This is a genomic window from Gardnerella swidsinskii, from assembly GCF_003397705.1.
Lineage (GTDB): Bacteria > Actinomycetota > Actinomycetes > Actinomycetales > Bifidobacteriaceae > Bifidobacterium > Bifidobacterium swidsinskii.
Genome location: NZ_QJVB01000002.1, coordinates 115344 through 173014, shown reverse-complemented (window position 1 = coordinate 173014; position 57671 = coordinate 115344). Strand labels below are relative to the sequence as shown.

The window sequence follows — 57671 nt, the reverse complement described above, 5'->3', positions numbered from 1 at the left end:
CCAGCAAAGGCTGGAAACAGCTTATGGGCTTGGGTACCAAAGACAATAAAGGTTACGATAATGCGGGCAATACTGCACAACAATGGGAAGAATACCAAAAGCAAACTCAAGGCCTTAAGGGTATTTTCGTAGACTGGGAGTCTGCTGGTCAGCGTTGGTATGACATGACTTACGTTTCCGAGATGGAAGATAAAGCATGGAAAGAGCGCGACACCAATCCGCTTCGTTTTGCCGCTGGCGTTTATCGTTTTGCTGGAAATTGGCACTATGCCGTTGGTCAAAAGCACAATACGCCAAAGATTGCGGATCATTTGACGCTTGCGTATCCAGAGGTTACAAAGGTTAAGAAGACTAACGATTTGAGTGAAGCCGAGCAAAAGGCTATTAAAGAAAAAATTGAAAAAGCGAATGAAAACACCAAGTACTTCAAGGAATTAGTTGCTGATAATGGTGTTGTGGTAAATAAGGATGGCTCTGCAACTATCACTTTCAAAGACAAGACGACTCGCACGATTCCTGCAAGCCTTCTTGTTGCACAAGATGAATCCGACAGCGACAGATATAAGCCAGTTATGCCAGATCGCATACCTGTTGTAAAGCCTGATTCGTTAAGTGATGATGATAAAAAGGCTGTTATTGATGCGTTCAAGAAGGCGAACCCTGATAGCAGCGAATTTAGCAAGCATCTTGCCAAGGATAATGCTATTGCTTTCGATAAAGACGGCAAGAACCTTGTTGTGACTTACGAAGATGGCTCAAAGGCTACGATTCCTGCGTCTGAGCTTGTGTTCCAAGGGCCAAAAATCTCCGATTGGGCGCCGTATGTTGTGCCGGACGCGATTGAGGTTAAAGATCCTGCAAAATTAGATGCAGATGAACAAAAGAAAGTAACCGATGCCTTCGACGCAGCAAACGCTGACTTGGATGTTTATAATGCAGCCAAGAAGGATGGCAAAACTCCTGTAAGCTTCGATAAAGACTTCAAGAACGCCATCATCACTTGGGCAGACGGTTCAACAACAGAGATTCCTTCCTGGCAATTCTTAAAGCAAAAGGCTGCTGAGGAAAATCCAACTCCAAAGCCGCCTGCTCCAACTCCTGCTGCTGAAAAAGAGTTCATCGTTGAAGCGCCTGCAACCCAAACAAGAGTTAAATTTGATCCATTCAATATGAAAGAAGCAGATTTAACAACTAACAGCCAAGCTCTTGATGCAAATAAAAAAGCCTTAATGAAGGTTAAGGGTAAGGATTCTAAAGATAATTCAGATGTAACTATTACTGATGTTTCGTATAGCGTGAAAGACGGTAAAGGTTACATTACGTTTAAGGCGGATGGCTATAAAGACGCTACTTATCCCATGAGCGTGTTCTTCAAGCAGACAGCAAATACGCAAACGTCTCAGACGCCTTCTACGGAAACTAAGACATATAACGATCCAGATAATCAGAAAATTACCTTTAAGTATAATGTTACAAAGACGAAGACTGAAGGCGATACACCAACTGTTCAAGAGGCTGTAAAGGCTTTAAAGCAGTTTGTAAATGACAATTACGATAATGTATCTGATTCTGATTTGCAAGCTGTTACGAGCGATGTTGCTGTTAAAACAACTTGGACTCCAAAAGCCGGTACTGAGAATATGGGTCCTTACGGTGCATCTGGTAAGAATGATGGACCAATGACTTCATTTAGTATAGATAATACTAACGGTTACGCTATTACAGTTCATGGTCACCAGTGGATGGAAGATGATGGTAGTGCAGGCGATTGGGCTGCTGACATGGAAGGGACTCTGTTTACCATCCAAGCCAAAGATTTGTATGTTAAAAAGGGAAATACTCAACCATCTCAGGATAATACAATTGATAAGCTCAAAGAGCAAGCAAAAGCTTTGCTGAAGCAGCGTCAAGATGATGGGCTTACCAATGACGACTTGAAGCGCGCTGGAATCACCGATGCAGATAAGTTGGATAACGCCATCAATGGTATGGATGAAAAGGCTCTTCGCGACCTTATTCGCAAGCTTACTGATGCCAAGAAAGCTGAGCGCAAGTATAACGAACCTGCTGCAATTAAGGTTAAAGATCCGAATAAGCCTACTGAAGAAGATTTCAAGAAGGCTGTTAAGGCATTCTTTGACGCTAACTATGATGGGCAGAATAACTTCCAAATAAAAACGGAAAGCATGAATATTCCTTACCTTCCATCTGCTTCTGATCTTAAGCCAAAGTCTGACACTATTTACATGGAGATTGCTGACGATAATATCAAGTCAGTTACTTCCAGCGAAACCAGTGGGGCGAAAGACTATAAGTCAATCGTCTTTAAGGATCAGAATGGCAAGCAGCTCTTCACTGTTCCTATTACCTATAGTAAGGAGGAAACCAAGCCAACTCCAAAGCCTGATGATAAGCAACTCCAGCAGATGAAGGATGATGCGAAGAAGCTTATCGACCGCAATCCAAAGCTTACTGAGGAGCAAAAAACCCAGTATAAGAATGAGATTGATAATGCTAAAGGTGCTGATGATATTCAGAATATTCTTAAGAAGGCCAACGAGCAGGCTGGCAAGAATAATGTAACTCCTGAACAGTTAAAGGAAAAAGAAAAGAAAGACAAAGAAAATAAGGAAAAAGAGCAGAAAAAAGAGGAAGATAAAAAGCAGGAGCACCAGAAGAAGCAAGAGCTACAGGATAAGAAAAAGAAAGCTTCTGATGCAATTGATGGTCTTGGCAATCTGACTCAAGATGAAAAGGATAAGCTCAAGGAAAAGCTGAATGGAAAGAGTGGGGATGCTACCAAGCCTGGTGCTAAGACTCCTGAAGAAGTTCAGCAGATTTTAGATGAAGCTAATAATCTTAATGAAGCGCACAAGGATGTTAGTGCTGGCGCGCTTCCATTCTTAAGCCACGGCAATGCTAACAGCGATGACGATAAGGCTCTTAAGGAGTTAATTGGTTCTGATCCAAGCAAGAAGGATGCAGCACTCACTGCTTTGGAAGATGCTCTTGCAAAGAAGGATCCTGCTGCTACTGCAGAAGAGATTAAGAATGATCTTGACGCAGCCAAGCGCCAGAACGCAATTAACGAGCAGAATGCTAAGAATGCTGGTATTGCCAAGCTTGATGCTAAGAAGGCAGAACTTGATGCAGCATACAAGGCGTTGAATGATGAGCAGAAAGCAAAAGCTAAAGATAAGTATGAAGCTGCCACTAAGGCAATCGATGATGCCAAGAACACTGTTAACAGTGCAACAAAGCCTTCTGATATTAAGAATGCTGTTGATGGCGTGAAAACTTCGTTTGATGACGCAAACAAGGCAATCGAAGATGCTAAGGGCAAGCGCGATACTTCTCAGAACACATACGATGATCAGTCTGTACTTAATAAAGAAAAGGAAGATCAGAAGAAACGCATTCAAGATAGTGATCTTCCAGATGCTGAAAAGCAGAAGGCTATTGATGACATCAATGATGCAAAGAAGATTGGCGACCCAACTGCTATTGCTAATCGCGCTTTGAAGGCTAAGAAGATAGAGGATGCTAAGAAGCAGATTGCTGCGCTTGATCATTTGAACAATGCGCAGAAGGAAGCTTTCAAGAAGATTATTGAAGATACTGATGCTTCTGATCACAAGAACGCTGACGGTACAACTTCTGACGACATCGACGACGCGCTTGCCAATGCTACTGCAACCGATACTGCCATGGCTCGTCTTGAAAAGCTGAAAGAGATCGCTGATAAGTTCGCTAAGGGCGACAAGTATAAGGGTCTGCAAGAAGGCAATGAGCAAAAGAAAGCGTTTGACGATGCTGCTACTGCTGCTGGAGCCGTGCTAGACAAAGCTAATGGCGATCCTAAGGATGCGGATCAGGTTAATGAGCTGTATAAGGATCTTCTTAAGGCAATGCAGGCGATTGATGACAAAGTTAAGGGTGCGGGCGTAAGCACTGATTTACTTCAGGCTGAAGTAGATAACGATTCTAAGCTTAAGCCAACGCCAGCTGATCCTAACGATTCCACTAAGCCGGCTACACCTGGCGATCCTCTGTACACGACCGCTTCTAAGGAGAAGAAAGAAGCATTTGACAAGGCACTCTCTGACGCGGAAGCGGCATTGAAGAAAGCTAAAGAAGATAACGAAAACGATAAGAATCTAGACTCTACTCCGCGCACTCCCGAGCAAGAGGCTAAAGATCAACAAGCGGTAGACGACGCACTTCAGAAGCTTGAAAATGCGCGTAAGGCGCTTGATGGCGTTGATACCAAGCCGTTGCAAGAAGAGATTGATAAGGATAGCAACGTTAAGAACTCAGATAGGTATACGTATTCTACTACGACGGAAAAGAAGACTGCGTTTGATCAGGCTCTTCAAGATGCTAAGGATCTTATCGATAAGCTAACTGGTACGAAGAAGGCTGCTGCAGGCGAGGAAGATGTAACAACTAAGACTCAAGCTGAAAAGCAGAAGCTTGTTGACGCTGCTCTTGCAAAGCTTAAGGCAGCTGAAGAGGCTCTTGACGGTAAGAAACCAACTCCGACCCCAACTCCAAGTCCACTGCCGACTCCTGGTTCTGGTTCTGAAGCTGGTTCTGGTGTGAATGATAATGCGCCTACTACTGTGGATAAGGGTGAGTTGAATGTTCAGATTCAGGGTGCTGAGTCTGATTCACAGCCTGGAAATGCTGGTAATGGTAACGCTGGTGCTGGCGCAAACTCGGGTAATGCAGGTAACGCTGCTAACACCAATGCTGCCAACGCTAACGCTAATAATGCTAATGGCGCAAATTCTGCTGCTGTGAATGCTGCTGTTGAGAATAATCCGGCTGTGAAGCAGGCTGATGCTCAAGTTTCTAAGGCTCAGGCGGCTTTGGATGCTGCTTTGGCTGAGGCTAAGAAGGTTGCGGCTGATCCTAATGCTACCCAGGCTCAGGTTGATGCTGCGGCTAAGAAGCTTTCTGCTGCTCGTAAGGCTTTGGCTGCTGCTAAGGCTCATGCGGCTGATGTTCGTGCTTCTGTGCGCGCTCAGGTGTTGAAGAGTGGTAGTGCTGCTCAGCTTAGTAAGACTGGTAGTGACGTGTCTGTGTTTGGCTTGTTTGCTGCAACTCTTAGTGCTGCTGGTGCTGCGCTTTTCTCAGCTAAGCGTCGTGGTACTTCTCGTCATAGTAGTAAGTAAAATATTTGCTAGCTGGTCTGGTTATTGCAGATCAGCTAGTTTTAGAGCTGCTTAATGTTTGCTTAATTGTATTCAGTAAGTTTGCTGAGTATTGGGTTAATTAGCATAATGAAGTTAATGTAAAAGTGCCTCACTTTGCGTCTTTCTTTACTACGCAAAGTGAGGCATTTTTGTATGCGAATATTTTTATCTAACACGAATTGAAACAGTCTTGAAAATATGGGAGAATTACCACATGACTACAGTTATTATGCATACTTCTGAAGGCGATATAAAAATCAATTTGTTTGACAGTAAAGCGCCTGAAACCGTCAAAAATTTTGTTGGCTTAGCTACTGGTGAGCGCGAGTGGCTTGACTCATTCAGTGGAAAACCTTCGCATGAGCCATTCTACGATGGTTTAACTTTCCACCGCATCATTAAGGATTTCATGATTCAGGGTGGCTGCCCACTCGGCAATGGAACTGGCGGTCCTGGATACGAGTTTGACGATGAAATTGACGCATCCTTGAAGTTCGATAAGCCTTATTTGCTCGCTATGGCAAATGCTGGAAAGCGTCGCGGTCGTGACGGTCGTTTGCATGGCACTAACGGTTCGCAGTTCTTCATTACAACTGTGCCAACTCCATGGCTTGATGGCCACCATACAATTTTCGGCGAAGTTGCTGACGATGAATCGAAGGCGGTTGTCGATAAGCTCGAGGCTGTCGCAACGGATCGATCTGATGCTCCTCTTGAGCCTGTAGGTATTATTTCTATTGAAGTTTTGTGATTAAACGTTATTTGATTTAATACTCTTTAATATTCTTTAGTACTAAAGTTCTTAATTGCTAATCCGACATTTTCTATACGCTTGTGTACAGAAAATGTCGGATTTTTGCTGTAAGGCGGCAGAAACTTTACAACGCATGCAACGGAAAGGTTGTATTAATAGAATTTAAATGCGGATATAAAGAAAGCGAGTCTTATAGCAAGCATAATAGCTCACTATAAAACTCGCTTTGGTTCATATCAACCTTCTTCTATTATTATTCGTTGTAAGTATTGTTATTGAAGCACTTGCAATTCAGTTTTTGCTTCCGCACTTCCGTACCTCATCATTTTATGCTTTCACGCTTTGATACAACGATGAGCCGGATTCTTGGAACTTTTTGCTCATCTCTTTCATACCATCGGCAATTGCCTGACTGCGTGCTTCTTCAACGAGCTGCTCCTGCTGAGCTGCTCCGCCAAAACGCTTACGAATATTTTGCGAAATAGCCATCGAGCAGAACTTTGGTCCGCACATCGAGCAGAAGTGCGCCATTTTTGCCGGTTCTGCAGGAAGTGTTTCGTCGTGGAAGGCGATTGCGGTATCTGGATCATAGCTTAAGTTGAACTGATCCAACCAGCGGAACTCAAAGCGAGCCTTACTGATTGCGTTGTCGCGATCCATAGCATGTGGATGATGCTTAGCAAGATCAGCTGCGTGGCAAGCGATCTTATACGCAATCACGCCTTGCTTCACGTCATCCTTGTTAGGCAACCCCAAATGTTCCTTAGGAGTCACATAGCAAAGCATTGCGGTGCCGTATCGCGCAATCTCCACGCCACCAATTGCGGAAGTAATGTGGTCATAGCCAGGTGCGGTATCCGTAGTCAAAGGACCAAGCGTATAGAATGGAGCATTCTGGCAAATTGCCTTTTCCATCTCAATATTCATACGCACAGTGTCGAATGGCACGTGACCAGGACCTTCAATCATCACCTGTACGTCATGCTTCCAAGCGATCTTCGTAAGCTCGCCAAGCGTCATAAGCTCGGAAAGCTGAGCCGCATCGTTAGCATCAGCCAAGCTACCTGGACGCAAACCATCACCCAAAGAGAATGCAACATCGTACTTTGCGAAAATCTCGCATAATTCTTCAAAGTGCGTATACAAGAAGCTCTCTTGATGATGTTGCAAGCACCATTCAGCCATAATTGAGCCACCACGAGAAACAATACCGGTTACGCGGTTTGCAGTAAGCGGCACGTAGCGAAGAAGCACGCCAGCGTGAATAGTCATGTAGTCAACGCCCTGCTCGCACTGCTCAATAACAGTGTCGCGGAAAAGCTCCCAGCTGAGCTTAGAAGCATCATCCTCAACCTTTTCCAAAGCCTGATACATTGGCACTGTTCCAATTGGCACAGGGGAGTTGCGCAAAATCCATTCGCGCGTTGTGTGAATATCGTTACCGGTGGAAAGATCCATAACGGTATCCGCACCCCACTTCGTGGCCCACGTAAGCTTTTCTACTTCTTCGTCGATAGATGACGTAACAGCAGAATTACCCATGTTTGCGTTGAGCTTAGTCAAGAAGCGCGAGCCAATAATCATAGGTTCAGCTTCAGGATGGTTAATATTGCAAGGAATTACAGCACGTCCGGCTGCAACTTCTTCGCGAACCAGCTCTACATCGCAATTTTCGCGCGTTGCAACATATTGCATTTCTGGAGTAGTGATTCCGTGGCGAGCGTACCACATTTGTGTAATCGGATGATCCGCGCCCTTCATTGGCTTATGCGTGCGTCCACGCCATTCTTTAGAAGCTTTGCCTCGCTTAATTGCGCGCTTGCCGTCGTCTTGAAGATTGCGCCTGCGACCCTCATATTCCACAACGTCACCGCGGTCGCGAATCCAGTCAAGGCGAAGCGGAGCCAAACCTTCCTTCGGATCGCACTTTGGACCTTCTGTATTGTAATCCTTAAAAGGCGGGTTAGGACCTACGCCAGGAGTATCCGAAAGCTTAATTTCCGTATAAGGAACTTCCAAATCATAAGAACCATATTCATACTCAAAATGAATTGGAGTTGTTTTGCGAATATGAGCTTTATCGCGCTGAGTGCATCCGCGAGCTGCAATGTCAACTCGCTGTTGTTTAGCTAATTTCGCAGCATCCTTTGCTTCTTTCGCATTAATAAAAGTTGGCTTCTTTTCTTGAGTTTCTGAAGATTTTGATTCAGAATTTTCTGCAACTATCACTCGCTTAGCGTAGCCGTGCTTTTCTTCACCTCGCACAGCTTTCCAATGTTCAACAAATTCACGCATAGTTGATTCTGGTGTTTCTGAAGAATACAATGCTTCAGAAACGAACCATCCTGCAGCCTTGGTGTGAGCGATTGTATCGATATCGTCGAGTGCAGTTCTTCCGCCAACTAGAACTGGAAAATCACTTGCGGAACAAATCGTATTAATTTTCGCTTCGTCCAGCGTTGTGTGATTTGCTTCCAATTCGTAAGCGGCAGTAGTGCTTTCGCATCCTTCTTCAGGATTGCGCATTGCTGTTACGCAAATGTAATCAATGCATCCATCTGGAAGTTCGTTTATTACTTTAACTAAGCTTTCGGTTTCAACAGATAAGCCGATTACAGCATCTTCGCCAAGAAGAGCGCGAGCCTCTCTAGGCTCCATGTCGCTTTGTGCTAAATGCACTCCGTCAACTTTGATGCTTTGATTGCGAGCTTGCCAAACGACATCAACACGCTCGTCGATAACAAAAGTTACAGAATCGCATTTGTTATTGTCTTCGATGATTTGTGCAATATCGCGTGCAATAGTAGTGATTTCTTTAGCGTTTTCATTGTTGCAATGAAGACGAATAAAAGTCGCTCCAGCGCGCAAAGCATCATCGACAATATCGGTAAGCGGACGATTATTACAAGCTTGTGGGTCTGCAATAAAGCAGGCGCTTAGATTAAATTGATTACGCATTGATGCGTACGGATAATTCGATGTCATACTAAAATCGTTGCTCCCTACGTTGTATTAACTAACAGGTTCGAAGGGTTAGGCAAACTAACACCATCTCAGCCTTCTTTCGAAAGCACCCCTGCAAAATGTCGAATTACCAGCAAGTTTACACAATTATGTGCATTTAATTGGTGGTGGGTATGTTGCGAATTTCTTTAGCGTTCGTGATGATTGATTGCGCGTGAAATAAAATCTCCCAAGCTTTGCACAATCTGCACGAGAATAATACAAAGGATAACAGCAACTGTCATCACATCGTATTGATAACGCTGGTATCCGTATCGTATTGCAATATCTCCGAGTCCGCCTGCGCCAACTGTTCCAGCCATTGCGGAGAATCCAAAAAGCGTAATAAATGTAAGCGCAGCTCCGCGAATTAGCGAAGGTAAAGCTTCCCACAGCAACACTTTGCAAACAATTTGCAATTTGCTTGCTCCAAAGCTTTGTGCTGCTTCAATTAAGCTTCCGTCAACTTCGGCTAAAGATTGTTCAACTACTCTAGCAACGAATGGTGCAGCCGTAATCACCAGAGGCACAATAGCCCCAGGAACTCCCAAAGAAGTGCCAACTATGAGACGAGTGAAAGGAATTATTGCAACTAATAAAATAATAAACGGCACAGAACGCACGATGTTAACAATCCAGCCTAGAACTGCGTTAATTGGCGCGTTGGGGCAAATGCCTTTTTTGTTTGATGTAATGAGAAGTACGCCAACTGGAAGTCCAATAAGGTATGCAAAAAGTGTTGCAACTGATGTCATTACGAGTGTGTCTTGCACGCCTTCAATAAGTAAGTTGCCGTAGTCGTTAAAAAATTGTGTAGCAGCTTCTAACATTGTTATTTCACCTCGTTGGTAAGCGCGTTTGTTTGTTCGTCTGTTTGTGCGTTTTCTGGCTTATTGTTAAGCTCGCTTGCAATCGTGCTTGTAATTTTAGCGCGATGATTTTCCTGTTTTTCATCTGCAATAAGAGTTCGCAAAATATCGCTTTGTGGATTTGCAAAAAGCGTATCAGTGTCACCTAATTCCACAATGCGTCCGCCATCAATCATTGCAACTCGGTCGCAAATATTTCGTGCTACAGCCAGCGAATGCGTAATAATAACAAGCGTTACGTTGAGTTCGCGGTTAATTCGGCTCAATAAATCAAGGATTTGCGCAGTAGTTGTGGAGTCAAGTGCGCTTGTTGCTTCGTCGCAAAGCATAATCGACGGATTATTCGCCAATGCTCGTGCAATTGCTACGCGCTGCTGCTGTCCGCCTGAAAGCTGGCTAGGGTAGCGGTTTGCAAAATCTTGTAAACCAACTAAGTCAAGTAAGTAGTTTGCGCGTTCTTCTCGTTCCTTTTTTGCAGTGTGATTCAGCTCTAATGGGAAAGTGACGTTTCGCAATACTGTACGCTGCTGGAAAAGGCTAAAATTCTGGAAAATCATGCCAATATTAGTGCGTACTTTTGCAAGTTCTTTATCTTTTACTTCGCTAATATCATTTCCGTCAATAATAATTTTGCCGGAAGTTGGTCGCTCAAGCAGATTCATGCAACGAACTAGCGAAGACTTTCCTGCACCAGAAGAACCAAGGATTCCGAATACTTCTCCCGATTCAATAGTCAGATTAATGTCGTGTAATGCTTCGTTCGCTTTGCTACCTTTGCCGTAGCTTTTGTGAAGATGTTCGATCTGAATCATGCTTTTCCTTAACAGATTATTGCTTTCTGTGTGAAATATACTTCGTTACTAACTAGAGTTACTAACTAGAGTTACTAACTAGCGTCATTAACTAGATTATTAACTAGCACGCACATTACGTATATTACACGCTTATAAAATAATGCCGCAAAGCATACACGAAGCATACACATGCGGCATTAGGTGGCTACATTGTGAGTATTTTTTAGAAAACAGGGAGCACAGCGCCTTTGTAAGTTTTAGTAATATAGTCGCGCACTTCGCTTGTCTTCAAAGCTTTGAGTAAGGCTTTGATTTTTGCAAACTTTTCAGAGCCCTTCTTTACTACAATAATATTTTCATAAGTTTTAGCCGCAATGCCTCCAACTTTTTCTGAAGTAAGTGGGTCTTTAGTTGGGTTAAAACCAGCTTGAATAGCGTAATTGCCGTTCATGGCAGCAAGATCCACATCCTTAATGGCAGTAGGAACTGTTGCCGCTTCAAGTTCTTTAAACTTCAAATTCTTAGGATTCTCAGTAATATCTTTTGTAGTAGCGTTAATATCCTTTGGATTCTTCAACTTAATCAATCCGGCATCTTGCAAAAGAAGCAATGCGCGAGCCTCATTAGTAGGATCATTTGGAACTGCAACAGTTGCTCCGTTTGCTAATGCTTTAATCGTCTTGGTTTTTCCTGGATACAATCCAAATGGTTCAAAATGAATTCCACCTACTGAAACAAGGTGAGTTCCCTTTTCCTTATTAAAGTTGTCAAGATAAGGCAAATGCTGATAGTAGTTTGCGTCAACTTCGCCTTCTTCAGTAGCTGTATTTGGCTGCACGTAGTCAGTAAATTCCTTTACTACTAGCTTGTAGCCTTCTTTTTGCAAGATTGGCTTTACAACTTTATTTAAGATTTCAGAATGCGGGGTAGGTGAAGCTGCAACAGTAATGGTCTTGTCATCCTTTGCGCCTGCTTTTGAGCTACCGCAGCCACTTAAAGTGAAAGTCGCTAATGCTGCCAGTGCTGTAATTGATGCAATAACTTTAATTTTTCGCATATTTCCTGCTCCTTGTTCGGTGAAATTTGTTTAAAGTTAAATCCCCTTCGCGAGTAACGAATTATCAATATAGGCGAGAAAAATCAATAATTCTACACTTTGCTTATTAGTATTATTTATGACGTGTTAATAATTCGCATACTTGCAGTGTGGAAAGAGAAAAAATAAGTTTTTCAACACGTCGCTTACTTGCAATGAAGCTATCTACTAGACTGTAATGTATGAGTTTTTTGCGATTGGCGTTAGCGCAGATAGATACCTGCGTTGGGAACATTGATAGCAACGTTGAAAAAGTTTTGAAGTATGCTGCGCGCGCAAAGCAGTCGGGTGCTCGCATGGTTGTGTTTCCTGAGATGACTTTGACTGGGTATCCTATTGAAGACCTCGCCTTGCGTGCCACGTTCCGCACAACTGCACAAAAAGCTGCAGACTTGCTTGCAACAAAACTTGCGGAAGAAGGCTTGGGGGAGCTTTACGTAGTAGTTGGAACTGTTGGCTTTGACGAGTCTGCTGGAAAGCCTCGAAACAGGCTTCTCGTATTGCATGAAGGTAAATCTGTGTTGCAATACGACAAGCATTTCTTGCCAAATTATGGTGTTTTTGACGAGTTTCGTATTTTCTCTTCTGGCAATAAGTGTGAGCTGCTGGAAGTAGATGGAATGCGTCTAGGTTTTGCTATTTGCGAAGATATTTGGCAAGACGGCGGTCCTGTTGCGCGTTTGGCAAAACTTGGTATCGATGCGCTAATAACTATGAACGGTTCTCCATATGAGGAAGGTAAAACTCATGTGCGCTTGAGTTTGGCTCAAAAGCGCGCTGTTGAAGTCAATGCGCCAGTCGTATATGTGAACCAAGTCGGCGGCCAAGATGATTTGGTTTTTGACGGTGGAAGTTTTGTTGTTGATGCTGACGGAACTTTACTTGAACGCTCGGCAATGTTTGATGAAGATTTGTCGTTTGTTGATTTTGATAACTCGCTGAAAAAGCAGAAAGTTTCAAGCATTGCTCCAAAACTTGACGCAGACGAAGAAGTGTATTGTGCGTGTGTTGTAGGTCTTAGAGATTACATGCGTAAGAATGGTTTTAAGGGTGTGTGCTTAGGACTTTCTGGAGGAATTGATTCTGCTTTAGTAGCTACTATGGCTGCCGATGCTTGCGGTGGAGCAAATGTGTATGGCATTTCTATGCCAAGCATGTACTCTTCGGACGGTTCTAAAGACGATGCGCGCGATTTAGCAGAGCGAATTGGCGCTCACTATGATGTGCAACCAATTGAACCGCTTTTTAAAGCTTTCCAATCGCAACTTTCATTAGAAGGTGTTGCAGCAGAAAACTTGCAAGCTCGCGTTCGTGGCGTAATCGTAATGGCTTACTCGAATTCGCGCGGTGTTTTGGCGCTCGCAACTGGTAATAAATCGGAGCTTGCTTGCGGATATTCTACTATCTATGGCGATGCGGTAGGAGGGTATGCTCCTATTAAGGATTTGTTTAAGACGCGCGTTTGGGCACTTTCTCGTTGGAGGAATCGCGCTGCGAATGCTGGAGTAGGCATTGGTATGCTGCCAATTGTTGGATATGAGGATTCTGAGCAAACAGAAGTTACGAAAGCGAAAGCTCCGCAAGATGGTGTGCTTATTCCGGTTAATTCTATTATTAAGCCTCCGAGTGCAGAGTTGCGTCCAGGGCAAAAGGATTCTGATTCTTTACCTGAGTACGATTTGCTTGATCGTGTTTTAGAGGCTCATATTGAGCTTGCTCATGGTAGAGCGGATTTGCTTGAAGATGGTTTTGACGAGCATACTGTTGACACGGTTATGCGTTTAGTTGATCGCGCAGAATGGAAGCGCAGGCAGTATCCGCTTGGACCAAAAGTAAGTGCTATTGCTTTTGGCAGGGATCGCAGAATGCCTGTTACCACAGCTTTTCGTGAATAAATGTGATATATTTCACTAGATTTTTTGCAAAACTACTCGTGTATGCGTTTACTTATGCTCTAACATTGTTATTAAGGCAGCGTGAAGATGCGTTGCGGGTACAAAAGGAGTCTAAACATGACATCAGTTGATGCGCCAGTTCTCAGTGAAGAGGATCTTCGTACCGAAGCGTGGAATGGTTTTACTGACGGCAATTGGAAGAAAGACATTGACGTACGCGACTTTATAATAAAGAACTATACGCCATATGAAGGTGACGAAAGTTTCTTGGCAAATGCCACTGAAAAAACGAAGCACATGTGGAAGTATCTCGACGACAACTACTTAGCTGTTGAACGTGAGCGTCGTGTTTATGATGTTGAAACTCATATCCCAGCAGGTATTGACGCAATGCCAGCAGGCTACATTGAAAGCCCAGAAGTAGATAACGTAATCGTCGGTTTGCAAACTGATGAGCCTTGCAAGCGCGCTATGATGCCAAACGGCGGTTGGCGCATGGTTGAGCAAGCTATTAAAGAAGCTGGCAAGGAAGTAGATCCTCAAATCAAGAAGATTTTCACCGTCTACCGTAAGACTCATAACGATGGCGTGTTTGGCGTTTACACCAAGAATATTAAGATTGCTCGCCACAACAAGATTTTGACCGGTTTGCCAGATGCTTACGGCCGCGGTCGTATTATTGGCGATTATCGTCGTGTTGCTCTTTACGGCGTGAACATGCTTATTGAGTTTAAGAAGCGCGACAAGGATTCGATTCCATACCGTAACGATTTTACCGAGACCGAAATTGAGCATTGGATTCGCTTCCGCGAAGAGCATGACGAGCAGATTAAGGCTTTGAAGCAGCTTATTAACTTGGGTAACGAGTACGGTTTGGATTTGACTCGTCCAGCTAAGACCGCTAAGGAAGCTGTTCAGTGGACTTACATGGGCTATCTTGCTTCTGTTAAGAGCCAGGATGGCGCTGCAATGAGCTTCGGTCGCGTTTCCGCATTCTTCGATTGCTACTTTGAGCGCGATTTGAAGGCAGGTTTAATTAACGAAACCGACGCTCAGGAAATTATTGACGCTCTTGTTATGAAGCTTCGTATTGTGCGCTTCTTGCGTACTAAGGATTACGACGCAATCTTCTCTGGTGATCCTTACTGGGCAACTTGGTCCGATGCAGGCTTCAGCGAGGATGGCCGCACTTTCGTAACCAAGACTTCGTTCCGTTTGCTCAACACTTTGACTCTTGAGCATTTGGGACCTGGTCCTGAGCCAAATATCACTATTTTCTGGGATCCAAAGCTTCCAGAAGCTTATAAGCGTTTCTGCGCACGAATTTCTATCGACACTTCTGCAATCCAGTACGAGTCCGATAAAGACATTCGTGAGCACTGGGGTGACGACGCTGCTATTGCTTGCTGCGTTTCTCCAATGCGCGTCGGTAAGCAAATGCAGTTCTTCGCAGCTCGCGTGAACTCTGCAAAAGCTTTGCTTTACGCTATTAACGGCGGCCGCGATGAAATGACCGGCATGCAAGTTATCGATAAGGGTGTTATTGACCCAATCAAGCCAGAAGCTGACGGCACTCTCGACTACGAGAAGGTTAAGGCTAACTACGAGAAGGCTTTGGAATGGCTTTCCGAGACTTATATTGAGGCTTTGAATATCATCCACTACATGCACGATAAGTACGCTTACGAGTCCATCGAAATGGCTTTGCATGATAGGGAAGTCTACCGTACGCTTGGTTGCGGCATGTCCGGCTTGTCTATTGCTGCAGATTCCTTGGCTGCTTTGAAGTATGCAAAGGTTTACCCAATCTACAACAAGGATGCTAAGACCACTGAAGGTCACGAGTACGAGTACATCGAGGGCGGCGACGACGACTTAATCGTTGGCTACAAGACTGTTGGCGAGTTCCCAGTTTACGGTAACGACGACGATCGTGCAGACGACTTAGCAAAGTGGGTTGTAAGCACTGTTATGGGTCAGGTAAAGCGTTTGCCTGTGTACCGTAATGCTGTTCCAACTCAGTCCATCTTGACTATTACTTCTAACGTTGAGTATGGCAAGAACACTGGTTCCTTCCCATCCGGTCACAAGAAGGGCACTCCGTACGCTCCAGGCGCAAACCCAGAAAACGGCATGGATTCGCACGGTATGCTTCCTTCGATGTTCTCCGTTGGAAAGATTGATTACGATGATGCTCTTGACGGCATTTCGCTTACGAACACCATTACTCCTGACGGTTTGGGTCGTGACGAAGACGAGCGCATCAGCAACTTGGTTGGCATTTTGGATGCTGGCAACGGTCACGGCTTGTACCACGCAAACATCAACGTGTTGCGTAAGGAACAGCTTGAAGATGCTGTTGAGCACCCAGAAAAGTATCCGCATTTGACGGTTCGAGTTTCCGGCTACGCAGTGAACTTTGTAAAGCTCACTAAGGAGCAGCAGCTCGACGTTATTTCTCGTACATTCCACCAGGGTTCAGTTACTGACTGATTTGGTTGATTAGTAAACACCGCCGGGAGCGAGGCTAGTTTCGCTCCCGGCTTTTGTTAATTGCGTATATTATTTATTATTTATTTATAAATAGTTTGGAGGGCAGTTAGATGGCTGAAAACACAGCGTTTCGTACCACAACTCAGCATATGTTGAAGGAGTCAAAAGAGTATGCTCGCCAAACTTTAATGGGTGGACTTTCTGGATTTGAGTCGCCAATTGGGCTGGATCGTAAAGATCGCTTAGTTGCTCTTAAAACTGGCGATATTGGATTTGTGCATTCGTGGGATATCAATACTTCTGTTGATGGTCCTGGAACTCGTATGACGGTGTTTATGAGCGGTTGCCCACTTCGTTGCCAGTATTGCCAAAATCCTGATACTTGGAAAATGCGTGACGGCAAGCCAGTCTATTTGGATGCAATGATTAAAAAAGTTGACCGCTATCAAAGTCTTTTTAAAGCAACAGGTGGAGGAATCACATTTTCTGGCGGCGAGTCCATGATGCAGCCAGCTTTTGTATCTAGAGTATTTCGCGCTGCAAAAGAGATGGGCGTTCATACTTGCTTAGATACTTCGGGCTTTTTGAATCGCAATTATACAGATGAAATGATTGACGACATTGATCTTTGCTTGCTTGACGTTAAATCAGGAACTGAAGAAACGTATAAAAAAGTAACCGGCGGCTTGCTACAGCCAACTATTGACTTTGGTCAGCGCTTGGCGAAAGCTGGTAAGAAGATTTGGGTGCGTTTTGTGCTTGTTCCAGATTTGACTTCCAGTGAAGAAAACGTTGAAAAAGTTGCCGAGATTTGCGATTCGTTTGGTGATGCTGTTGAGCATATTGACGTGCTTGGATTCCATCAACTAGGACGTCCAAAGTGGCATGAGCTTAGGATTCCATATCCTCTTGAGAATCAAAAAGGGCCTTCTAGAGCACTTAAAGAACGAGTTGTAAACCAGTTCAAAGATCACGGTTTTGTTGTGTACTAGACTGCGTTTAGATTGCATTTAGACTGCATTTAAATTGCGTCAAAAATGTAACTGTAATTTAGGCAATCTTTGCGTATCGTATTGTTTTTTGAAGGATTTTTGTATAATTATACAAATACTCTTTTTTAGAGAAAGGATACGCAATGAAGCGCAGAATAGGTTGTTGGATTGCATTAGCTTTTACATTAGCGTTAGCTGTTTTTGTGCGGTGTAACGATCAGTTTGGTTTTGCTACAGCGCTTACTATTTTCGTTATTTTGCCAATAATTTTATTGCCAATAAACATTGTTGCATCGTTTGATGAGAAACTTCTTATTGAAGTGCCAATAATATCTATTGTTATAGCTGTTGTTACAGAACTTGTCACTTTTCCAATAGTCAACTTTTCGGATTTAGGTTTACATGCTGGCTACGTTGTTCCAACAGTTTTAGCTTCGGCAGTCGCATTTACTCTTACTAGATTCCTTAAAACTAGGCTTGTTAAGCGCATAAATGACGAAGTAGCAAACAATAAAACAGATTGATTATTTAATTGATTATTTATTTGATTTTTTATTTTTGAATAGTCGTAGTTGTGTGCGAAAGTTGAAGCCGTGTTAAAGATGCATAATCTGTAACACGGCTTAAATATTTTTTACGGATATTTTGCAAAAAGTACAGAATAAGTTGCAAAAAGCGTAAGAATTTGGGTAAAGCATGCAATCGGGAGGCGTACTTGAACGAGGAACCAAAGCTTTTAAAAGAGCCTAGAGAAGGAGTTCCAGAAGTCATTGATACGCTTGAAGCATATAAAGATTATTGCAGCTTGTTGGCGGCAGGCTCCGGTCCTTTAGCTGCAGACGCTGAGCGAGCTTCCGGTTTTCGCTACAGTCATGAAGATTGGTTGATTCAGTTCAAACGTAAGGGTGCAGGAATTGGATTATTAGATCCTATAGAACTTACAAAACTTGGAGCTGATTGGAACGAATTTAACAAGGCAGTAGGGGATGTGCCTTGGATTATTCACGATTCGATGCAAGATTTGCCAGGATTTTTCAATATTGGTTTGCGCCCACTTGCATTATTTGATACCGAAATCGCAGCTAAATTACTTGGCAGAAAGCGCTTTGGTTTAAGCTCTGTAACTGAATATTATTTGGGTCTTACTCTTGCAAAAGAACATTCTGCAGCAGATTGGTCTTACCGCCCACTTCCTAGAGATTGGCGAAATTACGCAGCTTTAGATGTTGAATTACTTATTGAGCTAGAAGAAGTAATGCGCGTCGAACTTAAAAAGCAAGGTAAACTTTCTTGGGCGGAAGAAGAATTTAAACACTTACTTAGTAAGGGTGCACAAAAGAAAGCTCCGCATCCACGTCCATGGCTTAAAATATCGCATATTAGCGTACTTATGCACGATCGTGTTGGTTTAGTTATTGCGAAAGCATTGTGGCAAAAGCGAGATGCTTTAGCGCGTGAATATGATATTGCGCCAACTCTGCTACTTTCTGACGCTGCGATTATTGAAGCTGGTAAGCGTAAACCTAGTAATGCGCGTGCGTTTCGTGCTATTCGTTCTTTGAATGAGCGAGTGCGAATGCACACTGGCAGTGAGCAAGACAAAATGTTCGAGCGTTACGCTCCAATTCAGCGCAAAGTTAAACCATCTATTTGGAAAAACGTTATAGAGAATGCTATTTTGCGCGCTAAATCTGGTGAAACGGCTATGGATGATGTGCATCCAGTATTACCGAATGGAGCTATTCAACTTAATTCGCGCGAATCTCGTAAAACGAACGTACTTAAGTCAACAGATACTGACGAGTCGCAAGGTTCTAATGATTGTCAGGATTGCCATGATTTATCGGATTCGCAGTACTTGCAGGATATGCAAGATTTCCAAAGCGCTCCTAGATCTATGAAATATTGGCGAGAACATCACCCTAAGCGTTACGAGCGTTTACAAAGAGTAAAAGCTGAGTTAAATCAAATTTCTGAATACACTCATACTCCTGCAGAAATTATTATCAAACCACAGATTATTCGTAATCTTTGCTGGCATGATGATGCGCAAGATATTGATGTTAAAACATTCTTAAGTGAGCATGGTGCTCGCGAATGGCAAACCCGATTGGTAGCTGAGTCCGTAACTCGCGCTATCATGTAACGGTTGTGCCATACGGCAGAAGCTAGAAAAAACGTAATTTCAGGAGCGCAAGCGTGAAAATCAGCGTCAGGAATCTTGAGCCAACTAAAGTTAAGCTCACCATTACCGCAGATCTCGAAGACTTCAAGCCATTCTTGGAAGAAGCTCGTAAGGAGATTGCTAAGCAAATTAACGTGCCAGGTTTCCGTAAGGGACATGTGCCAGGCAAGATTGTAGATCAGCGCGTCGGTTTCGCAGCTGTTGCCGGCGAAGCCGTAAATTCCGCTGTACCAGAGCTTTATTCCAAGGCTTTGGAGGAAAAGAAGATTCGCCCAATGGATCAGCCAGAATTTGACGTTCAGGAAGTTCCAACGTCGACTGATGCAGATGCAAGTCTTAAGTTTGTAGCAACAGTTGAGCGTCGTCCAGATTTCAAGTTGAACAAGTTCAAGGGCGTTGAGATTGAAGTTGAGAAGCCAAAGGTTTCCGACAAGGATGTCAAGGAGCGCTTGGAAAGTCTCCGTCAGCGTTTTGCTACTTTGGTTGGTGTTGACCGTCCTGCAGCTAAGGGTGATTACACTAACATTGATTTGGAAGCTCGTATCGATGACGAAGTAGTTGATGCACAAGAGGGCGTAAGCTACGAAATCGGTTCCGGTGTGTTGCTTGACGGTTTGGATGAGGCTTTGGATAGCCTTTCTGCCGGCGAAGAAACCACCTTTGAAGGTACTCTCGAGTCCGGCAAGCATAAGGGCGAGAAGGCTCAAATCAAGGTTAAGGTTAATTCCGTAAAGACTCAGGAATTGCCAGAGCTTGATGATGATTTTGCTCAGGAAGCTTCCGAGTTTGATACTTTGAAGGATTTGAAGGCAGATATTCGCAAGGCTTGCGAGCAGGCTGCTGAAGGTCGTCAGGCAACTAATGCCCGTGACGCATTCCTTGTTAAGCTTCAAGAAGAAGTTGAAATTCCTGTACCAAAGGGTGTTTTGGATAAGGCTGTTTCAGAGCATTTGAAGGGCATGACCCCTGATCCTGAAAAAGCTACCAAGAAGCAGAAGGACGAAGCGCAGCAGGCTGCTGAGAAGGAACTTCGCGACCAAATGGTTCTTGACGCTTTAGCTGAACAGATGGATGTGACTGTTTCCCAGGCTGATGTCACCAACTTCTTGGTTTCTGTTGCTCAGCAGTACGGTATGGATCCAAACCAGTTCATTAACGCAATCGTTAACAACGGTCAGCTTGGTTCTGCTGTGCAGGAAGTTGCTCGCTCTAAGGGCTTGCTTGCTGGTATGCGTGCTGTAAAGTTCGTTTCTGGCGGAGAAGCTCTTGACTTGAGTGCATTCTTGTCTGAGGATGATGACGAAGACGAAAGCGTGAAGGCTGCTTCTGCTGCTGCAGAAGTTGCTGACGAACTTTCTAAGTAGTATTTTTCAAACAAGAAAAAGTTTATACTTTCTCATATTTGCTAAAAACCCAGGGCTTTTGCTCTGGGTTTTTGTGTTGTTGTTATACTTTAAAGAAAGTGAAAAACAAATAAAATGAAAAACAAATAACATAAGGAAGGCTGCCGCTAATGGAAAAACGCAATTTGCAAATAGTAGGCAGTAAAAAACCTAGTAAGTGTTTGAGCTATGTTTTTACATGTTTACGATTAAGTCTTATTGCTTTTTTTGTTGCAGTTATGGCTGGGGTTGGTGCAATATTATTAACTCTGTTACTACATGCTGTGCAAAATGTAATGTTCGGATTTTCAGAATCTGCTCTTAAACCTTCGCCAGTTGGATTGCCAGTATTGCACTACGTTGCTGTTGTATTAATTGTCATGTCTGTTGCTGCAATTATTTGGATGTGGTTATGGACAAAATCTTCTAATCGTATTGTCGATATAGCTCATGCTGTTCGTGGTCAATCAATGCCATGGCATATAACGATTATCCATGTATGTTTACAAATTTTTATAGTTGCTTCTGGCGCAAGTTTAGGTAGGGAAGTTGCGCCTCGAGAATTGGCTGCAATGCTTACTCAGAAGTTACTCTGCTTTATCCGAGTCAGTGAATTTCAAGCTCGCGTTTTGGTTGCAAGTGCTGCTGGTGCTGGTTTAGCTGGAGTTTATCGCGCTCCAATAGCGGGTGCGATTATGGCGCTAGGTTTGGTTGCAATTCCACGTTTTTCTCATGACTCGAAATCTTCTTTAAAGCGTTTGAAATGGTATTGGCTTATACAAAAATTTAGTATTTTTGCTATTGCATTATGTATAAGTGAAATTGCATCATTGACTACTATTTTTGTGCTTGGGTATGAGCCTTACTATTGTTTGTCAAGTCTTGATGACATCCATATTGTCAACACGACTGTGTTGCTGCTTGCAATTATAGTTGGCATTCCTTGTGGTATTGTTGGCACTCTTTTCCATAAGATGATTCGTTGGGCTCGCTCTAAGTGTGCTCGCAATTACCAAATTTTATATTTTTTGCCATTAATGGGCTTAGTAACAGGATTAGTTGCATCATGGAATCCAGCCATTATGGGCAATGGTCGAGCTTTAGCGCAATACGCATATAACATTGCAAAAACAAGTATTGCAATTGACAAAAACTCTTTGGTAACTTTGCTTCTACTGGTTGTTGCAAAAATAATTTTAACAAGTTGCACTCTTCGAGCTGGCGCAAGTGGTGGTGTGCTTCAGCCGAGTATGTCGTCTGGAGCTTGCGTAGGGCTGATTATAGGTTTTATAAGTATGAACATTCCAGTTGTTGGTGGCATGTTATCAAGTCAGCCCAAAATATTGGTAATAGCTGCTATTTTTGGTGCTGCAAGTCTGCTAACTGCAAGTCGAAAGTCATTGTGGTTTGCGCTTTTTTTGGTAGCACAATTAGTGAATGTGCCTATGATTATGATTATTCCAATGGTTGTTTCTTGTGCTGTATCTAGAAGCATAATGATGATACCAAAAATTTTTAGCCGCAAATAATGTTTAAATTTTTTTAGTATGGAAAATACAATATATGCAAAATAAATGCGCCTATGCTAGTTCAGTATTAGCAAAGGCGCATTTGTTATTAGTAAATATTTTTTTAGTTATTTTTTAATTAATTATTAAAACTGAATTCTTTATCTGCAATAAAAGTTCCATCATCGTTTGAGAAGGAGAAATGTATGCGCACTGGTGCAATAATTTTTTCTTTCATTTCATCCGATGCTGATTGTGGCATCAAGTTCGAGAGGCTATCGCCGTATGTTTGCATTCCAGTCTTTAACGCTGTAATTTCTAAATCAGATAGGTGCTTTTTGAACTTTGCATTTATATTGAGCTGATCACCTTTAGTGGCAAACGTTATGTTGAATGGTGAGCTGCTAGTGGCATCATTAAATCCATTAGTGAGTTTTTTAGCTTCTTCTGAATGGCAATGTACGTATTCTTCAATATTTGCGCTTTTAGGTGCAGAGCAATTGTAATGTGGCTTAAGATTAGTTGAATTGTAATGTGGTTTTGAAATTACGTAGCCACCTACTGCAACTATTGCTACTACTATGACAACAATAAGCCAAGTGTATTTTGACTTATGAGCACTTGTATTTGTTGCATTTGGATAAGCGTTTGCAGGATAGTTGTTGACTGGTTGTTGATTATTCTGATATACGTTTGGTTGGTAACCATTATTTAGATTTACATTATTAGGGTAATTGTTGTTCTGGTATCCGTTATTTGGGTATACGTTGTTTTGATACTCATTGTTTTCATAACCATTGTTTGGGTAACCATTATTTAGATTTACATTATTAGGGTAATTGTTGTTCTGGTATCCGTTATTTGGGTATACGTTGTTTTGATACTCATTGTTTTCATAACCATTGTTTGGGTATCCGTTATTTGGATTTACATTATTTGGGTATGTATTATTTTGGTAACCATTATTTGGATACTCGTTATTTGGCATCGGAGCAGGCGAGTAGTTGTTATCTGGCAATTGGTTAGAATCCATAATTACTCCTTATAATGAATTGATAATCCGATAAAAATATACTCAATAATGCATACTAGTGTAGGATAATAAGTAAAAATTACATCTGTTGATATGAATAAAATTCTAGAAATTTGGTGTAAAACATTCAATTCAAATCATATTCGCAATATTTTCTATGTGGTCATGCGCACAAGGTAGTGTAGAAATAATTACGTGGTAACAAGGAGATATAGTGACTGAGCTTTTTACAGCTTCTCCTGTGATGGAACAGGCTGAAGCGTCTACATCAACTGATTCTATTTTTAATCGATTGCTAAAAGATCGCATTATTTGGTTGGGATCTGAAGTAAAAGACGAGAATGCCAATGTTATTTGCGCACAAATGTTAATGCTTGCTGCGGAAGACCCTAAGAAGGATATTTGGCTGTATATTAATTCGCCTGGAGGTTCAATTACTGCTGGTATGGCAATTTACGATACTATGCAATTAATTGAGCCAGATGTTGCGACTATTGCTGTTGGCATGGCTGCATCTATGGGTCAGTTCTTGCTTAGTTCTGGCACTCCTGGTAAGCGTTATATTACCTCGCATGCGCGTGTGCTTATGCATCAACCTTCTGGCGGTGTCGGTGGTACTGCTACAGATGTACGAATTAATGCAGAGCTTATTATGGATATGAAAAAAACGCTTTCTGAATTGACTGCAAAGCAGACTGGTCATACGGTAGAGGAAATTTACCGAGATAATGAATACGATCACTGGTTTACAGCTCAGCAAGCTTTGGAGTATGGTTTCGTAGATAAGATTGTGACCACTCCTGCTTCTATGCGCGGTGAGGAGTAATTATGGCAAGTGAAGAAGCAAAGTTTGTTGCGCGTGCCGAGCGTTTAGCTGGTTTTGGCGGTGTTACTTCTGCTCAGCGCATTACTAATCGTTACGTGTTGCCTCAGTTTGGCGAGCAAACTCCATACGGCATGAAAACTCAGGATCCTTACACTAAGCTGTTTGAAGATCGCATTATTTTCATGGGTGTGCAAGTAGATGACACTTCTGCTGATGACATTATGGCTCAGTTGCTTGTTTTAGAGAGCATGGATTCTGATCGCGATGTGATGATGTACATTAATTCACCTGGTGGTTCGATGACTGCTATGACTGCAATTTATGACACCATGCAGTACATTAATCCAGATGTTCAAACTGTTTGCTTGGGTCAGGCTGCTTCTGCTGCTGCTATTATTCTTGCTGCTGGAGCTGCTGGTAAGCGCATGATTTTACCAAATGCGCGTGTGCTTATTCATCAGCCTGCAATGGGCCAAGATTTTGGTAAAGCTACTGAAATTGAGCTTCAGGCTAAGGAAATGTTGCGTTTGCGTTCTTGGTTAGAATCAACTCTTGCAAAACATACTGGTCAAGATATTGAGCGTATTCGTAAAGATATTGAAGTTGATACTATTTTGACTGCTTCAGAAGCCAAAGCTTATGGAATGGTTGACGAAGTGCTTGAGCGTAGAGCATAATTCAATCTTTACAACTTAGCGGATATTTATCAATATTTGTATTTCTTAACAACAAACCCTGGTCGACACGCCGGGGTTTGTGTTTTAGTGCGGATAGTTGTATATTAGTTAAGTTGCCGGAAACAAGGACATGGTTCTTGAGGCTGGAAACATGCGCCAGTAGCCCAACGGATTAGAGCATCTGACTACGGATCAGAAGGTTGCAGGTTCGAATCCTGTCTGGCGCACAAATGAAACGTGAAGCTTAAGGGAATTCACTTAGGGATTTAGTTTCTAAAAAATTATCGGCGTACTCGGTATTACTACCGAGTACGCCGATTTTTGGCTTATAGGTCAAAAGGGGCTTAGGAGGTAATTCTGTACACACCTTTGTCTGCTAAGCGCATTTTTCAACAAGATAAGAATTATTTTATAAACCAATATTGTTCATGTAATAATTCAGCAATAAGTTGATTGCGATTTTTTACGTGTAGCTTTCTGCAAGCACGATTTATAAAAGTTTCAACAGTTCCTTTGGTAATGTGAAGTTGCTTGCAAATTTCATCAGCAGTAAATCCTGTAGCAAATAATTCAATTACCTCTTTTTCGCGTTTGCTAAGAGACAAATAAGTAGTTTTCATTCTGACTTGTAATCTATCGCATGCTATTTTACTGTTGTCAAAATGTATGCCATTTATATCTTTTGGCACGAATAATTCATTCTTTATATCTGTAAGTATGTCTAATAGATTTTTTGGATCATTTTTACTTACAATAGACTGCGTTCCTGCAATCGCTGCCAAATATGCATAATCTTCTACCGGCAATGAGGTAATAGCAATGATAATAATCTTAGAATAATTTTTTCTAAGATTATATATTAGATTTAAGCTAGATATGCTTGACATGTACATTTCTACCAATAGAACATCTGGTGGTGAAGAATTGCACTTTTTAAAAATATCTTTTTCAGAAGACGCACACCAAATTTTTGTTGAGAATCGTAAATTTTTATTTAAATAGGAACACAATCCATATAGTGAAAAAAAGTCATTTGTTATGATACCTATAGAAAAAAATTTCGATTCAAGCATGGCTATCCTTCTGATGCTTCGTCACATTTTCAGTTTACAGCTTAACTTGTGAAGTTTTACGATATATGTAACCATCAAATATAGTTTTTTTCCAAGATTTTATATCTTCAAAATTCCACTGTGAGAGTGAGGCTATCTGTTTAATTTTTCCTTGTATTACAGCAACAATAAGACCATTATTGTTAGAAGCAATGAGATAATAGTGTTTTGCAAGATTATCTCCAATTTCGTCTAAATCGCTTCCTGCACCAGTGAAAATAATAAGATCTAGCAATTGAATAATCCAAGAGCGTTTTTTAGTACGAATCAAACTATAAACGATTACATCGTTATTTTTATGTCCAAGTGTATTAATTATGTATTCACTTAGTAATTGTTCATCTTCTTTATAACTCATAGTGTTGCCTATTTCCTTTCTTTATTTTGCAACGACCGAATTGGTAACAAGAATTTACTGTAGGTAAATAAAGTAATATTGTTATTGTTAGAAAAATTAATGGAACCCAATCTGGTGCTTTCATAAACCACGTGCATATAACTACTGCGCTTGTTAAATATTTAACAAGCGCGCGAAGTGTACGTATTAATAAATCAGATTCTGTTATACAAGTAGTATCTATAACAAAATTAGTTAACAATAGCAATTCTAAAAATACTATATCATGTAAATTAAAATTGTCAAAAGCAAGTAAAAAGCATATTGCAATTATTGATACAATAGGTATATTAATTGCTAGTATGAGTAGTTTTCCTCTAAGCAAATGATGAGAATCTAAAGGAAATCTCGTATATGAAAATTGATGATCATCGGTAAGGAGATATAACTTTCCTTGGTTTCTTGTCATAACAATATTCGTTTGACAGATTGTGAAAATAATAAGGGGGAAAGCCGCATTTCCTAAATTAGTACCAATACTAAGCAGTATGAGAATAGATAATTGACTTAATGATGCCAAAAGTATTCTTTGTCTTTGCAAAAGCACATCTCTAAACAACATTACAGAGAATGTGCGTATCCAAGACCAATATTTTCGCGCGTTGCAACGTGTGCCAAATCTTACTTTTATTTTGTGGCCAGTATAGTAAAGTATTAAACAATAAATCAAAGCTATAAATGGCAATATCGCAGTTGTAGTATAAATGCTACTAAATAAAGTATAAGAACCTGCTATTTGAAAAACAACTAATAACAATATCGGCAACAATAATCCTATAAGCCATATTGTTCGTGCTTTAGCGGTAAGGCGAGATGAAAAAAATATTTGAGCAGGAATTATGAGCAGATTTAATAAATAGCTTACTAGAAAGCAAACAAAATATGAAAATTTTCCAAGTAAAGACAAGCTTATCGCCAGTATAGATAAACATACTATATTCGCATAGTACATATCACGAAGTACATAATGAATAATGTAAAGTATGTGAAATCTAATAGAGCCAGAATGAATATGAAAAATATCTAAATCATGCTCATTTAGAAAAACTGTATTTGTATGAACGGAAATTACTTGTATAAGATAACAATAAAACCAGAGGAAAAATATAAGCCATTCTGGATAAAACCAAGCAAATATTGTAAGTATAATTGATACGAATATACCTGTAACAAGTTCTCTCAGTATATTGTGATTGAAACGACGTATACAGGTAGATGCAAAGACAGTGTAAATATTACTCATAATTTTGCTCTTTGCTCAATGTTTGATTTTCAATCATATATGTAGTTTCAACGCAACGTTTAAGCCAATTAAAATCATGACTGACAATAATATAGTTACCTTTCCTGCGTAACAATTGCTGAATAAATCCTTCGTTTGACCAAGAATCCACAGATTCGAATGGCTCATCTATGAGTAAAAGTTCAGATGTTGAACACAAAGCTAGAAGTAAAGGTATTTTCTTTTGTGTGCCTTTTGAGCATTCGCCTAGTGGAGTATTAGTAAAAGGTTGTAATCCTAAACTTTCAATATATTCATGAACATGTTCTAATGTGAAAGAATGCATTGTTGCGCATATGTCGAGTAAATCTGTATATAAGAAATTTCGGTATTTACTCATATCGCTATCTGCATAATAAACAGATTTAGTTGTTGATATAGTTCCTGAATTAGGTGTTATATATCCTGCTATTAGACGAAGTAGTGTTGTTTTTCCTACGCCATTACGTCCAACAATACCAACATGTTTTTCTGGAATGTTTAATGTAATGTTTTCTAGTAATGGCTCTGCATTGAAGCTAAAAGTCATTTGGTTAAAGCACAACATTTGCACTCCATTCTAAGCAAGCTCCAAAAAATGTAATAATAACAATGACAAAATATATTAAGAGTAAATGTTTAAGAACACGTTTTGTTTCATTTGTTGTAATTTTGTCAATCGTGTAGTCATTAGCTAAAATTAGCAAGCGATAGCTTATATAAATAGACAGTAATAATGCAAGAACTTCAAAAATAGAATGACGAAATAGTAAAATGAATTGTTGTTGTATTGATAAATGTTGAATTGTGTATATGACACTTCCCATTACAAAAAATTGGAAAATAAAAAATATTGCATTTACTACTGGTGTTATTGCTACAAGTGAAAATAAACAAATATTATTGCAAAAAATTTTGACTAATTCGTTATTCGTTACTGTAATTTTAACAAGATTATTATTAAAAAAATAACTATTTAATGAAAGATATGAGTTTAGCATTTTTTGCATAAAAAATCCGAATATTATGAGTGCAATAGCGCAGAGAATATGCACTCGTAGAATATCTTTTATGCGCATGCTCTATCCTTTCTAATACAATAGTAAGAGTGGTCAAGTAAACATCTAAGATTGAAGCGTTGATGTCTGCTTGACCACTCTTAACTTTACAGCCAGCCTCCAACGCCGCCAACAATTGCACCAAGTGGTCCTGCAATACTTCCACTTGCTCCAAGTAGACCAGCAATATACCCTGCAGCAGCAGTAACACCAGCTTGAGCCACTTTAGTAACTATTTTTTTGGCAACCATTTTCCCTACAGATCCTGACAGCCAAGCAATCACGCCATTGGTTCCCAATTCTTTTAACTTACCTTCAACAAATTTTCCAACTAAGTATCCAGCTTCCATTTTTACACCTCCTTTCTCTCCTATAACACATATTATAACCATAAGTGTTTTTTGTTAAAATGAGTTTAATTGTATATAGAATCATTACAAAATAATATAAAGATAGAAAATCAGCATATACTGAAACTTGTGGGGTATTGCAAAATTTGAGGAGTAACAATGGAGAGATTTCATTTGTTGAAAAATCCAGTACAATTGTTCACTCTTAGCTTTTTTTATTTGATCTACTTGGTATCCGTAGTTTGTTTTAATTATACGCATGCTGCTAATACTATTTTAGTATTAGTTAATAATAAACTTTTATTTTTACTGTTACTTTTTTCTATAAATATTTTATTAACATTGCCAGCAATATGGTTGATAACAAAATTTACTGCATTTACTTACAAACTTTCCTCGATTGAGCACAGAGTTGATAAGTACTGTGTATTTTTAACTTGTTCTTCAATATTTATTATTGAGTTGTATAGTAAATTGATTTTTCTTTCATTGTATGCTTTTTTCAAATTCTCATTATTATTTATTATTCTTTTTGTTCCTGTTATAACAGTTTTTGTTGTATCGATATTAGATAAATCTTTGATTAAATGCAAAAAAATAACTGCATACATACCATTATTATTATACTTTTTAGTTGACATAGTTATTGTGTTTTTAATTGATTAGTTTCTGTTGTATACAACAATATTTTTACGTTAGTGTGTAGTTTTATTAACTCATAATATGAAAGAAAAAGTGAGTGTGTTAATATCTCAGTTTATACCTTTAAGATATACTAAAAATATTAATAAATTTTGGTATTGTGCTTCTTATGTTCTACATAATATGTATACCTATTTAAGGAGGAAATATTTACAATATGATACGACGCAGTTGGAGAATAGCTTGCAATATTGCAAATAATGAGCGAATTTCTGGATTAATTATGCTTGGTTTTGCTCTTACTGGCTTATTGCTTGCAAACATTCCTTTAACAGCGCCAATATTTGAAGCTATATCGCATACTCATGTAGGCATTCCGTGGACGAATATACATATGTCAATTGGCCATTGGGTGCAAGACGGCGTGCTTACTATTTTCTTCCTGTCAGTTGGTTTAGATTTAAAACACGAACTTATTGCTGGTTCGCTTTCTGATCCTCGTGCAGCTGCAATGCCAATGATTTGTGCTGTTGGTGGAATGATTGTGCCTCCTTTACTGTTTGTTGCTACAGTAACTGTATTTTCTGAATTGCATGCCGGGCAGGAGATTATGCGTCTTACTTCTGGCGCTTTACCTTCGCTTGATATGGTTCGTGACGGGTGGGCAATACCTACGGCAACGGATATAGCTTTCTCTCTTGCTGTTCTTGCTTTATTTGCAAAAACTTTGCCACATGCTTTGCGCGCATTTCTTATGACTCTTGCTACAGTAGACGATTTGCTTGGAATAGCACTTATTGCTGTGTTCTTCTCGTCTCTTAACGCATGGTATTGGTTTGCTGGAGTAGTTGCTTGTGGTTTGGTTTGGACTACTTTAGTGCGTTTAAAGCGTGTTCCGTGGCCGTTGGTTGTAATAGTAGGAATTATGGCATGGATTATGATGTATGAAGCTGGTGTGCATCCAACTTTAGCTGGAGTAATGGTGGGTTTGCTAACTCCGGCGCATTTAGTTCATGGTGAACAAACGCTTCGTGCTGAACGCTATCGTGAAAAAATTCAGCCTGTTTCTGCGCTGCTGGCTCTTCCAATTTTCGCTCTTTTTGCTACAGGAGTGCATTTTGAAACATTGACTTGGGAGTTGTTCTTCTCGCCAATTTTGATTGCTATCACTATTGCTCTTGTTGTTGGTAAACCTGTTGGAATTATGGTAACTGCTTGGATATCAAAGCGTGTTCTGGGCTTGAAAGTTCCTGATGGTCTTCGAGTAGTAGACTTAATGCCTACAGCATGTGCCTGTGGAATTGGTTTCACTGTTTCTCTTCTTATTGCTTCTCTTGCGTATTCTGACGCAGATTTGTCTGCTGAAGCACGTTTTGGCGTTCTTGTTGCTTCTATTATTGCTGCAGGAGTTTCTGGATTCTTACTTTCTATGCAATCAAAGCATATGGAAGAAGAATTAGATGAAGTTGAAGACTAATTTCAATTATTATTCTTAACATCTTTGCAAGTAAGTTTCTAATGGAGTAATTATGTCTAATAGTAAAGAGGATTTTTCAGTAGATGTTTCACCTTGGAATAACACGTATCATCGTGGTTCTGTTGTAATGCGCGGTTCTATGATTCCTAAGGAGAGCACTACAGAAACGCTTCTTCGTAACGATAACAATCAGCAGCTTGTTTCTGGAGTTGGTGTAGAAGTAGATAAAAGATGGGATTGGCGTAGTGCGGATCCGTGGCGTGCGCTTCGTATTCAAGCTGAGTTTGTTGATGGTTTTGACGCGCTTGCATCGTTAGGTAAAGCTGTTAGTATTTTTGGTTCTGCTCGAATAAAAGAAGATAATCCTGAGTATTCTTTAGCTCGTACTATGGGTTCAGAGCTTGCAATACGTGGTTTTGCTGTTATTACAGGTGGCGGTCCTGGAATTATGGAAGCTGCAAACCGTGGGGCTGCAGAAGCTGGTGGTACGTCTGTAGGATTGGGGATTGAGCTTCCTCATGAGCAGGGTTTGAATAAATGGATTAATCTTGGCATGCAATTTCGGTATTTTTTCGTACGCAAAACAATGTTTATGAAATATTCTTCTGGAATTATTGTGTGCCCTGGCGGTTTTGGCACAATGGATGAAATGTTTGAAGCTTTGACTTTAGTGCAAACGCATAAGGTTGCGCGCGTGCCTGTTGTTCTTTTTGGTACTTCGTACTGGAATGGTTTGATTGACTGGCTGAAGTCTACAGTAACTCAACGAGGTTTTATTTCTTCACTCGATCCGCACTTGTTTGCTGTTACAGACGACCCAATAGAGGCGGTGCGCATAGCATCTGGAATTGAATAATCTAAGAGTTTTTGCGTTCGTTTACAAGCGTTGTAAGCTGCCAAATTTCTTCGCCAATATCAATTCCGCGAGGGCATTGTCTTGAACATGCTCTAACTGACTGGCATGCGCTAATACCGTCACTGCCGTCTATTAGATCAAGGCGATGCTCTGTTGCATTGTCTCTGGAATCGTAAATAAAACGAGCCGCGTTAACCAATGCTGCAGGCCCAATAAAGGCTTCTCCGCCTGCATAAATTGGGCAAATTCCTTCGCAAGCACCGCACATAATGCAATTGCTCAAAAGCTCAAATTTTTTAAGTTCCTCAGGGTGTTGCAAAAACTCAATAAGCTGGAGTTTCCCTTCAGTATTTCTAGTAGAAACGTTAGATGCTTGCAAATAAGGTTCTAAGCGTTTTATTTGCGAAATCATAGGCGAAATATCGCAAATAAGATCTCGCTGAACTGCAAATCCTGAAAGTGGAGCAAGCTCAATAACACCAAAAGTGCCATTTTGCAAAGTGGTAGTTTCTTTAGATTTTTGCTGTAAAGTTAGCGATTTTTCCGACTGTGAGGAGCTGTTAGTAGTTCCAGTTTTTCTAAAGCCTCGAGATTGCACGCTATTTGTGCTTTCAGGACGTGCGTTTGCGCCAATAGTTGCACTGCATAGTAAGGTTGGCATGCCATTTACGTTTGCAGCGTCAGAACCGCAAACGCCGTGACCGCATGAGTAGCGGAAAGCTAAAGTTGGGTCGATTGTGCGTTTAATAGCTAGTAAACAGTCAAGAATAGTGTCAGTAGAATGAACGCGTAAACTGTAATCTTGAACCCAATGCTTACCTTGAATTCGTTTTGGAGAAGATTCGTAAGATTCGGAAGATTCACTGGATTCACTAGATTTTGAAGAATTATTTATGTTATTTTCTGAAGAATCTAGTTTTGCGAAAGGATTACTGCGCTTTCTACGTGCAAAAGGACTTTCTCTGCGCTTGCGCTCTGTCTGTTTACTGTTTGAATCATCCTCAGATTTATTACATGGAGTAAAGCGTGAAATACGCAAAGTAACAAGCGCAGTGTTATCACCAAGCTCATTACTCATTGCAAACCTCCAATACGTACTGTTCTAGTTTGCCACAATACTTGCACAGAAACATTTTTAGTACTTGGCGCATCCTCACGTTAGGCTTGAACTATGACTGACGCTTTATTTTTGCTTGATACTAATCACGATAATGCTCCTGTGCTTGCAGCAGGAATCGAAGAAGGGTGGACGATTGCGCTTCCATCTCAAGTAAAACGTCACGCTATATCCGCCATGCGGTTATCAGAAGGTGATGCTTTGCAACTTTCTGACGGCAAAGGCTTGCGCATTCACGCAAAGGTGACGGATGTAGAAAACGGCTTAGTTCGTGTAGAAGCGTTTACTAGGGAAGCTCCGCGAACGACTAGACTTGCGCTTGTTCAAGCTTTGGCAAAAACAGGGCACGATGAGCAAGCAATTGATATGGCTACGCAAATTGGCGTGGATGAAGTAATCCCTTGGTGTGCGGATCGTTCAATTGCAAAGTGGAAACCTGGTCGCGCAGATAAGCGTTGGAGCCAAGTTTTACAGTCTGCTACAGAGCAATCGCGCCGAGCATGGATGCCTGAACTTCAAGAATGTGTTTCAAGCAAGCAAATAGTTGCAATATGTAGGCGTGCGTGCGTTTACGGAAATCTCGTAATTGTATTGCATCAAGACGCAACTGATTGCTGGAATCAAATAGAGCAAGCAGTAAATACTCTTAGCGAGCGCTGTTTGGAGGATGGTAAAGAGCGCACTGTTTACGTTTTAGTTGGGCCAGAAGGTGGTATTAGTGATGACGAAGTGTCAATGTTTATTGATGCTGGTGCTAAAAGCTGTGTTTTAGGTAGCAATATTCTTCGCGCATCTACTGCAGGTCCTGTAGCTCTTTCTCTTCTTTCGCGCGCTTTAGGACGTTACGAATAATCGCATAAATTGTATCTAAAAGTGCTCATAATTGTGTAAAATAGTAAGAAGCATGTCGATCGCTTTTTGGCTTTTGGCGTTGATTTCATTTAGTAGCAAATAGGGGAGAAACCATGAGTGATATCACTTACAATACTGATGCTGATTGCATTTTTTGTAAAATTGTTGCTGGAGAAATACCGAGCAGCAGAGTTTATGAAGACGATTCGGTAGTTGCTTTTAAAGATATTAATCCGCAAGCAAAAGTGCATGTGCTGATTGTGCCGCGCAATCACTATAAGAATGTTGCTGAGCTTGCTAGTAAGGCTCCTGAAACTTTGGCTCATATTGCTGGTGTTGCGCAAAAAATTGCTGATGATGAATTCAACGGTGATTATCGACTCGTATTTAATACTGGTATTGATGCTGGTCAAACAGTGTTTCATGTTCATGCTCACGTATTGACTGGCGAAAAACTTGTAGAAGGTAGCTTGTAAACCGTGACGAAAAGTACTACGCGTTTTGTGCAAATTCCTAGCGAATTAAGCTCGGTTGCAGTTTTAGGTGCTGCAGATGCTGGTTTGCGTGAAGTAGAACATGCTTTTCCAGAAGCAGATATTACTGTGCGAGGCAAAGATGTTCAAATTGTTGCTCGTTCAGCTAGAGCAGATGAAGATGCAGCTAAAGCTGAGTATGCGTTTAGGCGCATGATTGATGCAGCTTACGAGCAACCTATGGATGCGTACGAAGTAAGACGCATGCTTGAGCGTGATATTTTGCATAACGATGAACACAATGTGCGTATAAACCGTATCGGTCATGATGGTGGAGTGCTTGGGAATAGTATTATTTCTTCGTCGTATGCAATTAGTAATTCTGTTTCGCGCGCTGAAAATGAGTTTTCAAGAGATTCAAGTGAGCTGTTGCCTTCTAGCGAAGAAGCGCATCGCCGTGCTATGAGCAGAAGAGCTCGAATGAGTAAAGGCGTGATTACGTTTGCTGGAGGAAATCCTGTTCGCGCAAAAACTGCTGGACAAACAGCGTACGTGCAAGCAATGGATTGCAATATTGTAACGTTTGGAATTGGTCCTGCTGGCACTGGAAAAACGTATTTAGCAGTTGCTAAAGCTGTTCGTGCATTGGAAGATGGAAGAGTCCGCAGAATTGTTCTTACTCGTCCTGCTGTTGAAGCTGGCGAAAACTTAGGATTCTTGCCTGGTACTTTAAACGATAAGGTTGATCCATATTTGCGTCCACTCTATGATGCACTTTCTGATATGCTTGGATCTGCACAATTAAAACGCTATCTTGACGAGAATGTTGTTGAAGTTGCTCCTCTTGCTTATATGCGAGGGCGCACATTAAACGATGCTTTTGTTATTCTTGATGAAGCGCAAAATGCGACTGTTCAGCAATTAAAAATGTTCCTGACTCGACTCGGTTTTAATACAACCATGGTGATTACAGGAGATAGCACGCAGGTTGATTTAGCAGTTGTGCGTTCTGGTCTTGTTTCTATTGAGAAGATTTTGGGCGAAGTTAAAGATATTGCTTTTGTGCATTTGCAAGCAGAAGACGTTGTGCGTCATGCTTTGGTTGGTCGTATTGTGGAAGCATACGAAAATTACGATGCAATGCTTGAACATAAAAAACGTGAACGTACTAAAGAATCTACTGAGAGGAATAACAGATAAATCATGAGCATTGAAGTCATGAATGAAACAGTGTGGAATATTGACGCTAAAATCTTCTCAGATCTTGGAATGTGGGTTCTTCAACAAATGAAAGTAAGTACGCATTCGGATTTATCGATTACTTTTGTTGATCCAGAGCCAATTGCCTGTTTGCATGAACGTTGGATGAACCTAGAAGGCCCAACGGATGTTATGAGTTTTCCAATGGACGAGCTTACTCCTGGAAGCGATGAAAAAGTTTCTGAAGGAATGCTTGGAGACTTGGTGATTTGCCCGTGGGTTGCTCAACAGCAGGCGCTCGCAGCTGGGCACAGTACTATGGAAGAAATGTTGTTGCTAACTATTCACGGTATTTTGCATTTGCTTGGCTATGATCACACTACTCCGGAAGAAGAAAAGCAAATGTTTGGTTTGCAACGTCAACTAATGCTTACTTTTTTCGCTGCTCGATCTGGAGAATTGTATGATGCTACGTTGCCGGAAGGTGCAATAAACGAGCTTGAGCGTTACGATGCTGAGCATGAAGCGAGTAGCGTCAAAAATAAAAATAAAAATAAAAAACAGCATTAAAGCGCATTAAGAGCATAATTATGGAATATATTAAACGAATATTTTCTAGCATATCAGTTCCGCAATTGCCGTTGCATGTCTGGATTGGTTTAGCCGCATTGCTTGTGCTGGCAATGCTGCTTGTATGGCTTTCGCTTGCGATGGCTGCTGCAGAAGGTGCAGTGCCTAGAGTTACTCGTGCAAGCTTAAATAATCTTATGATTGAAGCGCAAACGCATGATGATGAAACTAGTGCCATAGTGCGTATGCGTCGAATTGCTAGAATCCATCGTGTAAAAAAACTGATTGCTGACCGTTATACAACTTCTGGAGCATGCGCTTTTGTGCGTGTGCTATGTAACGTTTTAGATGGAGTTTTGTTTGCTTCTTTAGCTGCATTTTTCGGCTCGCCTTTATGGGTAACTCTTATTATTGGTGTTGTTGTTTCAGTAGTTGTAGCTGTGATTTCTATTCTTGTTCGCCCACGTTCGGTTGGTGCGGCTCAACCTGTAGCAAAGTTGATGCGGCTTTCTCGCATTGTGTCTATTGCTATTGCGATTAATCCTTTAGTGCATATTGCTAGCGATGTTGACGTCACTTCTAGGAAAAAGCATGTTGATCCGTCAGATGATGAAGCTTTGGAAGATATTCAGCTGGATCAAGCAAAGGCTAGTATTGACCGACTTGTTGAAGCGAATGATTTCGATCCGGAAGTTTCGGAAATGATGCGCAATGTGCTCACGCTTTCAGATACTTTGACTCGCGAAATAATGGTACCTAGAACCGATATGATTTGCGTAAAAAGCGACGAAACGCTGGAAAATTTCCTTAAATTATGCTCTCGCTCAGGATTTTCTCGAGTTCCCGTCATTGGAGATTCTGTAGATGATTTAGTAGGTGTTGCTTATTTGAAGGATGCTGTACGCGCTACTGTGTTTAATCCTGCAGCATCTTCTAGAGCAGTTGAAACAATTAGCCGAGACCCTATGCTTGTTCCTGAGTCGAAGCCGGTTGACGATTTATTCCACGAAATGCAGCGAATTCGCCAGCATGTGGCAGTAGTGGTTGACGAATATGGTGGAATTGCTGGTTTGGTTACTATTGAGGATGCTATTGAGCAAATTGTTGGCGAGTTGGAAGATGAGCACGATCGCACTCAGCATGCAGATCCGGAAGAAATACGTGACGGCGTGTGGAAGATGCCTGCTCGAACGTCAATCGCAGATTTGGAAGATATTTTTGAAGTTCATATTGACGAAGACGATGTGGATACTGTGTTTGGTTTGCTTACGAAGTTGATTGGTAATGTGCCGATTGTTGGTTCCAGTGCTATTACAAGAGGACTAAAATTAACTGCTGTAGATTCAGCTGGTAGGCGAAAGAAAGTATCTACTATTTTAGTAGAACGAGATGCGCAAGTTTTGGAAGAGTCTAAGGATAATCAAAATGACATTAGCTCTTCCGAAAAATCTGCTGAAAGCAAACAAACCAATGCTTTGAAGCAAGCTAGTACTATGAAACAAACGAATATGCTGAAATAAAGAACTGGACGGTAAGAATAACGTGAATAATATTAACAACTTTGACGATACTGATGACTTCGATGACACTGATGACTTTGACGACGAGATGTTTGCAAATCTAGACGCTTCAACTTGCGCAACGATTTCTACTCCTGATTTTCACGGTTATCGTTCCGGTTTCGTAGCTGTAGTTGGTAGACCAAACGTTGGTAAGTCTACGCTTATGAATGCTCTTATTGGTACGCAAATTGCTATTGCGTCTTCTCGTCCGGAAACTACGCGTAAGGCTATTCGAGGGATTGTTACTACCGATAATGCACAAATGGTGTTGGTTGATACTCCTGGTATTCACCGTCCTCGTACGCTTCTTGGTCAGCGTTTGAACGATATTGTTGACGAGTCGCTTGCAGATGTTGACGCGATTGCATTTTTGCTCCCAGCAGACCAGGAAATAGGACCAGGAGATAGGCGAATTTTAAGCCGTCTTCGCTCTGATTTTGCTAAAAAAGATGAGAAGGGCAATTGGACTTGGAAAGTTCCGCTTATCGGTATTGTTACGAAAATCGATACGCTTAGTCGCAGTGAGTTAGTTACGCATTTGCTTCAAATTCAGCAGTTTGCTGATTTTACGGATATTGTGCCTGTGAGTGCGTTGGAACGTGACAATGTTGACGAAGTTAAGAATGTTTTGATTCAAAACTTGCCGGAAGGTCCGCAAATGTATCCGGCGGATCAGCTTAGTGAGGAAAGCACAGAAAGCATGATTTCGGAGCTTATTCGCGGCGCATTTTTGGAAGAGTTGGACGACGAGTTGCCTCATTCTTTAGCTGTTGTAGTTGACGATATTGTGTATCCGGGGGATGGCGAAGATACTCAATACGAAGACAACAAAGCGCATGTGCTTGTATCTGTTTATGTTGAGCGTGATTCTCAAAAGCCGATTATTATTGGTCATCGTGCGGAGCATTTAGTGCGCGTAAAGAAGCGTTTGCGCACGGCGGTAAATCGTATTACTGGAACAAAAGCTGTGCTTGAATTGCACGTGAAAGTTGCAAAAGGATGGCAGAGCGACCCTAAGAAGCTTGAGCGTTTAGGGTTCTAGTAGAGCATATTTTGCTTATTTCGATATTATTGGACAATTACTTAATTTTATTGTGCCTTAAGCCTAATGTGTTTGCACAAAATTGTCGTAAATTAATGCAAAACCGCGGCGAGCAAGTTGAATAAAACAAGTTAAGCCGCGGTTTTGCGATATGCACTTAGTTAAGTTAATTTAAACAAACTACTTTTTGCGCGTCGTATACATTTGTGTATTAAGTAAAGTAGTGTAACGCTTAATAACTCGTGGACGAATAATCTTCATAGACGCAGTCATTAAGCCGTTTTCTTGCGTAAACTCTTCTGGCAAAATAATGAACTTTCGCACAGATTCTGCGCGTGACACGCCTTCATTGGCAAGATCTATAAATTTTTGCACTTCAGCACGAACAACAGCATTATTAGCAGCCTCTTCCATGCTCATAGTGGCGTCAAGACCCTTGAGTTTAAGCCAATTTCGTAAAGTTTCTTCGTCTAAAGTAACAAGTGCAGAAATAAACGGACGCTTATCTCCAAGAACGAGAGCTTGAGACACAAGTTCGCATCTCTTAATCATCTCTTCAATAGGTCCAGGAGCAACATTCTTACCGCCAGCAGTAATAATCAAATCCTTCTTACGTCCGGTAATATAAAGCATGCCATCGTCGTCAATTCGTCCCAAATCGCCTGTTGCATACCATCCGTCTTTAGTAAATGAAGTTTCTGTTGCTTCATCGTTTTTGTGATACTTATGGAATACGCAAGTGCCTTTAATTTGAACTTCGCCGTCGGATGCGATTCGCAAAGTAAAAGCTGGGAATGCGATGCCAACAGAACCTTCTCGGAATGGAACTCCAATAGGAGTAAACGCGCATGGTGCAGTAGTTTCTGTAAGACCATAACCTTCGTAGACAGGAACTCCTGCTCCGCGGAAGAATGAAAGCAATTCAGGATCTAGAGGAGCTCCACCTGCAACAATCCAGCGTGCGCGACCGCCAAGAGCTTGACGAAGTGGACGATAAACAAGCGGATCGTAAGCAGTGCGGCGAGCTTTAGTAAGAGCTTTAGCATCACCAAATTCCTGAACTTCCTTCATATACTGTTGAGCCGTCACAACAGCACCCTGGAAAGCCAAGCCTTTAGCACCGTGACCAGCCTTCTGCGAAGCTGCGTTATAAACCTTCTCAAGAACTCGAGGGACAACGATCATAACCGTAGGTTTTGCAACTTGCAAATCAGAAATCAAAGTAGGAATACCTTGAGCAATATAAATGCGCAACGTACTTGCAACAACAATATAGTTAATTGCTCTTGCAAAAGAGTGTGCTTGAGGAAGGAACAAAAGCACAGAACCGTCTTTTTCGCTAAGCAAATTTGGCAAGTAAACAGGCAAATTCAACGCTGTAGTGCAATAGTGTTCGTGAGTCATTTCCACGCCTTTAGGTGCAGCTGTGGAACCAGAAGTGTAAACAATAGAGCACAAGTCTGTTTTCTTTACAGAATCAATGCGAGCATCTAGTTCCTCATCGCTAACAGCGTATCCGAAAGCTTGAAGTTCTGCTAAACCGCCTGTTTCAATGCAAATAATGCGTTCCAAGCTTGGGCATTCTTCAATAGCTCCATCAGCTTTATCTCGCATGTCAGTTGTTTCAACAATAAGGAAACGCGAGTCGGAATTATTCACAATATTGCGAATTTGCTCAGCTGAATCCGTGTCATAAATAGTTGCAAGAACACCACCACAAGCCATAACTGCTGCGTCGGTGACGTCCCACTCATATGATGTTTTGCACATAAGGGCAACGGCGTCGCCTTTGCGCAATCCGTAGTGCATCAAACCTTTTGCAGCATCGCGTACTTCTTGAAGGAACTGATTAGCTGTTTTTGTGACCCACTTATCGTTTTCTTTATAAGTGTAAAGCGGATCGTCACCCATACGTGCTGCGCGATCTGCATATAAGTCATAAATGCTTGTGCCTTCGTCAAGAGGTGCTGCGCTTTCGGTTTTTGTGGTCAGCAAGCCTGTTTCCGGATCGATAAACGTCGTTGTTGGCATTTGCGCGCCCCACTCTTCTACGTGTGGAAGGCGTTGCTTTTGTGAAAGTAAAGTATTTGTGTTTTCTTGATCCGTATTAAGGTAGTCTGGTTCGCCTGCACGGTCATCGCTGACTGGGTGCGCGAAGTTACTGCCAATACGCAATGCTTTACGGGCAAGATTAAACGCTTGCTGTTGGAGTGCATTAAAAACGGACACATTTGCTCCTTCATTATGCCAAACGGCTTGCGGATTAAGCGCACATCATAGTATCATGCTATGCACTTGCATACTATTAACTATAATAATCGTTCGTATGCTCAAGTAGCAGTTATATTCGATTTGATTAGTAATAATTTTGTATTTGCCATAAGTCGTAGCCTGTCGTTAGAATAGCAAAGTTGCTTTGGCGAGGGAATATGCCGCTAGCTTTGTGGCAGAGTTCCGTTATCGACTGGGCTGATAGCCTCTTATGGTTTTCGGCGCGTCGGTGCGCCTGAAGCTGGATTAACAAACTAAACTATCCAGACCATAAGGAGACCGATATGGCTACAAAAATTACTCTTGAAGGCGAATTGCGCACTGAGTTTGGTAAGGGTGTTGCTCGTCGTTTGCGCGTAGCTAAGCTGATTCCAGCAAGCCTTTATGCTGGCGGTGCTGAACCAGTGCATGTTACTCTTCCAATGCGCGAAACCACTTTGGCTTTGCGTCACGCTAATGCTTTGTTCACTATTAAGTTTGGCAAGGAATCTCGCATTGCAGTTGTTAAGGATGTTCAGCGTAACCCTGTTAAGCGCATTGTAGAACACATTGACTTCTACGAAGTTAAGGCTGGCGAAAAGATTGACGTTGAAGTTCCAGTCTTCGTTGAAGGCACTCCAAAGGGTGCTGCAGTTGCATTCGTGGATGTCCAGGAGCTCAAGGTTCGCGCAGACGTTGCTAACTTGCCAGAGCGTTTGGTTGTTAACGTTGATGGTTTGACCGACGGCATCAAGGTGTTTGCTAAGGATGTCAAGCTTCCTGAGGGTGTTGAGCTCGATATGGATGGCGAAGAATCCGTTGTGAGCGTCACTGTTCCTGAAGATGCTGCTACAGCCGAAGCTGCTGCTCCTGCTGCAGATGCTGCTGCCGCCGCTCCAGCTGCTGCTCCTGCTGCAGAAGAAAAGTAAGTTAACGTATTCACTTATAACTTATAAAATAGTTTAAAATTTTAAGCCGCATAAGTCAGTTCTTATGCGGCTTTTTGTATAAATCAATGAATTTGCTAAATAAATTTTAGTTTAAAGCGTATTTCTTGAAATATTTTTTGAAAAATTTTGGCGTGTAAGTTTTGCGAAAAACAAGAATCGTATTATTCTATACGTTAATTGCGGTAAAAGGCAAGTAGAAATAATCCACATAGAAAAGAGACATAATGGCTGATTTAGAAGTAGCTCCAGAGTTTTCTGACGCTTATGAGTCTTATGATCATAGCGATACAACTCTGTTGAACAAATTGGCTGGCAACTTTGAAGTTCTGCCGAATGATAATCCAGTTTCGGACGCAAAGCGCAACGAACTTATTGATAAGCCTGCTTTCGGTCAGATTTTCTCCGACAATATGGTTCATATGTCTTGGACTAAAGGCGAAGGATGGTCTGATCGTCGTGTAGAGCCTTATGGTCCATTGAAAATGGATCCAGGTGCATCTGTGTTGCACTATGCTCAGGAGTGCTTTGAAGGTTTGAAGGCTTATAAGCGCGCCGACGGCTCTATTTGGCTTTTCCGCCCAGATATTAATGCTGCTCGTTTCCAAAATTCTGCTAAGCGTTTGTATTTGCCGGAACTCTCTATTGATGATTTTATTGGATCGGTTGCAGCCTTGGTAAAGCGAGATAAGCAATGGGTTCCGAGCCGTCGAGAGTATACGCTTTACATGCGTCCATTCATGTTTGCTTCCGAGCCGTTCCTCGGTGTGCGCGAAGCTCACGAAGTTGAATACTGTGTTATCGCTTCTCCATCCGGCCCATACTTCAAGGGTGGTTTGAAGCCTGTTAGCATTTGGGTTGAAGATCAGTGGTTCCGTACTGGTCCTGGTGGTACTGGTTTTGCTAAGTGCGGTGGAAATTACGCTGCTTCCTTGCTTGGTGAATACAAGGGTATTGAGCACGGTTGCGAGCAGGTGTGCTTCGTCGATGCTGCAACTAAGACTTATTTGGAAGAGCTTGGTGGCATGAATATGTTCGCACTCCACAAGGATGGCCATTTGGAAACTCCATCTCTTACTGGCAGTATTCTTCCTGGCGTTACGCGTCGTTCTTTGATTCAGCTTGCTGAGGAAGCAGGACATAAGGTTGTTGAAACCATGATTCCTCTTCAAGGGTTGCTTGACGACATTCGTTCTGGCGAGGTTACTGAAGTCTTTGCTTGCGGTACTGCTGCAATCATTACGCCAATTGGTCGCTTTAAGTCCGATGAATTCGATCTTAAGGTTGCCGATGGTGGTGTTGGTGAGTTGACTCAGGCTTTGCGCGATGAGTTACTTGGCATTCAACTCGGTGATGTCGAAGATAAGCATAACTGGATGTGGAAAGTTTGCGACTGATTTATATAAGTTAGTTAATATTATCTAATCTAATGTTGCTTATGGCGCGTTGTACTCTATATTTAGATATCGTATAGAGTACAACGCGTTTGTTTGTTATGCGCGCAGTGTTTTGGTGAATTTATTTGAAGGGAAATGCTTTGGAAGGTGCGTTAGGGGATAACATCTTTTTTCTTATAGTTGAGTATGTTGCTATGGGATGTTGTGGCATGGTTGGCGGCATGTGGGCTATTCGTAAGAATTATGATGTTTTTGCGATTATTACTACGTCTTGGATAACTGCATTGGGTGGCGGTATTGTTCGTGATGTGTTGCTTGGAGCATTGCCGCCTGTTGGTATTGCTGATCGTGGTTTTGTTATTACAGGTTTGCTTTCTGGTGTTATTGTGGCTGTTGCTCACCCTGAGATTGATAAATGGCGTTGGCTTATGCTTACGCTTGATGCTTTGGCATTGGGTTTGTTTGCGGTGAATGGCACAGCAAAAGGCTTGGATTTCCACATGTCTGGTATGGCTTCAGTATTTTTAGGAATGGCAACTGCTTTAGGAGGCGGTTTGATTCGCGACATGATTTTGAACCAAGTTCCTGTTATTGTGCGGGATAAGCATTGGTACGCTTTCCCTGCTTCAGTGGGATGTGTACTAACCGTTTTTGTTGTAAAAGCAAGGCATGCAGGTTATTTTGGTTTAACTGTTGAAATATTGCTTGATGTCCTTATTGTTGCTCTTGTTGTTGCAATGCGTTTGTTGTCTGTGAAACTAGATTTAACTTTATTTGGAGCAATGAACCGCACGGAACCTATTAAGGTTAGACGTCCTCGTATTCGTCGTATTAATAATCGTCGTCATCGTTAATATTGGGTAAGCGGCAAAAAAGTGTGTCTAAAAACCCGAGTTTTCGTTGAAATACCAAGGGAAGCTCGCTGTCATTAAGCTAAAAAGCTTAACATTTAGTATTACTTGACATTGAAAACAAATAGAGGTATAAGGCGTGCGATGTGCTTAATACATGCCTAGATTAAGTAGTAAACGCTGCCCAATATGCTCTCATTCAATGAAGAGAAATGGTAGAACACGTAAAGGTGCTATCCGTTGGAGATGTACTGCATGTGGAATGTCTTTTACAAGGAAACGTGAAGATATTACGCATGTAGCACAATTTGATAAATTCATTCATTGGATTATGGGAAACCAGACTCAATGTGAAGCCTGTCCTAGTGGTTCTGATAGAACATGGCGATATCGGATTGAATGGTATTGGAATGTTAAACCAGAATTACCCGAGACAGGCGAAATTTATGACTATGTTCAAATCGATGGAACATACCTTCCATACGGGTGGTGTTTATTAACCGCGGCAAGCAAGGGTAAAGTTATTGCTTTGCAATGGTGTAACAAAGAAAATTATTGATGACCAGCAATCAATTGGGTCTTCGGGTTTCGATACAAGCTTTGACTTATGTAGGGCAGATTACTACCCAGATATATCAATTAGAAAAGGAACACTACACTAACGACACGCCTGAATAAACACGTTTACAGACACACTTTTGCCGCTTACCTGATTATGACGGCGTTTCTATCAATCAAGTATTATATTATCGCCTTGTGAGCATAACAACGTGAATCACTCACCACATGTTTGGCCAACATGCTGTTTACTGGAATACGCTTACTCACTAATTGATAAGGCCAATATTAGAGAGGTCATCTTATGATGAAGAAAGTTAGTTCATTGTTAATAGCTGCAGCATCATTACTTGGAAGTATGGTGTTTGCAACTCCATCTTTTGCAGTTCAATCAACATCACAATATGGGAATTTTAAGTCTGAAATGAGAGGATTGCGTTCTCCAGATGGTCGACGTTCAATTGTTCCAGTATCTGGACAAGGATTGAATGTGCATACGCTAGCTGGTGATACTATCGTAGTAAAGAATAATATAGCTACTTGGAGAGATGCAACAAATCATACTATAGCAACTATCAATTTAACAGTTCATGACGGGCAGCATGTTGATTTTGGTTATAGCAAAGTTCTTCATAGGATTGCTCCTACTGTTTCCTTAGAGACAGCTTTAGAACGTGGTGGAAAGAAACATCATTGTATTCCTAAATGGATTGGTGTGGGATGGAATGTTTTATGGGATGCAACAGTTTGTACTCCATTATCACTTGGTATTTCTGGATTGGCGTCACCAATTGCTGGTGTTTCGGCTGATATAGCTTGTAGCGCTGCAGGTGGCACTTTGACAGCAGCATTGGGGTGTTAATATGGATGATGCAACTATTTCGAAGAAGCATGCCACAACAGGGCATCGGTCATGGCTTGCTTCGTTTGCTACCATTTGGCTGACGAGTGTTGTTTTCTCGTGCATCAATCATTTACCTTGGTATGCCAATGCTATTTCAGGGGTAATCTTGCTGATCGCAGCGTTTGTATGCCATGCATTGTTGCAGCATCACCATGTGAAGCCGATGGATTACGTGGTGTTTGCTGCTGCCGTGGCAGTTATACTCGTAGTGGTACTCGTATTGGCGTATATCGTCTAAATTACGTTGCCGATAGAGTGATATAAATAATCCCCAGCACCGATTGGTACTGGGGATTTTCCTTACATGCTGTGTTATGCAGTTACCTGCACAAACTTCACAGAGCGTTAATCGCTACAGCAAGACCAGACTTGCGGTTTGCAGCCTGATTCTTATGAATCACGCCACGACCTGCAGCCTTGTCAAGCTTCTTAGCGGCTACTGCGAAAGCGGCCTGCGCTGCAGCCTTATCACCAGCGGTGATGGCTTCACGAGTAGCACGAATAGCAGTCTTCAAAGCAGACTTTACTGCTACGTTACGCTTATGTGCTTTCTCGTTAGTGAGAACACGCTTTTTCTGCGACTTAATGTTTGCCACTGTTACTCCAAACGACGTTTGCTATATAAGGACATACAAATGATAAGTGTATCATGCTTATTAGATAAATATAGTAGTTTATATAATTAATTTGTTATTGTTGGTTTAATTAAAAACTTATTGAATATGCTATTTAATAAATAACTTTCGTATTTTGCACTTTACGCTAAGGTAGTAGATTTGCTAATATTGATTAGTTATAGTGCTTGATTTATGTTTGCATGTTTTCATGTATTCGCATTCTTAAAAGGAGATATTTGCCTTGATTACACCGCATAACCAGCCAGGATTTACGGATCAATCGTTGATACGCAATTTCTGCATTATTGCGCATATCGATCACGGCAAGTCTACTGTAGCTGACCGCATTTTACAACTTTCAGGAATCGTGCCAGAGCGTGAAATGCGAGACCGTTTCTTGGATCGCATGGATATTGAGCAAGAGCGCGGTATTACTATTAAATCTCAGGCTGTTCGAGTGCCGTGGACTTTTGAAGGCAAAGAGTATTCGCTTGGCATGATTGATACTCCTGGTCACGTCGATTTTACTTACGAGGTTTCACGCGCGCTGGCAGCATGCGAAGGTGCGGTGCTGCTTGTTGACGCAACTCAGGGCATTGAAGCGCAAACGCTTTCTAATCTTTATATGGCAATCGACCACAATTTGACGATTATTCCTGTGCTTAACAAAATCGACTTGCCAAGCGCAGAGCCAGACAAGCATGCTGAAGAAATAGCTGGATTAATTGGTTGCAAGCCGGAGGACGTGTTGCGCGTTTCTGGTAAAACCGGCGAAGGTGTTAAAGACTTACTTGATCAAATTGTGCTGGAAGTTCCAGCCCCAAGCGGAAATCCTGATTCTCCTGCTCGCGCGCTCATTTTTGATTCAGTATATGATTCGTATCGCGGAATTGTCACCTATATTCGTATGGTTGATGGCGAACTTAAGTCGCGCGAAAAATTGCATATGATGGGAATCGGCATGACGCACGATCCTATTGAAATCGGCGTTATTAGCCCAGATATGACTCCAACAAAGGCGCTTGGAGCTGGGGAAGTAGGTTACGTAATTACAGGCGCAAAAGACGTGAGTCAATCTAAAGTCGGCGACACTATTACTAGCGCCGTAAATCCTGCATCTGAGCCTTTGGATGGCTACCGCGACCCTAAACCTATGGTTTACGCAGGTCTTTTCCCAATTGATAACGCTCAATTCCCAGATCTTCGAGATGCTCTCGACAAGCTAAAACTTAATGATGCAGCTCTTATTTACGAGCCAGAAACGTCTGTTGCGTTGGGCTTTGGTTTCCGTTGTGGATTCTTAGGTCTTCTACACATGGAGATTGTTTCAGAGCGCTTAAGCCGCGAGTTTGGCTTGGATCTTATTTCCACTGCTCCTAACGTAACTTATGACGTCACTAGCGAAGATGGTAAAGAACATCACGTAACAAATCCTAGCGAGTTTCCAGAAGGCAAGATTAAGCACATTATTGAGCCAATGGTTGCTGCAGATATTATCACTCCGAAAGAGTTTATTGGTGCTGTAATGGATTTGTGCCAAGATCATCGCGGAGAAATGGGCACAATGGAATATATTAGTGCCGACCGCGTGGAAATGCATTACAGGATTCCTCTTGCAGAAATCGTTTTTGACTTCTTCGATCAGCTTAAAAGTCGCACAAAAGGCTACGCTTCTCTCGACTACCACGAGGATGGCGAGCAAGCTGCCGACCTTGTGAAAGTTGATATTCTTATTCAGGGAGATAAGGTTGACGCTTTTAGCGCAATTGTGCACCGCGATAAGGCTTATTCTTACGGCGTTATGATGACTAAGAAGCTTCGCGGTCTTATTCCTCGCCAGCAGTTTGAGATTCCAATTCAGGCGGCAATCGGCTCTAGAATTATTGCTCGCGAGACTATTAGCGCTCTTCGAAAAGATGTGCTCGCTAAATGCTATGGCGGCGATATTACGCGTAAACGTAAGCTTCTCGAAAAGCAAAAGGCTGGTAAGAAGCGCATGAAGATGCTCGGCCATGTTGAAGTTCCTCAAGAAGCATTTGTTGCTGCATTAGCTACAGACGAGAGTGCGAACGATCGCGATACTAAAGATAAGATTCGTGCAGCACAAAAGTCCGAGGGATGAGTTTAGAGTTGGATGCTGAATTAAATAAATCAGCTATGCAAACTAAAAGTATGCCTTTTGAAGTGTACGTGCATGTGCCGTTTTGTTTGCGTCGCTGTGGTTATTGCGATTTTAATACGTATACTGCGCGTGATTTAGGGGAGGGAGCAAGTCGCGAAGGTTATGCTGATGTTGCGATTCGTGAAATGCAACTTGTAAAAAAATGGCAGGAGTATCACGGAATTTTCGAGCCTAAAGCGCAATCTGTTTTCTTCGGCGGCGGCACTCCAACAGTTCTTAAAGCGCAAGATTTAGTGCAAATTTTGCAAGAAATACGTAACTTGTGGGGATTGAAAGCTGGAGCGGAAATAACTACTGAAGCAAATCCGGATACTGCAGATGAAAAGTATATTGAAACGCTTGCAGAAGGTGGATTTACTCGAATATCTTTTGGAATGCAATCGGCTGTTCCGCATGTTCTTAAAACTCTTGACCGCACGCATACTCCAGAAAATGTGACTCGTGGTGTAAAAGCAGCAAATTCATTCGGTTTGCGCTCAAGCGTTGACTTGATTTATGGAGCTCCAGGGGAGAGCTTGGATGATTGGCGAGAGTCGGTAGAAATGGCTTTGAGTCTGGGGGTTAATCATATTTCTGCATACGCGCTAACGGTAGAGCCGTGCACGAAAATGGGTCGTCAAATCGCTAAAGGAATTATTACATCTCCAGACGATGACGATGAAGCTCAAAAATACGAGTTGGCAGACGAACTTTTTAACTCTGCTGGATTAAAATGGTACGAGATTTCTAATTGGGCGCGTCTGGGTTTTGAATCTCAACATAATCTTGGCTACTGGCGAAATATTGATTGGGCTGGAATTGGTCCTGGAGCACATTCGCATTACAATGCTGCCAATCGTATTAGTAAACAAAGCATGGATGATAGTGCTTCTTTAACTAATCCAAACGAGTTTTATAACCTTCGCTCATGGGATATTTTGCACCCAAAACGATGGGCGCATGCTATAAATCTTGGAAATGTGCCGTGGCAAAACTACGAGTGTATAAATGCTGAAGATGCGCTTATTGAAGAAGTAATGCTTGGGCTTCGCATTAAAGAAGGTCTTAATATTTTGCAATTGTGCGAAAAGATGCGCGAAACTAATAAGGTGTTCGATGATTCGCATTTGCAAAAAGTGTTACGCGAAGTGTGTAAGGAAGATTTGGCAGTGTTGCAAGAAAATCGCATTATCGCAACACGCAAAGGTAGGCTGCTCAACGATTTATTAATAGAAAGAATTGTCGACGCGTGTGAAGAAGGCCTTACCGTGCTAAAATAGTGCGTATTGTGTCATAAATGCTTGATATACGAAAATTCAATGTAGAAAGGAACAATCATGGCAAACCGCAAAGAGCGTCGCGCGAAGGAAAGGCAGAGCCGCAAGGGGATTCCTTCTCAATATGATGAAACAAAAGGTCGCGCTCGCGGAGGCATGATTGACGAATACAATTTACAAGAACGCTCTAGAAGACTTCAAGAGAGTGGAACTGGTCCTTGGAAGCCAACTTCTAACGTGACAGCTGAGGAGGAGAGACTGGCTCGCAATGTTAAGCGATCTCAGGTTGGCGATGATACTTGGAATGTTGTTCGTAAAGTTGTCGGAGTGTTTTCCTGGGCTGTGATTTTGCTTTCCGCGCTTGCTTTCTTGGTGATTATGTGGCTTCCTAGCCAGCCTATTGTGCTTGTTGTGGTAGTTTCTGTTTTGTTTGCGTTAGGCGTGTTTGGCTTGTTCTTTAGCTTTAGTAATTCTAGGCAGAATCCGCGCCTTGACGAGCACGGCACTGCGATTTAGATGTACTTATAAAATAAGAATGTTTTTTAATGATTAAGGTGGGCACTTGCTAATAACAACGTGCTCGCCTTAATTATTTGTGTGTTACAATTTGTGCATTGTGTATTCTCTGCTTTTTGTATGTTGCACTTTCTACCTGTTATGTCTATTGCGATTACGTACTTTTTAGCGAGTGCTCTTTCAAGAAGGATTTTGCTACTACGCAATCGGATGTTTCAAATAATAATCTCGCATTGACTTCTTGGAAATTATTTCCTCGCTGCCTTGATTTGCAGATATGCCGATTCTCGCGCGAATCCACGGATCTTCTTTATGCGTTCTTTCGCTGAGCTGATTTCCTGTAAGATTTCCAAGTTTTGCGCACACTTCCTCTATAATCTTGACCTGCTCATATTCTAAAGTTGCACATCTTTCTGGAAGAGAAATCAGTAGTTCTTCTTTGCGAATTGTGAATCTTCCTCGATGCCTGTTAAATAATTCCAATGAAACTGGGCCGTTTGTCCAAGCTTCAAAATCTTCCGGAAATAGTGACAATCCAGTTGTAGCTAAGCTGTGCGCTTGAGAATAATACACAAGCTTCTGCAGCTTCATAGTTGTCATTGGTCCCATAATTTCCAATATTTTTGCCGCTACATTAATAATGCCCATCACGCACCTCCTTTTTCTTTGCAACAAATTAATAGCGATTTTATGAATGGAAAAAGTGAGCGTCAATTCGATTAAAGAAATGTGGACAACTTTTATTATGCGTAGTTTTTGCTTGCGTCTAGTTTTTGGCTTGCGTTAATTTTGTGAATCTATAAGCGCGTAGCCATGTCTTACAAGCACAGATTTAAGTTGCGTAAGATAAGCGAGTGAAGCTCTTGAAAGCTTCGTGCGCTCGTTGGTAATCCAGCCAACAAGCATAGTGTCATCACATTCAAGCGGAATAGTGACAATTTTTTCATTGTTTAAATCGCCGTTATCTATTCCAGTGCAAACAGTGTAACCATTCAACCCAATAATAAAGTTTAAAATAGTAGCGCGGTCAGAAACGTTGATCTTTTTCGGTGGGCGAGTAGGCCAAACCGCTTCTTCTGCGAAGAAGAAACTTCCTTCTTCTCCCTGTTCGTATTGAATAAACGGATACGGTTTCAAATCTTCCAAGCTCAAGCTTTTTCGCACTGCAAGCGGATTATTTCTAGAAAGAAAAACATGCAATTTTGCTCGGAAAAGCGGGTGGAATTCCAAATGTTTTTCACGAAGCAGCTTGCCGATTACATCCTTGTTGTAGTCAGAAAGATAAAGAATTCCAAGGTCTGCGCGCATATCGCTTACTTGCTTAATGATATTTTTTGTGCGCGTCTCGCGAATTGAAAACTCGTATTCGTTAGAATGAATACTGCGAATCATATCGACGAATGCTTCAACAGCAAACATGTAGTGTTGTGTTGCAACGCTGCATAATTGTGGGCGAGGTTTAGTACTTTTGTAGCGTTCTTCAAGAAGATCCGCCTGCTCAATTACTTGTCGAGCGTACGTCAAAAACTCAGCTCCATCAGCTGTTAATGCAATTCCTTGAGTGGATCTAGTGAAAATTTCAATGTTAAGTTCTCTTTCAAGCTCTTTTACAGAAGAGCTCAATGCTGGTTGTGAAATATATAGTGCTCGTGCTGCTTCATTCATTGAACCGCAGTCAACGATTTTTACAATATACTTCAGTTGTAGCAAAGTCATACGAGCTTCTTTCGTGAGCTAAAAGTTACGATAATCATCAAAAATCACATAAATGAGCCGCTAACGAATCTAGCAAAAGGTATAGGCATAACCTAATTTTTAGTTGTCATAACCATAGTTCCACATAACCATAGTTTTATATATGATTTTAGTAGTATAAGCTAAATATTTAAGCAATTATTAAAGATTTACTCCTACTGAAGCTAAATCCTTACGCGCTTGCTCTGCAGTTGTAAAAACAAATCCATGCATGCCAACTCTATGAGCTCCATCAATATTTGCTGGCTTATCGTCGAAGAAAACAGTTGTTTGCGGTTTTAATCCAAATCTACTTATAGCAAGTTCAAAAATTTCCGGTTCTGGCTTATGCAAATGCTCAACACCGGAAATAATAGTTCCTTGCAAAAGAGTAGAAAGTTCTGGGAATTTGCGTAACGCAAGTGGGAAAGTTTCTTTAGACCAATTTGTTAAGCCCCATACGCCGTATCCAGCTTTACGTAAATCATGCAATAAATCAACCATTCCAGGCATCATTCGTGTCAAAACTTGGTCATAATGAGCGCAATACCAACGGAAAGCCTCAGCAAGTTCGCTTCCAAAGCGACGTTCGTATTCAGGCATAAGATCTTTCAAAAGCTCGCCGCCATCCATGCGGTCCTCAAATTCATAGAACCCGGCTAAATCGTTCTTTCCAAAGCTTCCATTAGGGCAAATAGTATCAACTAAATTCGGGAACTGCTTTTGCAAACAGTTTCGGCAATTCCATTCGAGTAGAACTTTGCAATAGTCAAACATGACGTCATGAATCTCAATATTTTGTACGTTAGTCATTTATTTCTACTCCTTCTATTTTGTTTCATACGTTATTTTACATTCGCGTATTTTGTTTCATGCGTTAATTTTGCACACTGCTGATATTATTCCGCGCGCTACTTTATATTAATAAGAATCCCAAGAACATGCGGTAATGCATTTATAATGTCGCTTGCCACAATTGGATGTTCCAAAGTTAAAGCACGCTTTGATTTCACTATGTCTTGCACTAGTTGAGTGTAATTGTTTCCTCCGCTACTGCGTGACGCAAATACTGCGCAAACTCCATGAATCACAGCTGCGCTCGCTGCAATAAGTGCGTAATTTTTGTTGTTCGAGTTGTCGTTGTTGTCGTTTTCGTTATCTTTTTCGTGCTGAGCCAGCAATGCTCCTAGAATTCCTGCTAGCACATCTCCTGAGCCTGCAGTTGCTAGCCAAGATGGAGCGTATTGTGCAATATAAATAGGAGAGTGCAATTTTGATGGTGAAGCAACTGCTGTTGTTGCGCCTTTAAGAAGCACAGTTGCTCCAGTAAGATTTGCTGCTTTTTGAGCGTAGTGTGTTGGGTTGCTGGCTATTTGTTGTGCGCTTACTTCTAAATCGTATCTAGTGAAAAGCGAGCTTAATTCTCCTGCATGAGGTGTGAGAACCACTTTTTCGCAAACTTGTTTTGGTAGTAAGTCTAATGCTCCAGCATCTACGCATATTGGCGGAAGATTGTTATTCAATTGCGTTTCAGCATTGTTGGTTCTGTTGTAGGTTCCGTTGGAGTATTGTGCAAGTATGCTAGCAATGTATTTTCTTTGAGATAAAGCCGTTTCGTCGTTGCAATGGCTTTCGTCTGGTATGCCGCATCCAACTGTTATTGCGTCGATTTTTCCGTTTAATTGTTCGTATGCTACTACTTCAGGTGATGCTTGCAATACTAAATTTTGTGCACGAAGAGGACCTGAATAACGAACCATTCCAATATTTGCATGTATTGCAGCGCTTGTGCTTAACACTGCTGCTCCGGGATAGTCGTTTGAACCGGTAATTACGCCTAAAACGCCTCTTGAATATTTATTATCGCTTGCATGAGGCGTGCGCAATGATGTGGAAGCAAGATGAATATCTACTGATATTTCATTATTTGCAGAGTTTTTATCGTCAGTGTGCGAACTGTCAGGTTTTGCAATGTAATTCATACCATCTGTATTGCCAAACATAGTATTAAGTGTAATCGTCGTTAAGCACATGCAGAGTTGGATAAACATGTGTATTACTGTCTAAACTTATGTATTGTTACAATTTGTAAACATTTTGAAAATATTTGTAATTTTTTTGTTATTCTGCGTGTCGTGAATATTATGGCGTGTCGCTACTAGTTTTGCGTAAAAAATAAACAAAAATGCCTGATTAATAAATTTGTCCAAATGTTATAATCACATTTATTTTTTCGTTGGTATATTAACGTTTTTTAATGCAAGATAAAGCAGAAAGCAGCATGGTCTTTTTTGAAATTTTGCATTATAGCAGATGAAAAATTCACGAAACGCATTTTTGCAAAAATAATTATATTTTTTCACATTTTTTATTGACCGTCACGCATATTTTTCTTATGCTATAAGCGTTATTGCGAATGATTATTTTTTTCATGAATAGCTTTCATGAGTACCTCTCACAATCAACCCATGCAATAACAGTTAAAGATTCCCGAAAGGAACGAGTGTGAAAACTTCACGAATTTTCGCAACTGCAGCTGCGGTTGCATTATTAGCAACTTCTATGGGTGCTTGCGGCTCTGCAAAAAATGCCGAAAATAAGGCGAAGGGCAATCAAGTAAATGTAGTGGCAACTACAACTCAAATTTGCGATTACGTAACTCAAATCGCTTCAACTGCTGACGCAAAATCTGGATTGAGTCTCAATAAGACTGATTCTCAGGGCAAGAAGTCTGTAATCGGAGCTCCTCAAGACAAAGCAAAGTCAACAATTAATTTGACCTGCTTGCTTGCGCCAAACGCTTCTGCTCATGAGCATGAAATGACTCCAGCTCAATCTAAAGCTCTTTCTAAGGCTGATTTGATGCTCGTTTCTGGTGTAGATCTCGAGCACTTCTTGGATCAAGCTGTGAAAGCTACCGGTTTTAAGGGCACTATGGGTGTAACTTCCGGTATTCTCACTGCTGACGAAATCAAGGATCCAAAGGCTGAAACTGCTAAGGAAAAGGATCTTCCATACAAGGTTGATCGCGGTATCGCTAAGGTGCATGCTGAAAAGTGGCCATTCCCTCCAGAAGAAGGCGAGAAAGAGCCTGAATTCCAGTACGATCCACATATTTGGACCAGCACGAAGAACACGATGATTCAGGTTAAGAATATCGGTTATTTCCTCGGAAAAGCTCTTCCTAAGAGCAAATCTATTTTCGATGAGCATGTTGAAAAGTTCGTTAAGTCTTTGACTGATTTGGATGCTTGGGCAACTAAAGCTTTGAATAGTGTGCCACAAAAGCATCGTGTTCTCTTCACTTCTCACGATGCATTCGGTTACTTCTCTCGTGACTACAATGTGAAGTTCATTGGTGCAGCACTTTCTGATTTCAACAGCCAGCAGGATGCTACTGCAGATCATATTCAGAAAGCTGCAGAAGATGTCAAGAAGTCCGGAGCTGTTGCGATTTTTGCTGAGAATTCTAACAATTCCAAGTCTATTAAAGCTGTTGCTGCAGCAGCAGGAGTAAAGGCTGTTATTGGCGACGACGCACTTTATGGAGACTCGCTTGGACCAGTCGGATCTGCCGGCGAAACTTACATTGGTTCCATTGTTCACAATGTTGAAACATTGGTGAAAGCTTGGAATGGTAAGGTTCCTGAACTTCCAGATTCAGTTAAGACTGCATTGAAGAAGTAACATATAAATAACAGTAAAAATAATAGTATCGTAACAGTAACTTTAATAGCGAAAGTTTAATAGCGAAAGCAAGAAGTTACTGTTACGAATACTTATTAATAAACTGAAAAGACTGGAAATATAGTGAATAAGAGCGTCCTTGCAATGAAAAATTGCGACTTGGCATACGGTTATAAAACTGTAGTGACTGGTATTAATGGCAGTGTGCAAGCCGGGGAAGCTTTGGCTTTAATAGGTCCAAATGGTTCTGGGAAAACAACGTTTTTGCAGGCTATTATTGGTATCGTGCGCGTAAGTCGCGGTGAACTGAAAATACCTAAGGCTTTGTCTATTGGATATGTTCCACAGCAGGTTGATTTGGATTTAACGTTCCCGATTACTGCACGGCAAGTTGTTGCAATGGGCTTAAGTAGACAGACAGGTTTTCTTGGATTGCTTAAAAAAGATCAGAAAAAAGCTGTTGAGGATGCTCTTAATCATGTTGGTTTATTAAATCGCGCAGATGTGCGATTTGGTGACCTTTCTGGCGGTCAGCGCCAGCGTATTCTTCTTGCGCGCGCTATTGTTGCAAAGCCAACGCTTATTTTGCTCGACGAACCTTTTAATGGTCTTGATGAACCAAATCGTCGAGAACTTCTTAATATTATGAAATTAGCAAAGCAAGAAGGTATTGCTTTTGTTGTATCTACGCACGATTTAGTTATTGCAGATGCTATTTGTGAAAAAGCGCTACTTTTAGCTGGTAAGCAGATTGCTTTTGGCGCGCTTAAAGAAGTAATGACTAAAGAAAATATTACTCGCGCATATGGTGGAAGCATGCCAACAGATTCTGCAGGTCTTACTCTTTCGCAAATGTCTGAAGAGGATTCTGATTCTAAAGAAGGCTCTAAAGAAGTTTTTAGCGATGGCTTAAAAATTAGCGAAAGGCAAGATTAATGTTTGCCCAATTCGTTGAGTCATTAAGAGAAGCTCTGGAACCAATTCCCGGTTTTGATTTTATTGCTTCTGCTCCTTATATTTTTCGCCCGTTCTGCTTACTTATAGTTCTGTCTATAGCTAGCGGAATCGTTGGTGTATTTGTGAACTTGAGATGTGCTGAATTTAATGCGGAAGCTATTGTGCATGGCATATTTCCTGGAATTGTTGTAGGCGCTTTATACGGTGGTATAGATCAAATTATTCCTGGTGCTGCAATTTGTTCAGTATTTTTAGTTGCTGCATTAGTGTGGGCTTCTCGTTCAGCTCGCATAAATGAATCGATTATCGCAACTGTTTTAACTACTTTCTTTGCTCTTGGCGTAGTAATTTCACTAAAAAAAGGTGATATGTCAGGTCAGCTCGAGGCATTGATGTTTGGTAGACTGCTTGATGTCACTGATGAGCGAATGACTCAAGCAATGTGGATTTGCTTGTTTGCAATTATTGTGCTTTTGGCAACTTGGAAACAGCAGATTATTGTTGCTTTCGATCGAGCAAGTGCTCCATTAATGGGAGTGCATACTCTTTTTGTAGATATTGTTCTTAACGTTGGCATTGCTGCGGTTGTTGTTTCTGCATCTTCAGCTGTTGGTGTTCTTCTTGTGATCGGGTACCTTATTATTCCAGGAGCTAGTGCTCGTTTAGTGTCTAGAACAGTTGGGCGTATGGTTGCAGTTGGTATCTTTGTTGGTATTGCTGGAGTTGTTCTTGGTATGTACGTTATGAATTTGGAGCTTAATCATCCTATTTCTCCTCAAGCAGCAATTGCATTAAGCATGTGTGCAATGTTCGTAGTTGTGCTTATTGTGCGCTGGCTGTTCCAAGTTATTTCATCTATAGTTTTTGCGCATAAAACTCATACAGGCGGTAGCGATATAAAAGTTTTAGCAAAATCTTATAAAGGTAGGGAATAGATGGTAAGTATTTGGCAAATTATCGCTCTACCTATAGTTGAAGCAATTGTTGTAGGTGCTCTATGCGGTTTCGTTGGCTCTCTTGCGCTTCTTAACCAGCGAATATTCTTTACTGAATCTATTACTCATGCAGCTTTTCCTGGAGCAGTATTAGGTGTAGTTTTAACTTCTGCTTATACAATAGATCAAAATATTTTGTCGCTTGG

The 57671-nt window shown here is 41.4% G+C and carries 48 protein-coding genes, 1 tRNA gene, 2 pseudogenes and 1 riboswitch (2 of these 52 cut by a window edge); of the genes and pseudogenes, 33 read left to right on the top strand and 18 right to left on the bottom strand.

What is annotated here, in order from left to right:
• A protein-coding gene (locus D0T18_RS03035; RefSeq protein WP_338029249.1) for a MiiA motif-containing surface protein crosses the window boundary here: on the top strand, positions 1–5177 show its 3' portion. 604 nt of this gene lie to the left of the window's left edge; the window shows 5177 of its 5781 coding nt (coding positions 605–5781); its start codon lies beyond the left edge, outside the window; its stop codon occupies positions 5175–5177.
• Positions 5178–5412: 235 nt separating this feature from the next.
• Positions 5413–5949, top strand: a complete 537-nt coding sequence (locus D0T18_RS03030; RefSeq protein ID WP_004108678.1) for a peptidylprolyl isomerase — start codon at positions 5413–5415, stop codon at positions 5947–5949.
• 330 nt (positions 5950–6279) lie between these two features.
• On the opposite strand, the gene thiC is transcribed toward D0T18_RS03030, so the two are convergent.
• The 4 genes from thiC to D0T18_RS03010 all read right to left on the bottom strand — a co-directional run bounded on the left by thiC (position 6280) and on the right by D0T18_RS03010 (position 11675).
• Positions 6280–8937, bottom strand: coding sequence for a phosphomethylpyrimidine synthase ThiC (thiC, locus tag D0T18_RS03025; RefSeq protein WP_012914246.1), 2658 nt, complete (start codon positions 8935–8937; stop codon positions 6280–6282).
• Positions 8935–9040: riboswitch (TPP riboswitch) on the bottom strand. It overlaps the preceding gene by 3 nt.
• A gap of 64 nt (positions 9041–9104) precedes the next feature.
• Positions 9105–9785, bottom strand: coding sequence for a methionine ABC transporter permease (locus D0T18_RS03020; protein WP_004108684.1), 681 nt, complete (start codon positions 9783–9785; stop codon positions 9105–9107).
• Positions 9786–9787: 2 nt separating this feature from the next.
• Complete coding sequence (locus D0T18_RS03015; protein ID WP_004108686.1) at positions 9788–10636, bottom strand: methionine ABC transporter ATP-binding protein; 849 nt, start codon at positions 10634–10636, stop codon at positions 9788–9790.
• A 205-nt stretch (positions 10637–10841) separates the two neighbouring features.
• Positions 10842–11675 (bottom strand): MetQ/NlpA family ABC transporter substrate-binding protein, encoded by an 834-nt coding sequence (locus D0T18_RS03010; RefSeq protein ID WP_004106340.1) that lies wholly within the window; start codon positions 11673–11675, stop codon positions 10842–10844.
• A 221-nt stretch (positions 11676–11896) separates the two neighbouring features.
• Here D0T18_RS03010 and D0T18_RS03005 point away from each other — a divergent pair, with 221 nt between their 5' ends.
• The 7 genes from D0T18_RS03005 to D0T18_RS02975 all read left to right on the top strand — a co-directional run bounded on the left by D0T18_RS03005 (position 11897) and on the right by D0T18_RS02975 (position 22190).
• Positions 11897–13609: an NAD+ synthase gene (locus D0T18_RS03005; protein WP_004108689.1), complete on the top strand. Its 1713-nt coding sequence runs from the start codon at positions 11897–11899 to the stop codon at positions 13607–13609.
• Between the two features lie 117 nt (positions 13610–13726).
• Positions 13727–16102, top strand: coding sequence for a formate C-acetyltransferase (gene pflB / locus D0T18_RS03000; protein ID WP_004108690.1), 2376 nt, complete (start codon positions 13727–13729; stop codon positions 16100–16102).
• 110 nt (positions 16103–16212) lie between these two features.
• A complete protein-coding gene (pflA, locus tag D0T18_RS02995) occupies positions 16213–17094 on the top strand; it encodes a pyruvate formate-lyase-activating protein (protein ID WP_064621742.1) in 882 nt (293 codons plus the stop codon).
• A 143-nt stretch (positions 17095–17237) separates the two neighbouring features.
• Positions 17238–17618 carry a hypothetical protein gene (locus D0T18_RS02990; protein ID WP_116440452.1) on the top strand — a complete coding sequence of 127 codons (381 nt, stop codon included), beginning with the start codon at positions 17238–17240 and terminating at the stop codon, positions 17616–17618.
• Between the two features lie 191 nt (positions 17619–17809).
• The gene (locus tag D0T18_RS02985; RefSeq protein WP_102155113.1) at positions 17810–19240 is read left to right on the top strand and encodes an HRDC domain-containing protein; all 1431 of its coding nucleotides are present in this window, start codon (positions 17810–17812) and stop codon (positions 19238–19240) included.
• Positions 19241–19293: 53 nt separating this feature from the next.
• Complete coding sequence (gene tig / locus D0T18_RS02980) at positions 19294–20643, top strand: trigger factor (protein WP_012914242.1); 1350 nt, start codon at positions 19294–19296, stop codon at positions 20641–20643.
• Between the two features lie 149 nt (positions 20644–20792).
• The gene (locus tag D0T18_RS02975; RefSeq protein WP_116440451.1) at positions 20793–22190 is read left to right on the top strand and encodes a chloride channel protein; all 1398 of its coding nucleotides are present in this window, start codon (positions 20793–20795) and stop codon (positions 22188–22190) included.
• Positions 22191–22308: 118 nt separating this feature from the next.
• Here D0T18_RS02975 and D0T18_RS02970 read toward each other — a convergent pair whose 3' ends face one another.
• The gene (locus D0T18_RS02970) at positions 22309–23202 is read right to left on the bottom strand and encodes a hypothetical protein (protein ID WP_116440450.1); all 894 of its coding nucleotides are present in this window, start codon (positions 23200–23202) and stop codon (positions 22309–22311) included.
• 214 nt (positions 23203–23416) lie between these two features.
• Here D0T18_RS02970 and D0T18_RS02965 point away from each other — a divergent pair, with 214 nt between their 5' ends.
• The 3 genes from D0T18_RS02965 (at position 23417) to D0T18_RS02955 (ending at position 24932) form a co-directional block, all read left to right on the top strand.
• Positions 23417–24028, top strand: a complete 612-nt coding sequence (locus tag D0T18_RS02965; RefSeq protein ID WP_004108703.1) for an ATP-dependent Clp protease proteolytic subunit — start codon at positions 23417–23419, stop codon at positions 24026–24028.
• Positions 24029–24030: 2 nt separating this feature from the next.
• Positions 24031–24705: an ATP-dependent Clp protease proteolytic subunit gene (locus D0T18_RS02960; RefSeq protein WP_004108705.1), complete on the top strand. Its 675-nt coding sequence runs from the start codon at positions 24031–24033 to the stop codon at positions 24703–24705.
• Positions 24706–24858: 153 nt separating this feature from the next.
• A tRNA-Arg gene (locus D0T18_RS02955) sits at positions 24859–24932 on the top strand.
• 177 nt (positions 24933–25109) lie between these two features.
• Here the strand turns inward: D0T18_RS02955 and D0T18_RS02950 are convergent.
• The 6 genes from D0T18_RS02950 to D0T18_RS02925 all read right to left on the bottom strand — a co-directional run bounded on the left by D0T18_RS02950 (position 25110) and on the right by D0T18_RS02925 (position 28883).
• Positions 25110–25778 carry a response regulator transcription factor gene (locus tag D0T18_RS02950; protein WP_033888447.1) on the bottom strand — a complete coding sequence of 223 codons (669 nt, stop codon included), beginning with the start codon at positions 25776–25778 and terminating at the stop codon, positions 25110–25112.
• A 34-nt stretch (positions 25779–25812) separates the two neighbouring features.
• Positions 25813–26175, bottom strand: a complete 363-nt coding sequence (locus D0T18_RS02945) for a hypothetical protein (protein WP_116440449.1) — start codon at positions 26173–26175, stop codon at positions 25813–25815.
• Positions 26165–27457: a hypothetical protein gene (locus D0T18_RS02940; protein ID WP_116440448.1), complete on the bottom strand. Its 1293-nt coding sequence runs from the start codon at positions 27455–27457 to the stop codon at positions 26165–26167. The genes D0T18_RS02945 and D0T18_RS02940 overlap by 11 nt, the downstream gene beginning before the upstream one ends.
• Positions 27450–28043, bottom strand: coding sequence for an ATP-binding cassette domain-containing protein (locus D0T18_RS02935; protein WP_033888446.1), 594 nt, complete (start codon positions 28041–28043; stop codon positions 27450–27452). Before D0T18_RS02935 ends, D0T18_RS02940 begins: the two co-directional genes overlap by 8 nt.
• Positions 28030–28554 carry a hypothetical protein gene (locus D0T18_RS02930; protein WP_033888445.1) on the bottom strand — a complete coding sequence of 175 codons (525 nt, stop codon included), beginning with the start codon at positions 28552–28554 and terminating at the stop codon, positions 28030–28032. The genes D0T18_RS02935 and D0T18_RS02930 overlap by 14 nt, the downstream gene beginning before the upstream one ends.
• Positions 28555–28640: 86 nt before the next feature.
• Positions 28641–28883, bottom strand: coding sequence for a hypothetical protein (locus D0T18_RS02925; protein ID WP_004108718.1), 243 nt, complete (start codon positions 28881–28883; stop codon positions 28641–28643).
• A gap of 859 nt (positions 28884–29742) precedes the next feature.
• Here D0T18_RS02925 and D0T18_RS02915 point away from each other — a divergent pair.
• Positions 29743–30981 (top strand): annotated as a pseudogene (locus D0T18_RS02915) (Na+/H+ antiporter NhaA); the annotation flags it as partial.
• Positions 30982–31054: 73 nt separating this feature from the next.
• Entirely contained in the window at positions 31055–31858 is an 804-nt protein-coding gene (locus D0T18_RS02910; protein ID WP_116431655.1) for an LOG family protein, read from the top strand.
• Position 31859: 1 nt separating this feature from the next.
• Here D0T18_RS02910 and D0T18_RS02905 read toward each other — a convergent pair whose 3' ends face one another.
• A complete protein-coding gene (locus D0T18_RS02905) occupies positions 31860–32936 on the bottom strand; it encodes a succinate dehydrogenase/fumarate reductase iron-sulfur subunit (protein ID WP_116431656.1) in 1077 nt (358 codons plus the stop codon).
• A gap of 93 nt (positions 32937–33029) precedes the next feature.
• Between D0T18_RS02905 and D0T18_RS02900 the strand changes: the two genes are divergently transcribed.
• From D0T18_RS02900 to era, 6 genes are all read left to right on the top strand, one after another.
• Positions 33030–33827, top strand: coding sequence for a 16S rRNA (uracil(1498)-N(3))-methyltransferase (locus D0T18_RS02900; protein WP_116431657.1), 798 nt, complete (start codon positions 33030–33032; stop codon positions 33825–33827).
• 113 nt (positions 33828–33940) lie between these two features.
• Positions 33941–34303 carry a histidine triad nucleotide-binding protein gene (locus D0T18_RS02895; RefSeq protein ID WP_004106318.1) on the top strand — a complete coding sequence of 121 codons (363 nt, stop codon included), beginning with the start codon at positions 33941–33943 and terminating at the stop codon, positions 34301–34303.
• Between the two features lie 3 nt (positions 34304–34306).
• On the top strand, positions 34307–35500 hold the full coding sequence (locus tag D0T18_RS02890; RefSeq protein ID WP_076002904.1) for a PhoH family protein: 1194 nt from the start codon (positions 34307–34309) through the stop codon (positions 35498–35500).
• 3 nt (positions 35501–35503) lie between these two features.
• On the top strand, positions 35504–36070 hold the full coding sequence (gene ybeY, locus D0T18_RS02885) for an rRNA maturation RNase YbeY (protein ID WP_004108739.1): 567 nt from the start codon (positions 35504–35506) through the stop codon (positions 36068–36070).
• Positions 36071–36090: 20 nt separating this feature from the next.
• The gene (locus D0T18_RS02880) at positions 36091–37590 is read left to right on the top strand and encodes a hemolysin family protein (RefSeq protein ID WP_004108742.1); all 1500 of its coding nucleotides are present in this window, start codon (positions 36091–36093) and stop codon (positions 37588–37590) included.
• 22 nt (positions 37591–37612) lie between these two features.
• On the top strand, positions 37613–38674 hold the full coding sequence (gene era / locus D0T18_RS02875) for a GTPase Era (RefSeq protein ID WP_004108744.1): 1062 nt from the start codon (positions 37613–37615) through the stop codon (positions 38672–38674).
• Between the two features lie 180 nt (positions 38675–38854).
• On the opposite strand, the gene D0T18_RS02870 is transcribed toward era, so the two are convergent.
• Positions 38855–40903, bottom strand: a complete 2049-nt coding sequence (locus tag D0T18_RS02870; protein WP_012914232.1) for an AMP-dependent synthetase/ligase — start codon at positions 40901–40903, stop codon at positions 38855–38857.
• A gap of 326 nt (positions 40904–41229) precedes the next feature.
• Here D0T18_RS02870 and D0T18_RS02865 point away from each other — a divergent pair, with 326 nt between their 5' ends.
• The 6 genes and pseudogenes from D0T18_RS02865 to D0T18_RS02840 all read left to right on the top strand — a co-directional run bounded on the left by D0T18_RS02865 (position 41230) and on the right by D0T18_RS02840 (position 45819).
• Positions 41230–41853, top strand: a complete 624-nt coding sequence (locus D0T18_RS02865) for a 50S ribosomal protein L25/general stress protein Ctc (protein ID WP_012914231.1) — start codon at positions 41230–41232, stop codon at positions 41851–41853.
• Positions 41854–42098: 245 nt separating this feature from the next.
• Complete coding sequence (locus tag D0T18_RS02860) at positions 42099–43268, top strand: branched-chain amino acid aminotransferase (protein WP_004108753.1); 1170 nt, start codon at positions 42099–42101, stop codon at positions 43266–43268.
• Between the two features lie 140 nt (positions 43269–43408).
• Positions 43409–44122: a trimeric intracellular cation channel family protein gene (locus tag D0T18_RS02855; protein ID WP_041160500.1), complete on the top strand. Its 714-nt coding sequence runs from the start codon at positions 43409–43411 to the stop codon at positions 44120–44122.
• 154 nt (positions 44123–44276) lie between these two features.
• Positions 44277–44672 (top strand): annotated as a pseudogene (locus D0T18_RS02850) (transposase-like zinc-binding domain-containing protein); the annotation flags it as partial.
• Between the two features lie 309 nt (positions 44673–44981).
• Entirely contained in the window at positions 44982–45539 is a 558-nt protein-coding gene (locus D0T18_RS02845; protein ID WP_012914229.1) for a hypothetical protein, read from the top strand.
• Position 45540: 1 nt separating this feature from the next.
• Positions 45541–45819 (top strand): hypothetical protein, encoded by a 279-nt coding sequence (locus tag D0T18_RS02840; protein WP_033888441.1) that lies wholly within the window; start codon positions 45541–45543, stop codon positions 45817–45819.
• A 97-nt stretch (positions 45820–45916) separates the two neighbouring features.
• Here D0T18_RS02840 and rpsT read toward each other — a convergent pair whose 3' ends face one another.
• Positions 45917–46177: a 30S ribosomal protein S20 gene (rpsT, locus tag D0T18_RS02835; RefSeq protein ID WP_004106518.1), complete on the bottom strand. Its 261-nt coding sequence runs from the start codon at positions 46175–46177 to the stop codon at positions 45917–45919.
• Positions 46178–46439: 262 nt separating this feature from the next.
• Here rpsT and lepA point away from each other — a divergent pair, with 262 nt between their 5' ends.
• From lepA to D0T18_RS02820, 3 genes are read left to right on the top strand one after another with little or no spacing between them, the layout of a single operon-like run.
• Positions 46440–48320: a translation elongation factor 4 gene (gene lepA, locus D0T18_RS02830; protein WP_116440447.1), complete on the top strand. Its 1881-nt coding sequence runs from the start codon at positions 46440–46442 to the stop codon at positions 48318–48320.
• On the top strand, positions 48317–49639 hold the full coding sequence (gene hemW, locus D0T18_RS02825; protein WP_116440446.1) for a radical SAM family heme chaperone HemW: 1323 nt from the start codon (positions 48317–48319) through the stop codon (positions 49637–49639). The genes lepA and hemW overlap by 4 nt, the downstream gene beginning before the upstream one ends.
• Positions 49640–49696: 57 nt before the next feature.
• Positions 49697–50152 carry a tripartite tricarboxylate transporter TctB family protein gene (locus D0T18_RS02820; protein WP_116440445.1) on the top strand — a complete coding sequence of 152 codons (456 nt, stop codon included), beginning with the start codon at positions 49697–49699 and terminating at the stop codon, positions 50150–50152.
• Between the two features lie 198 nt (positions 50153–50350).
• Here D0T18_RS02820 and D0T18_RS02815 read toward each other — a convergent pair whose 3' ends face one another.
• From D0T18_RS02815 to D0T18_RS02800, 4 genes are all read right to left on the bottom strand, one after another.
• Positions 50351–50800 carry a Panacea domain-containing protein gene (locus tag D0T18_RS02815; protein ID WP_012914224.1) on the bottom strand — a complete coding sequence of 150 codons (450 nt, stop codon included), beginning with the start codon at positions 50798–50800 and terminating at the stop codon, positions 50351–50353.
• Between the two features lie 135 nt (positions 50801–50935).
• Positions 50936–51868 (bottom strand): LysR family transcriptional regulator, encoded by a 933-nt coding sequence (locus tag D0T18_RS02810; protein ID WP_116440444.1) that lies wholly within the window; start codon positions 51866–51868, stop codon positions 50936–50938.
• A gap of 180 nt (positions 51869–52048) precedes the next feature.
• Complete coding sequence (locus D0T18_RS02805; protein WP_116440443.1) at positions 52049–52699, bottom strand: HAD family hydrolase; 651 nt, start codon at positions 52697–52699, stop codon at positions 52049–52051.
• 98 nt (positions 52700–52797) lie between these two features.
• On the bottom strand, positions 52798–53919 hold the full coding sequence (locus tag D0T18_RS02800) for an ADP-dependent NAD(P)H-hydrate dehydratase (protein WP_116440442.1): 1122 nt from the start codon (positions 53917–53919) through the stop codon (positions 52798–52800).
• 472 nt (positions 53920–54391) lie between these two features.
• On the opposite strand from D0T18_RS02800, the gene D0T18_RS02795 reads away from it, so the two are divergent.
• The 4 genes from D0T18_RS02795 to D0T18_RS02780 all read left to right on the top strand — a co-directional run.
• Positions 54392–55573: a metal ABC transporter substrate-binding protein gene (locus D0T18_RS02795; protein ID WP_116440441.1), complete on the top strand. Its 1182-nt coding sequence runs from the start codon at positions 54392–54394 to the stop codon at positions 55571–55573.
• 144 nt (positions 55574–55717) lie between these two features.
• Entirely contained in the window at positions 55718–56509 is a 792-nt protein-coding gene (locus tag D0T18_RS02790) for a metal ABC transporter ATP-binding protein (RefSeq protein ID WP_240318285.1), read from the top strand.
• Complete coding sequence (locus D0T18_RS02785) at positions 56509–57465, top strand: metal ABC transporter permease (RefSeq protein WP_116440440.1); 957 nt, start codon at positions 56509–56511, stop codon at positions 57463–57465. The genes D0T18_RS02790 and D0T18_RS02785 overlap by 1 nt, the downstream gene beginning before the upstream one ends.
• Positions 57466–57671: the beginning of a metal ABC transporter permease gene (locus D0T18_RS02780; RefSeq protein WP_004108805.1), read on the top strand. It continues 688 nt past the right edge of the window; 206 of the gene's 894 nt are visible here — the first part of the coding sequence; the start codon lies at positions 57466–57468; its stop codon lies off the right edge, out of view.

What these genes read in the sequence shown, in the direction of transcription:
- D0T18_RS03030 (WP_004108678.1), top strand. Translation starts at nt 5,413, where the DNA reads ATGACTACAGTTATTATGCATACTTCTGAAGGCGATATAAAAATCAAT.
- thiC (WP_012914246.1), bottom strand. Translation starts at nt 8,937, where the DNA reads ATGACATCGAATTATCCGTACGCATCAATGCGTAATCAATTTAATCTA.
- D0T18_RS03020 (WP_004108684.1), bottom strand. Translation starts at nt 9,785, where the DNA reads ATGTTAGAAGCTGCTACACAATTTTTTAACGACTACGGCAACTTACTT.
- D0T18_RS03015 (WP_004108686.1), bottom strand. Translation starts at nt 10,636, where the DNA reads ATGATTCAGATCGAACATCTTCACAAAAGCTACGGCAAAGGTAGCAAA.
- D0T18_RS03010 (WP_004106340.1), bottom strand. Translation starts at nt 11,675, where the DNA reads ATGCGAAAAATTAAAGTTATTGCATCAATTACAGCACTGGCAGCATTA.
- D0T18_RS03005 (WP_004108689.1), top strand. Translation starts at nt 11,897, where the DNA reads ATGAGTTTTTTGCGATTGGCGTTAGCGCAGATAGATACCTGCGTTGGG.
- pflB (WP_004108690.1), top strand. Translation starts at nt 13,727, where the DNA reads ATGACATCAGTTGATGCGCCAGTTCTCAGTGAAGAGGATCTTCGTACC.
- pflA (WP_064621742.1), top strand. Translation starts at nt 16,213, where the DNA reads ATGGCTGAAAACACAGCGTTTCGTACCACAACTCAGCATATGTTGAAG.
- D0T18_RS02990 (WP_116440452.1), top strand. Translation starts at nt 17,238, where the DNA reads ATGAAGCGCAGAATAGGTTGTTGGATTGCATTAGCTTTTACATTAGCG.
- D0T18_RS02975 (WP_116440451.1), top strand. Translation starts at nt 20,793, where the DNA reads ATGGAAAAACGCAATTTGCAAATAGTAGGCAGTAAAAAACCTAGTAAG.
- D0T18_RS02970 (WP_116440450.1), bottom strand. Translation starts at nt 23,202, where the DNA reads ATGGATTCTAACCAATTGCCAGATAACAACTACTCGCCTGCTCCGATG.
- D0T18_RS02960 (WP_004108705.1), top strand. Translation starts at nt 24,031, where the DNA reads ATGGCAAGTGAAGAAGCAAAGTTTGTTGCGCGTGCCGAGCGTTTAGCT.
- D0T18_RS02950 (WP_033888447.1), bottom strand. Translation starts at nt 25,778, where the DNA reads ATGCTTGAATCGAAATTTTTTTCTATAGGTATCATAACAAATGACTTT.
- D0T18_RS02945 (WP_116440449.1), bottom strand. Translation starts at nt 26,175, where the DNA reads ATGAGTTATAAAGAAGATGAACAATTACTAAGTGAATACATAATTAAT.
- D0T18_RS02940 (WP_116440448.1), bottom strand. Translation starts at nt 27,457, where the DNA reads ATGAGTAATATTTACACTGTCTTTGCATCTACCTGTATACGTCGTTTC.
- D0T18_RS02935 (WP_033888446.1), bottom strand. Translation starts at nt 28,043, where the DNA reads ATGTTGTGCTTTAACCAAATGACTTTTAGCTTCAATGCAGAGCCATTA.
- D0T18_RS02930 (WP_033888445.1), bottom strand. Translation starts at nt 28,554, where the DNA reads ATGCGCATAAAAGATATTCTACGAGTGCATATTCTCTGCGCTATTGCA.
- D0T18_RS02925 (WP_004108718.1), bottom strand. Translation starts at nt 28,883, where the DNA reads ATGGAAGCTGGATACTTAGTTGGAAAATTTGTTGAAGGTAAGTTAAAA.
- D0T18_RS02910 (WP_116431655.1), top strand. Translation starts at nt 31,055, where the DNA reads ATGTCTAATAGTAAAGAGGATTTTTCAGTAGATGTTTCACCTTGGAAT.
- D0T18_RS02905 (WP_116431656.1), bottom strand. Translation starts at nt 32,936, where the DNA reads ATGAGTAATGAGCTTGGTGATAACACTGCGCTTGTTACTTTGCGTATT.
- D0T18_RS02900 (WP_116431657.1), top strand. Translation starts at nt 33,030, where the DNA reads ATGACTGACGCTTTATTTTTGCTTGATACTAATCACGATAATGCTCCT.
- D0T18_RS02895 (WP_004106318.1), top strand. Translation starts at nt 33,941, where the DNA reads ATGAGTGATATCACTTACAATACTGATGCTGATTGCATTTTTTGTAAA.
- ybeY (WP_004108739.1), top strand. Translation starts at nt 35,504, where the DNA reads ATGAGCATTGAAGTCATGAATGAAACAGTGTGGAATATTGACGCTAAA.
- D0T18_RS02880 (WP_004108742.1), top strand. Translation starts at nt 36,091, where the DNA reads ATGGAATATATTAAACGAATATTTTCTAGCATATCAGTTCCGCAATTG.
- D0T18_RS02865 (WP_012914231.1), top strand. Translation starts at nt 41,230, where the DNA reads ATGGCTACAAAAATTACTCTTGAAGGCGAATTGCGCACTGAGTTTGGT.
- D0T18_RS02860 (WP_004108753.1), top strand. Translation starts at nt 42,099, where the DNA reads ATGGCTGATTTAGAAGTAGCTCCAGAGTTTTCTGACGCTTATGAGTCT.
- D0T18_RS02845 (WP_012914229.1), top strand. Translation starts at nt 44,982, where the DNA reads ATGATGAAGAAAGTTAGTTCATTGTTAATAGCTGCAGCATCATTACTT.
- D0T18_RS02840 (WP_033888441.1), top strand. Translation starts at nt 45,541, where the DNA reads ATGGATGATGCAACTATTTCGAAGAAGCATGCCACAACAGGGCATCGG.
- hemW (WP_116440446.1), top strand. Translation starts at nt 48,317, where the DNA reads ATGAGTTTAGAGTTGGATGCTGAATTAAATAAATCAGCTATGCAAACT.
- D0T18_RS02820 (WP_116440445.1), top strand. Translation starts at nt 49,697, where the DNA reads ATGGCAAACCGCAAAGAGCGTCGCGCGAAGGAAAGGCAGAGCCGCAAG.
- D0T18_RS02815 (WP_012914224.1), bottom strand. Translation starts at nt 50,800, where the DNA reads ATGGGCATTATTAATGTAGCGGCAAAAATATTGGAAATTATGGGACCA.
- D0T18_RS02810 (WP_116440444.1), bottom strand. Translation starts at nt 51,868, where the DNA reads ATGACTTTGCTACAACTGAAGTATATTGTAAAAATCGTTGACTGCGGT.
- D0T18_RS02805 (WP_116440443.1), bottom strand. Translation starts at nt 52,699, where the DNA reads ATGACTAACGTACAAAATATTGAGATTCATGACGTCATGTTTGACTAT.
- D0T18_RS02800 (WP_116440442.1), bottom strand. Translation starts at nt 53,919, where the DNA reads ATGTGCTTAACGACGATTACACTTAATACTATGTTTGGCAATACAGAT.
- D0T18_RS02790 (WP_240318285.1), top strand. Translation starts at nt 55,718, where the DNA reads ATGAAAAATTGCGACTTGGCATACGGTTATAAAACTGTAGTGACTGGT.
- D0T18_RS02785 (WP_116440440.1), top strand. Translation starts at nt 56,509, where the DNA reads ATGTTTGCCCAATTCGTTGAGTCATTAAGAGAAGCTCTGGAACCAATT.